49 protein-coding genes (2 of these 49 cut by a window edge) are annotated in these 57,671 nt (G+C 40.7%); 38 read left to right on the forward strand and 11 right to left on the reverse strand.

The genetic code is table 11. From position 1 onward, the window contains the following. Window positions 1-1,813: the 5' portion of a DUF5686 family protein gene (locus tag I5M19_RS18190; protein ID WP_200067803.1), read on the reverse strand. Its footprint begins 668 nt before the window's first position; only the first 1,813 of its 2,481 coding nucleotides appear in the window; its start codon is at window positions 1,811-1,813; the stop codon falls past the left edge of the window. A gap of 128 nt (window positions 1,814-1,941) precedes the next feature. On the opposite strand from I5M19_RS18190, the gene kbl reads away from it, so the two are divergent. The 8 genes from kbl to I5M19_RS18230 all read left to right on the forward strand — a co-directional run bounded on the left by kbl (window position 1,942) and on the right by I5M19_RS18230 (window position 10,564). Beyond that, window positions 1,942-3,132: a glycine C-acetyltransferase gene (gene kbl, locus I5M19_RS18195; RefSeq protein WP_200067804.1), complete on the forward strand. Its 1,191-nt coding sequence runs from the start codon at window positions 1,942-1,944 to the stop codon at window positions 3,130-3,132. 45 nt (window positions 3,133-3,177) lie between these two features. Continuing rightward, window positions 3,178-4,212 (forward strand): phenylalanine--tRNA ligase subunit alpha, encoded by a 1,035-nt coding sequence (gene pheS / locus I5M19_RS18200; protein WP_200067805.1) that lies wholly within the window; start codon window positions 3,178-3,180, stop codon window positions 4,210-4,212. Then, complete coding sequence (locus I5M19_RS18205) at window positions 4,209-4,622, forward strand: Rieske (2Fe-2S) protein (protein ID WP_200067806.1); 414 nt, start codon at window positions 4,209-4,211, stop codon at window positions 4,620-4,622. Before pheS ends, I5M19_RS18205 begins: the two co-directional genes overlap by 4 nt. Window positions 4,623-4,625: 3 nt before the next feature. Beyond that, window positions 4,626-5,207 carry a TetR/AcrR family transcriptional regulator gene (locus I5M19_RS18210; protein WP_200067807.1) on the forward strand — a complete coding sequence of 194 codons (582 nt, stop codon included), beginning with the start codon at window positions 4,626-4,628 and terminating at the stop codon, window positions 5,205-5,207. Window positions 5,208-5,338: 131 nt separating this feature from the next. After that, complete coding sequence (creD, locus tag I5M19_RS18215; RefSeq protein ID WP_200067808.1) at window positions 5,339-6,685, forward strand: cell envelope integrity protein CreD; 1,347 nt, start codon at window positions 5,339-5,341, stop codon at window positions 6,683-6,685. Window positions 6,686-6,775: 90 nt separating this feature from the next. Next, entirely contained in the window at window positions 6,776-7,183 is a 408-nt protein-coding gene (locus I5M19_RS18220; RefSeq protein WP_200067809.1) for a hypothetical protein, read from the forward strand. Between the two features lie 56 nt (window positions 7,184-7,239). Continuing rightward, window positions 7,240-8,661 carry a 23S rRNA (uracil(1939)-C(5))-methyltransferase RlmD gene (rlmD, locus tag I5M19_RS18225; RefSeq protein ID WP_200067810.1) on the forward strand — a complete coding sequence of 474 codons (1,422 nt, stop codon included), beginning with the start codon at window positions 7,240-7,242 and terminating at the stop codon, window positions 8,659-8,661. Between the two features lie 115 nt (window positions 8,662-8,776). Then, window positions 8,777-10,564, forward strand: a complete 1,788-nt coding sequence (locus tag I5M19_RS18230; RefSeq protein WP_200067811.1) for an ATP-binding protein — start codon at window positions 8,777-8,779, stop codon at window positions 10,562-10,564. A gap of 28 nt (window positions 10,565-10,592) precedes the next feature. Here the strand turns inward: I5M19_RS18230 and I5M19_RS18235 are convergent, their stop codons facing one another. Further along, a complete protein-coding gene (locus I5M19_RS18235; RefSeq protein ID WP_200067812.1) occupies window positions 10,593-11,555 on the reverse strand; it encodes an SDR family NAD(P)-dependent oxidoreductase in 963 nt (320 codons plus the stop codon). A gap of 180 nt (window positions 11,556-11,735) precedes the next feature. Between I5M19_RS18235 and I5M19_RS18240 the strand changes: the two genes are divergently transcribed. The 3 genes from I5M19_RS18240 (at window position 11,736) to I5M19_RS18250 (ending at window position 15,387) form a co-directional block, all read left to right on the forward strand. Continuing rightward, entirely contained in the window at window positions 11,736-12,917 is a 1,182-nt protein-coding gene (locus tag I5M19_RS18240; RefSeq protein WP_200067813.1) for a formimidoylglutamase, read from the forward strand. A gap of 53 nt (window positions 12,918-12,970) precedes the next feature. Next, window positions 12,971-14,143, forward strand: coding sequence for a TlpA disulfide reductase family protein (locus tag I5M19_RS18245; RefSeq protein WP_200067814.1), 1,173 nt, complete (start codon window positions 12,971-12,973; stop codon window positions 14,141-14,143). 113 nt (window positions 14,144-14,256) lie between these two features. Further along, on the forward strand, window positions 14,257-15,387 hold the full coding sequence (locus tag I5M19_RS18250; RefSeq protein ID WP_200067815.1) for a redoxin domain-containing protein: 1,131 nt from the start codon (window positions 14,257-14,259) through the stop codon (window positions 15,385-15,387). Between the two features lie 465 nt (window positions 15,388-15,852). Here I5M19_RS18250 and purD read toward each other — a convergent pair whose 3' ends face one another. Further along, a complete protein-coding gene (purD, locus tag I5M19_RS18255; RefSeq protein ID WP_200067816.1) occupies window positions 15,853-17,127 on the reverse strand; it encodes a phosphoribosylamine--glycine ligase in 1,275 nt (424 codons plus the stop codon). 317 nt (window positions 17,128-17,444) lie between these two features. On the opposite strand from purD, the gene secA reads away from it, so the two are divergent. The 4 genes from secA to I5M19_RS18275 are packed head-to-tail and all read left to right on the forward strand — an operon-like array spanning window position 17,445 to window position 23,401. Continuing rightward, window positions 17,445-20,753, forward strand: a complete 3,309-nt coding sequence (secA, locus tag I5M19_RS18260; RefSeq protein WP_200067817.1) for a preprotein translocase subunit SecA — start codon at window positions 17,445-17,447, stop codon at window positions 20,751-20,753. 46 nt (window positions 20,754-20,799) lie between these two features. Next, entirely contained in the window at window positions 20,800-21,261 is a 462-nt protein-coding gene (locus I5M19_RS18265; protein ID WP_200067818.1) for an SPOR domain-containing protein, read from the forward strand. Next, entirely contained in the window at window positions 21,254-22,438 is a 1,185-nt protein-coding gene (locus tag I5M19_RS18270; protein WP_200067819.1) for a M20 metallopeptidase family protein, read from the forward strand. Before I5M19_RS18265 ends, I5M19_RS18270 begins: the two co-directional genes overlap by 8 nt. Window positions 22,439-22,471: 33 nt before the next feature. Beyond that, window positions 22,472-23,401 (forward strand): hypothetical protein, encoded by a 930-nt coding sequence (locus I5M19_RS18275; RefSeq protein ID WP_200067820.1) that lies wholly within the window; start codon window positions 22,472-22,474, stop codon window positions 23,399-23,401. Window positions 23,402-23,429: 28 nt separating this feature from the next. On the opposite strand, the gene asnS is transcribed toward I5M19_RS18275, so the two are convergent. Beyond that, complete coding sequence (gene asnS, locus I5M19_RS18280) at window positions 23,430-24,878, reverse strand: asparagine--tRNA ligase (RefSeq protein WP_200067821.1); 1,449 nt, start codon at window positions 24,876-24,878, stop codon at window positions 23,430-23,432. 81 nt (window positions 24,879-24,959) lie between these two features. After that, window positions 24,960-25,445 (reverse strand): DUF6252 family protein, encoded by a 486-nt coding sequence (locus I5M19_RS18285; RefSeq protein WP_200067822.1) that lies wholly within the window; start codon window positions 25,443-25,445, stop codon window positions 24,960-24,962. A 142-nt stretch (window positions 25,446-25,587) separates the two neighbouring features. Here I5M19_RS18285 and I5M19_RS18290 point away from each other — a divergent pair, with 142 nt between their 5' ends. The 4 genes from I5M19_RS18290 (at window position 25,588) to I5M19_RS18305 (ending at window position 29,942) form a co-directional block, all read left to right on the forward strand. Next, complete coding sequence (locus I5M19_RS18290; RefSeq protein ID WP_200067823.1) at window positions 25,588-26,451, forward strand: DMT family transporter; 864 nt, start codon at window positions 25,588-25,590, stop codon at window positions 26,449-26,451. 128 nt (window positions 26,452-26,579) lie between these two features. After that, window positions 26,580-28,499, forward strand: coding sequence for a DNA primase (dnaG, locus tag I5M19_RS18295; protein ID WP_200067824.1), 1,920 nt, complete (start codon window positions 26,580-26,582; stop codon window positions 28,497-28,499). Continuing rightward, window positions 28,499-28,867, forward strand: a complete 369-nt coding sequence (locus I5M19_RS18300) for a YraN family protein (RefSeq protein ID WP_200067825.1) — start codon at window positions 28,499-28,501, stop codon at window positions 28,865-28,867. The genes dnaG and I5M19_RS18300 overlap by 1 nt, the downstream gene beginning before the upstream one ends. Window position 28,868: 1 nt before the next feature. Next, a complete protein-coding gene (locus I5M19_RS18305; RefSeq protein ID WP_200067826.1) occupies window positions 28,869-29,942 on the forward strand; it encodes a glutaminyl-peptide cyclotransferase in 1,074 nt (357 codons plus the stop codon). A gap of 2 nt (window positions 29,943-29,944) precedes the next feature. Here I5M19_RS18305 and I5M19_RS18310 read toward each other — a convergent pair whose 3' ends face one another. Then, window positions 29,945-30,916, reverse strand: a complete 972-nt coding sequence (locus I5M19_RS18310) for a GlxA family transcriptional regulator (RefSeq protein WP_200067827.1) — start codon at window positions 30,914-30,916, stop codon at window positions 29,945-29,947. A gap of 52 nt (window positions 30,917-30,968) precedes the next feature. Then, entirely contained in the window at window positions 30,969-32,615 is a 1,647-nt protein-coding gene (gene pgi, locus I5M19_RS18315; RefSeq protein WP_200067828.1) for a glucose-6-phosphate isomerase, read from the reverse strand. A gap of 251 nt (window positions 32,616-32,866) precedes the next feature. On the opposite strand from pgi, the gene I5M19_RS18320 reads away from it, so the two are divergent. From I5M19_RS18320 to I5M19_RS18330, 3 genes are all read left to right on the forward strand, one after another. Then, window positions 32,867-33,304, forward strand: a complete 438-nt coding sequence (locus I5M19_RS18320; RefSeq protein ID WP_200067829.1) for a hypothetical protein — start codon at window positions 32,867-32,869, stop codon at window positions 33,302-33,304. Between the two features lie 90 nt (window positions 33,305-33,394). Beyond that, a protein-coding gene (gene prfB, locus I5M19_RS18325) for a peptide chain release factor 2 (protein WP_200067830.1) occupies window positions 33,395-34,487 on the forward strand; the annotation gives its coding sequence in 2 pieces (ribosomal slippage) (window positions 33,395-33,454 and window positions 33,456-34,487; 1,092 coding nt in all). Between the two features lie 12 nt (window positions 34,488-34,499). Further along, complete coding sequence (locus I5M19_RS18330) at window positions 34,500-35,417, forward strand: alpha/beta hydrolase (RefSeq protein WP_200067831.1); 918 nt, start codon at window positions 34,500-34,502, stop codon at window positions 35,415-35,417. Window position 35,418: 1 nt separating this feature from the next. On the opposite strand, the gene I5M19_RS18335 is transcribed toward I5M19_RS18330, so the two are convergent. The 3 genes from I5M19_RS18335 to I5M19_RS18345 form a co-directional block, all read right to left on the reverse strand. Further along, window positions 35,419-36,099, reverse strand: a complete 681-nt coding sequence (locus tag I5M19_RS18335; RefSeq protein WP_214653090.1) for a LytR/AlgR family response regulator transcription factor — start codon at window positions 36,097-36,099, stop codon at window positions 35,419-35,421. Further along, the gene (locus tag I5M19_RS18340; protein ID WP_200067832.1) at window positions 36,100-37,632 is read right to left on the reverse strand and encodes a sensor histidine kinase; all 1,533 of its coding nucleotides are present in this window, start codon (window positions 37,630-37,632) and stop codon (window positions 36,100-36,102) included. 94 nt (window positions 37,633-37,726) lie between these two features. Continuing rightward, a complete protein-coding gene (locus tag I5M19_RS18345) occupies window positions 37,727-38,584 on the reverse strand; it encodes a transglutaminase-like domain-containing protein (protein ID WP_200067833.1) in 858 nt (285 codons plus the stop codon). A 45-nt stretch (window positions 38,585-38,629) separates the two neighbouring features. On the opposite strand from I5M19_RS18345, the gene I5M19_RS18350 reads away from it, so the two are divergent. Next, entirely contained in the window at window positions 38,630-39,415 is a 786-nt protein-coding gene (locus tag I5M19_RS18350) for an O-methyltransferase (protein WP_200067834.1), read from the forward strand. Window positions 39,416-39,468: 53 nt separating this feature from the next. Here the strand turns inward: I5M19_RS18350 and I5M19_RS18355 are convergent, their stop codons facing one another. Next, complete coding sequence (locus I5M19_RS18355; RefSeq protein ID WP_200067835.1) at window positions 39,469-40,602, reverse strand: BamA/TamA family outer membrane protein; 1,134 nt, start codon at window positions 40,600-40,602, stop codon at window positions 39,469-39,471. Window positions 40,603-40,715: 113 nt separating this feature from the next. Between I5M19_RS18355 and I5M19_RS18360 the strand changes: the two genes are divergently transcribed. From I5M19_RS18360 to I5M19_RS18430, 15 genes are all read left to right on the forward strand, one after another. Next, window positions 40,716-41,696, forward strand: coding sequence for a deoxyhypusine synthase family protein (locus I5M19_RS18360; RefSeq protein ID WP_200067836.1), 981 nt, complete (start codon window positions 40,716-40,718; stop codon window positions 41,694-41,696). A gap of 253 nt (window positions 41,697-41,949) precedes the next feature. Then, window positions 41,950-43,224: a cytochrome c3 family protein gene (locus I5M19_RS18365; RefSeq protein ID WP_200067837.1), complete on the forward strand. Its 1,275-nt coding sequence runs from the start codon at window positions 41,950-41,952 to the stop codon at window positions 43,222-43,224. Between the two features lie 41 nt (window positions 43,225-43,265). Further along, window positions 43,266-46,307: a TAT-variant-translocated molybdopterin oxidoreductase gene (locus I5M19_RS18370; protein WP_200067838.1), complete on the forward strand. Its 3,042-nt coding sequence runs from the start codon at window positions 43,266-43,268 to the stop codon at window positions 46,305-46,307. Between the two features lie 24 nt (window positions 46,308-46,331). Beyond that, window positions 46,332-47,804, forward strand: a complete 1,473-nt coding sequence (gene nrfD / locus I5M19_RS18375; RefSeq protein WP_200067839.1) for an NrfD/PsrC family molybdoenzyme membrane anchor subunit — start codon at window positions 46,332-46,334, stop codon at window positions 47,802-47,804. Window positions 47,805-47,808: 4 nt separating this feature from the next. Next, on the forward strand, window positions 47,809-48,345 hold the full coding sequence (locus I5M19_RS18380; RefSeq protein ID WP_200067840.1) for a DUF3341 domain-containing protein: 537 nt from the start codon (window positions 47,809-47,811) through the stop codon (window positions 48,343-48,345). Beyond that, window positions 48,329-48,913 carry a c-type cytochrome gene (locus I5M19_RS18385; protein ID WP_200067841.1) on the forward strand — a complete coding sequence of 195 codons (585 nt, stop codon included), beginning with the start codon at window positions 48,329-48,331 and terminating at the stop codon, window positions 48,911-48,913. The genes I5M19_RS18380 and I5M19_RS18385 overlap by 17 nt, the downstream gene beginning before the upstream one ends. Window positions 48,914-48,925: 12 nt before the next feature. Next, window positions 48,926-50,194: a quinol:cytochrome C oxidoreductase gene (locus I5M19_RS18390; protein WP_200067842.1), complete on the forward strand. Its 1,269-nt coding sequence runs from the start codon at window positions 48,926-48,928 to the stop codon at window positions 50,192-50,194. Window positions 50,195-50,242: 48 nt separating this feature from the next. Then, complete coding sequence (locus tag I5M19_RS18395; RefSeq protein ID WP_200067843.1) at window positions 50,243-51,439, forward strand: cytochrome c oxidase subunit II; 1,197 nt, start codon at window positions 50,243-50,245, stop codon at window positions 51,437-51,439. Window positions 51,440-51,458: 19 nt separating this feature from the next. After that, entirely contained in the window at window positions 51,459-53,348 is a 1,890-nt protein-coding gene (locus I5M19_RS18400; RefSeq protein ID WP_200067844.1) for a cytochrome c oxidase subunit I, read from the forward strand. An 83-nt stretch (window positions 53,349-53,431) separates the two neighbouring features. Next, window positions 53,432-54,493: a COX15/CtaA family protein gene (locus I5M19_RS18405; RefSeq protein ID WP_200067845.1), complete on the forward strand. Its 1,062-nt coding sequence runs from the start codon at window positions 53,432-53,434 to the stop codon at window positions 54,491-54,493. After that, window positions 54,490-55,365, forward strand: a complete 876-nt coding sequence (cyoE, locus tag I5M19_RS18410; protein ID WP_200067846.1) for a heme o synthase — start codon at window positions 54,490-54,492, stop codon at window positions 55,363-55,365. The genes I5M19_RS18405 and cyoE overlap by 4 nt, the downstream gene beginning before the upstream one ends. Beyond that, window positions 55,362-55,946 carry a cytochrome c oxidase subunit 3 gene (locus I5M19_RS18415; RefSeq protein WP_317193250.1) on the forward strand — a complete coding sequence of 195 codons (585 nt, stop codon included), beginning with the start codon at window positions 55,362-55,364 and terminating at the stop codon, window positions 55,944-55,946. The genes cyoE and I5M19_RS18415 overlap by 4 nt, the downstream gene beginning before the upstream one ends. 7 nt (window positions 55,947-55,953) lie before the next feature. Beyond that, window positions 55,954-56,664, forward strand: a complete 711-nt coding sequence (locus I5M19_RS18420; protein ID WP_200067847.1) for a cytochrome c oxidase subunit 3 — start codon at window positions 55,954-55,956, stop codon at window positions 56,662-56,664. Window positions 56,665-56,686: 22 nt separating this feature from the next. Beyond that, the gene (locus tag I5M19_RS18425) at window positions 56,687-57,031 is read left to right on the forward strand and encodes a cytochrome C oxidase subunit IV family protein (RefSeq protein WP_200067848.1); all 345 of its coding nucleotides are present in this window, start codon (window positions 56,687-56,689) and stop codon (window positions 57,029-57,031) included. Between the two features lie 29 nt (window positions 57,032-57,060). Continuing rightward, a protein-coding gene (locus I5M19_RS18430) for an SCO family protein (protein ID WP_235985890.1) crosses the window boundary here: on the forward strand, window positions 57,061-57,671 show its 5' portion. 58 nt of this gene lie beyond the right edge of the window; the window shows 611 of its 669 coding nt (coding positions 1-611); its start codon is at window positions 57,061-57,063; the stop codon falls past the right edge of the window.

Here is a 57,671-nt window from a genome sequence, read left to right on the forward strand (position 1 = left end):
GCGGATTGTTGGGTGTAAACTCTTTATCTTTTACATCGCGAAATAACCTGAAGGATGTATTATATAATTGTGTACGCGTTGCATATGATAGCTCCGCAGACCATAAAATACCATTTTTAATTTCGCGCTGATACCCAATATCCCCATATTGTGAGCGGTAATATTTAACATAATTGTTATTATAAAATAAGGTACTTAGCGTATTAAAGTATAATGACCGGGTGCCTACATTATTAAGATCAAGAATATCGCTTCCAAAATCCGTGTAAAACTTAACATGGTGAAAAGGATCGTTTTTGTATTCGGAATGAACGTTAGCGCTGAATAATTTATTGGAGAACCCATACCGTAAGGCCGGCGTTACGCTAAATGTTCTAAAGTCGTCAAGTACTTTAGTGTAGCGTACTTTTGCGTTAATACCAAAGCCTTCTACGGTATTATAATAAAAGGTTTGCAAAAATGGGTAAACATATAACGAATCCTTTTCGTTGCGGCTGCTTGCATTATACCCCCAAATCAGATAAGTAAAATAATTAATGTTGTTTTTGGTGTGCTGTAAGGCTTCAATATACTCAGGACTTTTTTTAACCGCGGCTATGCTGTCTTTCTTTTCGTAATACCGGGCCTCGAGTGGTGTTAATGGCACCGGCCTTGTATTTGCCCAATAGGCCGCCGATTTTAGTTTGGCTGCGGTATCAATTCTTAATACCTCTCCATCAAAATAGTCATCCGGGAAGGTTTGGTTGATGCGGTAGTTGTTATAAATGCCCAGGTAATAGCCTTCAAATTTGAAACCAAGTACATCTCCCTTAAAATCAAACTGTACGGAAGTAGGCAGCCATACACTATCCAGTATCGGTACATATTGCTGGCTTATCCTGAGGGTATCTATCAGGTTAATGTTATTGTCTTTACTGTTTAATAAAAGATCGGCACTGTAAATTCGCCATTCTTTATCCACTATGTACAAATACCCTTTAAAAGCCTGCTCATATTTATGACGTGGAATAACTTCAATTTTAAAAATCGTGCGTCCGTTTGAAACCGTGGTGCCCTCCAGGCGGTATCTGTAAAATGCAAACGCGTTTGACGCCACGGGCGAAATAAAGCCGCGACTGCTTAATCCGTTAATGTAAAAAATGTTGTCATATAAATTAACTTGCAGATCCGATGCTTTATTATAGCTGAATGCCGTGTTTTCACCAGCCATTTTTGAGGCTATAAATATCTCTTTAAATTTATTAGGCCGTTGTAAATTAAATTGTGATAACGATTCTGATTGGTAAAGAATGCCGCGTCCGTTAGAATCAAGATCGAGCTGTTTCATTACAGCCCCCCCTAATAATGATTTGGGGGCACTTACCAATTTTTGCACCCCTTTAATATACACTGCACATTTGTAAGTTTTAAACTCATCCATGTGCATTTCCCGGTAGGCTAATACCTTGTGCATGATGTCCATTCCCCTGTCGGTCTTCCGGTTATATTCGGATGTGGTATTAGCAGGCTCAAATATTTCCGCTTCTAAATTTACATCAAGTTGTACATCGTGATCTGTAATAGTAACAACCTGTACCTGTTCGCGATAGCCAACAAAGCGGTAAACTATATGATAGGTACCCGCGGTTAACTTAAATTGATAAAGCCCGTCTTCGTTAGCAGTTGTGCTGTAAGTAGAGTTGCGTATATAAACAGATGTAAACCCTACAGGCTCATTTTGCTGACCTCTGATACGTCCGGATAAAACGTATTGCTGCGCTGAAGCGGCAGCGGTTGTAATTAACAAAATAAGCAGCGGTAGAATTTTTTTCATGGGGTCTTTACATGTAATACTTTTTCGTGCAGAATGTTTTTATGTTGGTGTAATATATTAAAATGTAACGGATAAACCGCCTAAGTGCGTGTTAATGCTTAATTTTACATTTTTAAAGCTATAATATTATGTATAACACATTACAACCTGTTTTAAAACAGGAACTTGCAGATATTGAAAACGCCGGATTATATAAAAAGGAACGTATTATTACTTCGCCGCAAGGAGCTGACATTACCGTACAGGGCGGGAAAGAGGTAATAAATTTTTGCGCGAATAACTATTTAGGGCTTTCGGCCCATCCAAAAGTAATTGAGGCTGCTAAGGCTACCATGGATACTCATGGGTACGGTTTATCATCCGTGAGGTTTATTTGCGGAACGCAGGACATACATAAGCAGTTAGAACAAAAGATAGCTGAATTCTTAGGTACCGAAGACACCATTTTGTACGCTGCCGCATTTGATGCGAACGGCGGTGTATTTGAGCCATTGTTTAACGATCAGGATGCTATTATATCAGATGAGCTTAACCACGCTTCTATTATTGACGGCGTGCGCCTTTGTAAAGCGCAACGCCAGCGTTATAAGCATGATGATATGGCTGATCTGGAAGAGAAACTTAAACTAACACAAGATTGCCGTCATCGTATAGTGGTTACTGACGGTGCTTTTTCCATGGATGGTACCATTGCGCAGCTGGATAAGATTTGTGCTTTGGCCGAAAAGTATAATGCCCTTGTAATGATAGACGAAAGCCATTGCAGCGGTTTTATGGGTAAAACCGGAAGAGGTACCCACGAATACCATAATGTAATGGGTAAAATTGATATTATTACAGGTACCCTGGGTAAGGCATTAGGCGGTGCATCAGGTGGTTTTACTTCGGGCCGTAAAGAAATAATTGATATGCTTCGTCAGCGGTCAAGGCCATACCTGTTCAGTAATACATTGGCTCCGGCAATTACGGGCGCATCAATAGCCGTATTAGACATGCTGAGTGAAACCACCGATCTTCGTGATAAACTGGAAAATAATACGCAGTATTTCCGAAAAAAAATGACAGAGGCCGGGTTCGATATTAAACCCGGTGTACACCCTATTGTGCCCGTAATGCTTTATGATGCTAAACTGGCGCAGGAATTTGCGGCTAAAATGCTGGATGAGGGTATCTATGTGATCGGCTTTTACTATCCGGTAGTGCCGCAGGGTAAGGCACGTATACGAGTGCAAATTTCTGCTGCGCATGATACCGAACATTTGGATAAGGCCATCAGTGCCTTTACCAAAGTGGGTAAGGAATTAGGGGTGATTAAATAATTACCCGTTATATTTGTAAATAATTTTTTTTGAACAGCGAAGCAGATGCAATCAAAGATAGATCAATATACAAGCGAAATACAGGCATTCACGGCTGCAAAAGCTGAGGAACTGGAAGCATTCCGAATTAAGTTTTTAGGTACAAAAGGTATTATAAAGGATCTTTTTGAACAGTTTAAAACGGTAAGTACTGAAGAGAAACGCTCTTTTGGTAAAGTACTTAATCAATTTAAACAACTTGCGGAAACCCGGTATAACGAGCTGAAAGAAAATTTTGACGCTAAACCCGCCGCGCAACAAGCCGGGCAGGATCTTACCTTACCGGGTGATGGTTTTGAAGTAGGTTCCCGCCATCCGTTGTCTTTGGTGCGTAACGAGATCATTGACATTTTTAAACGTTTAGGCTTTGTTGTAGCCGAAGGACCGGAGATTGAGGACGACTGGCATAATTTCTCTGCGCTGAATTTTCCGGAAGAGCACCCCGCGCGTGATATGCAGGACACCTTCTTTATCCGTAAAGGCGAAGGTGGGGATGATATAGCCCTTCGTACGCATACCTCGTCAGTACAGGTGCGTATGATGGAAAATGGTAAACCACCGTTCCGGGCTATTATGCCCGGTCGTGTTTATCGGAATGAAGCCATCTCTGCACGTGCGCATTGCTTTTTTCACCAGATAGAAGGGCTGTATGTAGACGAAAATGTTTCTTTCTCCGATCTTAAACAAACCTTATATCATTTTGTACAGGAACTTTACGGCGAAGGTACTCAGGTACGTTTCCGTCCGTCATATTTTCCGTTTACCGAGCCATCCGCTGAAATGGATATCTCCTGCACCATTTGCAAAGGTGCGGGCTGCAATATGTGCAAATATAGTGGCTGGGTAGAGATATTGGGCTGCGGTATGGTAGACCCTAACGTATTGGAGAATTGCGGTATCGATAGTAAAAAATATACGGGCTTTGCATTTGGTATGGGTATGGAACGTATTGCCAACCTGAAATATGTGATTCGCGATCTGCGTCTGTTCTCCGAGAACGATGTTCGCTTTTTAAAGCAATTTCAATCAGAAATTATATGAGGAAGGTACTTACACTGGTTATTATCAGCATAATTTTTTTTTCGTGCGGTAAAACAGAAGGTGTAGTGCCCAGTGTGCCGGTAAATTTCAGGGCTTCAAAAACCGACCCGAGGTTAGCTGCGCTTAACAGCGCAGGAGGAGCCGTTACCATATCGGGCTATGGAGTAGCCGGGTTAATTATTTACAGACAAGCAGATGGGTCTTATTCCGCTTACGATCGTTGCAGTAGTTATCAGCCCGAAAAACTTTGTGCGGTTACCATTGATGATACAGGTTTTACGGTAACCGATCCGTGTAGCGGTTCCAAATTTTCCCTTGCTGATGGTAGCCCGGTTAAAGCTCCTGCCACCCGTTCATTACGGCCATATACCGTAAATGTGAGTAATTTTGAGATATTTGTATCAAACTGATCAATGGAAGCCGATAAAATTAAAGATAGTATAAAGCGTGCAGCGAGGGATTTATTCCGAAAATTCGGATATCACAAAACCAGCGTTAACGAGATTGCGAAAAAGGCTAAAATTGCAAAGGCAACCATTTACAAATATTTCGACAGCAAGGAGTCGGTATTGCATGTGCTGCTTATGGATTATATCAAAACCAGTGTTGATGATCTGATCCATACCAATACAGCGGAAGTAGATGAAGAAGAACATCTCAGTAATTTGATCATGAAAACCTGCCGCCTTTCCTACACGGTTTGCAATGAATTTATAGGTTGGGATTTTATTCGTGAAAGCACTAACTCACAGGATTTTTTAAAAAATCTTTCTAACGAACTGGAAGAACTCTTAGTTCATTCCTTTACCCAATTAGAGGGCATACACCGGCACGAAACCTATCAGCAACGTATACGTTTCCTCATTAAATGCAGTAAAAGCATTGTATTTAGTTTTGCCTTTACATCCGTAAGCGATGCCGATGTGCGCAAAAACTTTGTTTCTTTTCAAAAGGAGATTCTTCCTTACCTGGTGAAAGCCGCAATCTTGGTTTAAATTTTCACAATCACTTGGAATATCAAATTAAATTTATCTACTTTGTATTTCAAAGCGAATAGTAAATAGCCATAGAGGCTAAATTTTTTATTTTATCACTTTGTATAGCAAAGTACTTTTAGTAAATTAAAATGATACAGCCGGAAAACAAACAAACAGTAATGGGATGGCTCAAGGAGTCTGTCACCGTTAAACTGATTTTTATAGGGATGTTAACCATTGTGTTACTTATCCCTTCGGTAATGATAGGCGATCTGATAAAGGAGCGGGCGGGACGACAGGCTGAAATGATAGCAAAAGTAACTGACCAATGGTCGGGCAGTCAAATGATAAAAGGCCCGGTATTGGTAATTCCCTACAAAAGGATGCAGAACTTTTCTGCCGATTCAAAAGAAACCCCGAAAGAAATAATTGAAAATTTATACGTATTGCCGGATAACCTGAAAATCAGTGCATCCGTTAATTCTGATGTGTTACACCGGGGCATATTTGATGCCGTGGTGTACAATACAATCATTAAAGTATCCGGGAATTTTTCAAAGGCCAACCTGGCTGCGCTTGCTTTAAGCCCTGAGCAGTTGATGCCAGGTAAGGCAAAGCTGATTTTTGGCATATCCGATTTAAAAGGGTTGAAAAACAATCCGGTGATAAATGCAGGCGGACAATTATTATCAGTTGAACCCGCGTACGATGGTCATGCATTGTTCGATAATGGTTTGCAAACGGCTATTAACCTTACACCATTTAAGGATGGTGCTTTTAAATTTAAGTACACATTAGATCTGAAGGGCAGCCAGGAGTTGCATTTTTTACACTTGGGTAAAACCACGGATGTACAGGTAAGCGGAAACTGGCCCGGCCCAAGTTTCGACGGTCGATATTTACCGGATACCCGTAAGGTAGACAAGAACGGATTTTCGGCCAGATGGCATATGCTATATTATAATCGTCCGTATCCGCAGCAATGGGTTGCAGATGATACCCTTTTAAATAATAATAAAAAGGCGGAAGATGCATCTTTTGGTGTAAAACTGCTGCTCCCGGTAGATCAGTATCAAAAAATCACACGTACAAGTAAGTATGCTATCCTGATCATTCTGTTAACCTTTGTGTCACTTTTTCTTACGGAGGTAATACAAAAGAAAAGGATACACGTTTTTAACTATATATTGATAGGAGCAGCTATGATTATATATTATACGCTGTTGTTATCTTTTTCGGAGCAGGTTGGTTATAACTGGGCCTATGTTATTGCATCAGTAGCAACAATTGGCCTGATAACTACATTCATTGCTTCATTATTAAAAAACACCAAAGCAGCTATGTTATTCGCCTTTATTTTATCGGTGTTTTACACCTTCATTTTTGTTATTATACAATTAGAGGATATGGCTTTACTCATAGGAAGCGTAGCATTATTTATTATCACAGGGGTATTAATGTACTTTTCACGTAAAATAAACTGGGATAATCATTAGAAGTATAGGGGGCAGTAATGTCATTTTGCCCCCTTACTTCTAAATTATTTTTCACTAACAATTTAAAGTCGACTTTTTCCAAAATGACAGATGAAACCATATTTTCGGCAAATATTTTTACTTGTTTTAGTAGTGTTCGTTTACCATTATTTTAGTCCAAAAAATAAAGCACGTTACAAAATTACTGCTGTGGTGAATAAGTATAATAATGATAAGGCTTGTCCGATACGCCTTTACAGAGAATATTTTCTTGTTTATAGCAGCTATATGGCTACTGATGTAAATTCAGTTTACTTAACAGACTCTTTAAGTTTCAGGTTATACCTGGGTATTTATGATGTGGATGGCGAGCATATTGATACTAAATGTGAAGGAGATACACTGGTTGTTACAAAAAAGGAGCGCACTAGCGATAGATCGGAATGGAATTTTGAAAGAATTACAGAGCGTAAAACTTATAGCTTAAAGCAGTTAAGATGCAACGGATTGTTCGAATAATCAATAAAGGTTTTAAAGATTTTACTTTTAATAAATACATTTAACTTTGCAGCCTCATGAGCAGATCTCCAAAAAAGAGCAGGTTTTTTGAAAACGTTGCCGTAATTGATATAGCCGAAGAAGGTAAAGGTGTTGGCAAAGCCGATGATTTTGTATTGTTTATTGAAAAAGCCGTACCGGGCGACGTGGCAGATGTTGAAGTTTACCGTAGCAAGAAAAATTTTGGCGAGGGTAAAATAAGCCGCCTTATACAACCCTCTGAACATCGTACTGAACCTTTTTGCGAACATTTTGGTGTTTGTGGTGGCTGTAAATGGCAACACATGACCTATGCTGCTCAGTTACGGTTTAAGCAAAAGGCGGTAGCTGATGCACTTAGCCGCATCGCGAAAATACATGTTGATCACATGGATGCGATCATTCCATCGCCAGCTGATCGTTACTACCGCAATAAACTGGAATACACCTTTTCCAACAAACGCTGGTTATATGATGGCGAAAATCGCTCAGACGAGGCCTTAGATATGGATGCCTTGGGATTTCACATCCCCGGCAGATTTGATAAAATTTTAGATATTAACCACTGTTATTTACAGGCCGACCCGTCAAATGACCTGCGTAACAGTATTAATGCCTATGCTAAGCAGCAGGGAATTAGTTATTACGACGTAAGGCAGCATACCGGAGCGCTGCGTAACCTGATCATCCGTACTTCATCAACGGGTGAGGTTATGGTTATAGTGGTATTTGCCCATGCGGACGATGAGCAGGTGAATACGTTAATGAGCTATATTGAAGCGGGCTTTCCGCAAATCACCTCTCTGCTATATATCATTAATCAAAAAAAGAACGATACTATTTTTGATCAGGATGTGATGGCTTGGAAAGGCCCGGAATACATTCATGAAGAAATGCCGGATGTTAGCGGTAAAACCATCCGTTTCAGGGTAGGGCCAAAGTCTTTCTATCAAACCAACTCCATTCAGGCACTGCGTTTATACGAAATAACCCGCGATTTTGCAGAATTTACTGGTGACGAGCTGGTTTATGACCTGTATACAGGTGCCGGAACAATTGCTAATTTCATAGCAGGGCAGGTAAAGCAGGTGGTGGGGGTAGAGTATGTGCCTTCAGCTATTGAAGATGCGAAGGTAAATTCAGCTATCAATAATATTACTAACACTAAATTTTACGCCGGTGACATGAAGGATGTGCTGGTTGCAGATTTTGTAGCCGGGCATGGCAAGCCCGATGTAATTATAACCGACCCGCCACGCGCCGGTATGCACCCCGATGTAGTGGCCTGTTTGATGGAAATTGAGGCCGGGAAAATTGTATATGTAAGCTGTAATGCGGCAACCCAGGCCCGCGATCTTTTAGTTTTGAAGGAGAAGTACGACGTTGTGAAAATCCAGCCGGTTGATATGTTTCCGCATACACAGCATGTAGAAAACGTTGTTCTGCTGGCGCTGAGATAGACATTCAGTTCAATATCAGTACTTAAACCGTTTAATTAATAGCTTATTTTGCAAAATCTTTTTAATAAATTAGCACTGTATACTGCCTGCTAAATAACTATTGATTTAATAAGCTATGACTTCAGCCGCTTTTTTTAATTTTTCCTTAAAAAAGGTACTGGTTCAGGAGCCCGATTCTCTTAAACGGGCACGGTTAAAAATAGTATTTGTTACCCTGGTACTTTCAATTTTAAAGGTTGTTATACTGCTTCCTATAGTTTTTGGGAATATCCCCGATAATCAGCTATATCGGCTGTATTTTGTATTTGCTCTTTACTTATTACTCACCAAGTATCTGTTGTCCCGCCCGGATAATATCAACGTGGTTTCGCACATCATTATTTCCACAGGTGTTTTAGCGGTATGGTCAAACTTGTTTTTTTTTGGCCAGCAGTTAAATCTTATTACCATTCAGTTCATGTTTATGGTATCGTTTGTTGGCTACTACCTCATCAATAGCCGCTTCGCGGTTATCTATAGTTTGGTAGCAATTTTTCCTGTAATGGTATATTTATTAACAAACAAAGCCTGGCATTTAGGTAAAACAACACAGGAACTGCCCTCACCTGCATTTGAGATTACCGTTTTAATGAATTTTTCTACAATGGTGATCATTCATTATATGTTTTACAAGGCATTTAGGGATAATGTAAACGAAAAGGAGAAATTAAATAAACAGTTACACCAAAATATAGCCGAAACTAAGGCCCTGGCCGACTCCCGTTCGGTGTTTTTATCAACCATGTCGCATGAACTGCGCACCCCTTTGAATGCCGTTATCGGCATGACCAGTTTGATAAGAGATACCGCCACAAAGGAGCAGGGTGAGAATTTGGATATACTGGAGTTTTCTGCCACCAGCCTGCTTACCTTGGTAAACGATATTTTAGATTATAATAAAAGCGAAAACGATAAAATTGCCTTAGAACCCATCCCGGTGCACCTGCCTGTTTTGTTACATAAAGTATGTACCGGTTTACAGCAAAAGGCAAATGAAAAAGGAATAAAATTACTATTGGAAGTTGATGACCATCTTAATGATAAATGGGTAATTACTGACCCTACCCGGCTTACGCAGATCATCTACAATTTAGTGGGCAATGCCATTAAGTTTACGGAATATGGACACGTCAGCATAAAGGCAACGGCCGTATCATTAGATGAGGAACAAATAATAATCGATTTTTCTGTTTCGGATACAGGTATAGGTATTCCCGACGATAGGCAGCAACTGATATTTGAGCCTTTTGTACAGGCTTCTGCAGATACCACACGCAGGTATGGAGGCACCGGGCTCGGGCTGGCTATTGTAAAACGGTTGCTCGGTCTTTTCAACAGCGAAATTAAATTGGAAAGTAAACAAAACGAAGGTTCTGTGTTTTCGTTTGATGTTAAATTTGAATTATATACAGGTAGTATAGCAGCTATACCGCTTAGTAGTGGCATACATAATAGTCTGGCGGGGCTCAACGTACTAATTGCTGAGGATAACCCTATAAATGCACTGTTATTGGTAAAACTATTATCAAAATGGAATATTAATACTATAGTTACTAAAAACGGGCAGGAAGCTATTGATGCGCATTTGGCCGGAAGTTTTGATGTAGTATTAATGGATTTACATATGCCGGTAAAAGATGGTTACCAGGCAGCAATATATATAAGGGCATTAAATGACGGCTGCAAAGCAACTATACCTTTAATTGCTTTAACAGCTTCGGTTTCACATAATATATACGATAAGATAAAGCAGGCCGGTATGGATGATTATCTGTCAAAACCATTTCAATCCGTTGCTTTATATCAAAAACTGGAAAGAGTATACGCAGGTAAAAAAAGTCAGCCGCTCCAAAACGCCACATAACTGTATTACCGCTTCTCTGCCGGACGGTTTATTTAGAAAAACAAATTTCCCGGATGGTTTCGCTTACAGGCTTAAATTGAAAATTGATCGCCTTTTTTATTTTGCTGTTATCAAAATTACGTGTTACTGATGCCGCCTTTGCACTTGTTTTATCTAATACAGGGGCTTTACCTGTTATAACAGCGGCTAATGCAGCTCCGCGCCATGCCAGCTCCATCATCCAGGGTTTAGCCAGTTTTGCCGGAGCCGGAATATTAAAATAACCGGCTATCTCAGTAAAAAGTTGATGATAGGTTCTGTTTTCTGCATTGATAATATACCTTTCACCGCTTATACCACTTTCCATTAATGCTTTCATACATTTGGCCACATCCACCACATCAACAAAGCCTATACTGCCCCGGGTATAAAATTTCAACCCTTTTCTTACGGTCTCAAAAATTTGTCCGCTGCCATCAGTCCCGGCGCTTCTGCCAATTATTATGGTCGGGTTTACAATAACGGCATCCAGGCCTTCAGCCATGCCACGCCAAACTTCCATTTCGCTTTCCAGTTTGGATATCGCATACCCATCATTTTCGGTAGTTGGATCAAGGTGATGGCTCTCGGTGATCAACTCCCCGGGTTTGGCCTCACCAACTGCAGCTACAGAGCTTACATGCACCATTCTGATATGATTTTTTACACACAGGTCAACTAAATTTGCTGTTCCCGTAACATTGGTGCGTATCATAGGTTCCTTTTCGGCAGTCTTAAGTGATACCCATGCTGCACAATTATAAACCTGGTCAACCCCCTGTAAAGCGTCCTCCAATGCAAATGCATCGGTGATATCTGCATCAACCCAGTCAATTTGTGAAGCATAATTATTAAGCAAAGCAGGAAAGTTTGAGGTAGAACGCTTGGTGCAACGTATATTCAGCCCTGTCTCAACTAATAGCTTTGCCACCTCCGCGCCTAAAAAACCTGTAGCTCCGGTAACCAAAATCATAGGTGCAAATGTGCAAATTTATAGGTGCAAATAATCGGAATGGGCTAAAAGTTATTTTTATTCGGATATGATCCATGCTTAATGTTATATATAATAGTATAATTTGCATATTTGGATTTCGGCACATCAACAAAAAATCTGCACATTTGCACGTCACATATTAGCACATTATTACAAAATATGTCCTTAACCGATTTCTTTACCAATATTGATCTTAAGAAGATAACCCCTAAAAACGGGTATTTTACCAGCCAACTCGGCAATAAGATAGATCATCATTCAGTTGATTTTCCGGGCTTGGAGCAGGAAACGGATATCGCTATAATTGGTATACAGGAAGACAGGAATGCCGTTAATAACCAGGGCTGCTCATTAGGGCCTGATTACGTTCGCGAAAAGTTATATCAGTTAAATGAGGGCGCATACAAAACCAAGATCGCTGATCTGGGTAACATTGCCCGCGGAGAAACCGTTACTGACACTTACATAGCACTTAAAACAGTAGTTAGTGAGCTGGTGAAAAAAGATATTGTACCTGTAATTATAGGCGGCGGTCAGGATTTGACCTACGCCCAATATATGGGTTATGAGAATCTTGAGCAAAAGGTTGACCTGTTGGTGGTTGACTCACATTTCGACCTGGAAGGTGACGGCAGCATGGATAGCATTGAAACTTCTTCAGATGCCTATCTGAATAAAATATTTTTGCATGAACCTAATTACCTTTTTAATTTCAGCAATTTAGGATATCAAACCTATTTCACAAGTCAGGACAGCCTTAGGGTGATGGACAAGTTGTATTTCGATGCGCACCGCCTCGGTGAATTAGCGGGTAATATAGCAATTACCGAACCTGTTATCCGTAACGCCAATATGCTTAGTTTTGATATGGGGGCTATCAGATCGTCAGATGCATGCGGCAACGCAAATGCAAAACCCAATGGTTTTTATGGAGAGGAAGCCTGCCAGATATGCCGTTACGCCGGTTTTAATGATAAATTAAGCTCAATAGGATTTTATGAGTTTAACCCTGCATATGATAATAACGGGCAAACTGCTATGCTGCTTGCGCAGATGATATGGTATTTTATTGACGGGTTTTATAACCGTAAAAAAGATTTCCCGCTTAACCCTAAATCACAATACCTGGTATATAAAACCAGTTTGAAGCACGATGACCATGAATTGGTATTTGTAAAAAGTAAAAAATCCGACCGTTGGTGGATGCAGGTACCCTATCCTTCAGGCGGGTCTAAAAACGAAAGATTTCACTTAGTGCCGTGCAGTTATGCGGAGTATAAAATGGCACGCTCCGGCGAAATGCCCGACCTGTGGTGGCGTACTTACCAAAAATTAAACTAATAGTTTATAATTCATTGGCGGTTTCCACGTTATCTACACTTTAATATAAATAAATGAAAAGATTTTTTTTTAGTCTGGCAGCGTTATTGCCGGCAATTGCCTTTGCACAAAATGCACAGCCGTTTACTGTAAATAGTAAGGTAGGTAAACTGAATGCACCTGCCAAGGCGTATCTGGTATACCGGTTAGGTGCAAATAACGTAACCGATTCAGCTTCAGTAATTAATGGGGTATTTACTTTTACAGGAGTAGTAAGTAGTCCGGTAAATGCATCTTTGTTTTTAGATACAAAAGGCATAGGTTTCACAAAATATATCGCTCAGAATTTTCCTGATGGTAGTACGTCTGCTACAGCCGATATGTTGAATTTTTTTATTGAAAAAGGCACCACTAATATTGTAGCTACCGATTCCATATCAAAGGCGGAGATAACAGGTTCTAAGCTTAATGATGATAATAAACTTTTAAAAACACAACTTATACCGGTTGTTGATAAAGCTAAAGCACTAACTGCCGAAGCGCAATCCGCTACTGCTGAACAGCAGCAATCTGCCGCATTTCAAAATTCATTACAAGCTAAATTCAAAGCGCTGCAGGATCAGCAAAAAACAATACTTAAAACATTTATAACTCAAAATCCGGATAGTTATCTGAGCTTACTTGCACTTACCAGCGTAAGCGGCCCCTCGCCGGATATTGCCGAAGTAGAACCACTTTATAATTCACTGTCAGATGAGTTAAGAAATTCAGACCAGGGAAGGGAACTGAAACGATCTATTGAGGCATTAAAAGTTACCGCCATAGGTGCTATGGCGCCGGATTTTACACAAAACGACGCAAATGGAGTTCCGGTAAGGTTATCATCCTTTAGGGGTAAATATGTACTGATCGATTTTTGGGCATCATGGTGCGGTCCGTGTCGTCAAGAAAACCCTAATGTGGTTAGAACTTATAACAAATACAAAAGCAAAAACTTTACGGTTTTGGGGGTTTCGTTAGATAAGGCTGATGGTAAAAATGCCTGGCTGGCAGCTATAAAAAATGACGGACTTACCTGGACACAGGTATCCGATCTGAATTACTGGAACAACATGGTAGCCAAACTTTACGGTGTGCAATCAATTCCGCAGAATTTTTTGATTGATCCGCAAGGCAAAATTGTTGCTAAAGGATTGCGTGGGGATGATCTGGATAATAAGCTGGAAGAATTGCTTGGGAAAATTTAAGAATTTGTAATATAATGGTAACAATTATATGATTACACATAAATAAAGCTCTAAATCTTGGTTATTTTAATTAATAAACAGATATTAGGTTTTTAATCCATCTTAAAAAATTCATGAAGAAATTAATTTTAACAGCAGTAGCCTCATTACCGGCGTTGCTTTTTGCCCAAACCGGAAAATTTACGGTTGAGGGGAATATCGGTACTTATAATGCACCTGCTAAGGTTTACCTGCAATACCGGGAAAGCGGTAAAACTATAATTGATTCGGCTGTGTTAACCAACGGGCAATTTAAATTTACCGGTGACGCGGGTAGCGCCCCATCAATGGGATATTTGCTTTTTAATGAAAAAGGCAACGGCATGAATGTGGTGCGCGATTATAAAGGTATTTATATTGAACCCGGCGATATTAAGGTTACTACTACTGACTTGTTAGCTAACGCTACCGTTGATGGCCCAAAAACCAATCAGGAAAATGCAATTTATCAGGCTGCATTAAAACCTGTAATGGATGGTTACAAAGCACTTGAAGCAAAGCAAAAAGCTGCAAGCGAGGAAGAACAAAAATCAGAAGCATTTATTAAACAGGCTAAGCTTGACGAAAAAGCTATTGAAGATAAGGAGACTGCGGTGAACAAACAGTTTATTATAGATCACCCGAATTCATATATTAGTTTGAATGCTTTGCAATCTTTCGCATATGGCGCTGATTACACCGAAATACAGCCATTATTTGATGCGCTTTCGCCTGAACTAAAAGCATCAACCGGCGGCAAGGCATTTGCAGCTATATTACCAAAATTAAAAGCAGTGGCTTTAGGTGCAACCGCACCTGAATTTGCCGAAGCTGATACCAGCGGTAAAATGGTAAGTTTGTCATCATTCCGGGGTAAATATTTACTGGTTGATTTTTGGGCGTCATGGTGCGGACCTTGCCGTGCAGAAAACCCTAACGTGGTAAAAGCTTACAATAAATATAAAGATAAGAACTTCACTATTTTAGGCGTATCATTAGACAGGCCTAACGCTAAGGAAGCGTGGCTGAAAGCTATTCATAAAGATGGTTTAGCCTGGACACAGGTATCCGATCTTCAGTTCTGGAACAGTAAGGTTGCCGGAATGTATGGTGTACGTGCAATACCGCAGAATTTCCTGATCGATCCTAACGGTAAAATTATCGGTAAAAATCTTAGAGGCGATGATCTGGAAGCTAAACTTGCAGAGTTGTTCGGGAAAATCTAATTTTATTTGAAAAGCAGATATAATAAAAGTCCGGAAAAAGAATTAACAATTTTTCCGGACTTTTCATTTAGTAGAATCGGTTTTAGGTGATTTCACATAACTGAGGCCTGCACGCGCCCCGTGGGCTGTCACATTCCCACCCGGTTGATTGTTCTCCATGGTTCTCTTCTGGTGGAGGGCATGGTGGACCACAAACGAAACCATCGTCTATTCCACATTGACGAAAACCGCCTGCGACAGTCTTCATTTCAGCTCTGGTAAGAGCTCTTCCTAAGTTTTTTAGTTTTTCCATTTAACTTGGTTTTAATGTAAATACAATTTAACCAATTTAATAGTAACTGACAATTAATTTTTGTTTTTATTTTTCATAAAGAGAAATGTATATAAATTTTGAGAAACAATTAAAGAAAATTTAATTGTAAAAATAGTTTTGGTTATTATTCCGGACTAAATATTTAATAGAGGTTACAACAGATCGAAGCCTATATCCTTGCGGAAATAAACCCCGTCATAATAAATGCGGGCGGCATCGGCAGTTGCCTGTTGCAGGGCTGTGAACATGTTGTCCTGTAAAGTGGTAACAGCGAGCACCCGTCCACCGGTAGCTTTCACCGTTTCACCGTTTAAGGTTGTGCCGGCATGAAAAACGATCGAGTCACGCACATTTTCAATGCCGCTTATAGCTTTGTCTTTCAGGTATTCACCGGGGTAACCACCCGCAACACAAACTACGGTAGCTGCCGTTTTATCGCTTATAACTAACTCTTTCTCGTTAAGATTCCCATCCGCCACACCAATAAGCAGTTCAACAAAGTCTGATTGTATGCGAGGCATCACGCTTTCCGTTTCAGGGTCGCCCATGCGACAATTATATTCAATAACATAAGGGTCGCCATAGCAATTCATCAAACCAATAAAAATAAAACCCTTGTAAGGCAGCCTCTCTTTTTTTAATCCTTCTACGGTTGGTATGATCACTCTTTGTTCAACTTTCGCCATAAACTCCGCATCCGCGAAAGGCACTGGCGAAACGGAACCCATACCACCTGTATTCAGGCCGGTATCACCTTCTCCAATACGTTTATAATCTTTAGCCTCAGGCAAAATTTTGTAATGCTCGCCATCGGTCATTACAAACACCGATAATTCTATACCCTGTAAAAACTGTTCAATTACTACTTTTGCACTGGCATCGCCAAATTTGGCTTCGGTAAGCATTTCGGTAAGTTCAATTTCAGCCTCCTCTAAGGTTAAGCAAATCAGTACACCCTTACCTGCTGCAAGTCCGTCAGCTTTTAACACTACAGGCAATCCGGCTGTAGCAAGGTAATCAAACCCCTCTTGCAAAGTGTCGCGGGTAAAGGTTTTTGAGCTGGCAGTAGGGATATTATTCCGTTGCATAAACAGCTTGGAGAAATCCTTACTGCCTTCTAACTGTGCCGCCTCTTGCTGCGGCCCTATAACAGGAATGTTTTTTAATTGCTCATCAGCCAGAAAAAAATCATGTATGCCTCTAACCAATGGCTCTTCGGGGCCAACTAGTACCATATCAATGGCATTATCAATAGTAAAGTCTTTGATACCTTCAAAATTTGTAACCTTCAGGTTAATATTAGTGCCATACCGGCCGGTGCCGGCATTACCCGGTGCAATAAAAAGTTTATCGCATTTGGCGCTTTGTGATATTTTCCAGGCGAAGGCGCTTTCCCTTCCGCCCGAACCAAGGAGCAGGATGTTCATGCCGTCAAATATATAAAGTATTTGTTTTAACCCGGCTACACAAACCTGAGGCTTTTTTTTAAATTTGATAGAAAGAAATTACACACTTCTGCGTTATTAATTAGGTTGAACAGCCACGGCGCTTAACAGCTATGTTACAATGAAAGAGGCAGGTAAAAAATGCTTGTTATTATCTGATATACTGATAAAATATCATTTAAACCTTTCGCCTTTTACCTTTCAGCTTTAAGCCCAAATCAGTACCTTTGCCTGTCAAAATGACTTTAAAATTGCAGTGGCGCAATTGTTGAGTTTATTTGCATTCATATTGAAACAACATGTTAGATTTTATAAGTAAGCTTTTTGGAAGCAAATCAGAACGGGATGTAAAAAGCATGCAGCCTATAGTTGAAAATATTAAGGCTGAATATGCCAAACTGGATGGCATAAGTAATGATGAGCTGAGAGCAAAAACCATAAATTTCAAAGAAATAATAAGCACCGGTCTTTCAGGTATCGATAGCGAGATAAAGGCTATTAAGGATCGTACCGAAACGGAGCTTGATATGCCTGTTAACGAAAAGGTGGATTTGTACACCCAACTGGATAAACTGGAAAAGGACCGTAACAGTGAATTGGAAGATATTTTAAAAAATATTTTACCCGAAGCTTTTGCGGTGGTTAAGGAAACCGCACGCCGTTTTAAGGAAAATAAAACTATCGAGGTTACAGCGACTGATTTTGACCGTGACCTCGCAGCCCGTAAGAGTAATGTGGTTATAAAAGGCGATAAAGCCGTACACCATAACACATGGCTTGCTGCCGGCACTGAGGTTACCTGGGATATGGTACATTACGACGTGCAGTTAATAGGTGGTATTGTTTTGCACCAGGGTAAAATTGCTGAGATGGCTACAGGTGAAGGTAAAACTCTTGTGGCTACTTTGCCTGCTTATTTAAATGCTTTGGCAGGGCAGGGGGTACACATAGTAACCGTGAATGATTATCTGGCCCGTCGTGACTCGGAATGGATGGGCCCGCTTTATGAATTCCACGGCTTATCTGTAGATTGTATTGATAAGCACGAACCGAATTCTGAAGAACGCCGCGCGGCTTACATGGCTGATATTACTTTCGGTACAAATAATGAATTCGGTTTTGACTACCTGCGTGACAATATGACACGTAGCCCTGAAGAATTGGTACAACGGAAATTACATTACACCATGGTGGATGAGGTTGACTCGGTGTTAATTGATGACGCCCGTACACCACTTATCATATCTGGCCCTATACCACGCGGAGATGAACATGAATTTTATGAATTGAAGCCACGTATAGAACGCCTGGTTAATGCTCAAAAAAGCTATGTTAATACCGTTCTTAACGAAGCTAAAAAGGCCATCAGCGAAGGTCATACAGGAGTTGAGGATGGCGGACTCGCTTTGCTGCGTGCACACCGTGCATTGCCTAAAAACAAAGCGTTAATTAAGTTTCTGAGCGAGGGTGCTAATAAACAGGTATTACTTAAAACAGAAAACCATTACATGCAGGACCAGGGCAAAGCAATGCCCAAGGTTGATGAAGAGTTGTTTTTTATCATCGATGAAAAAAACAACCAGGTGGAGTTATCCGAGAAGGGGATTGAACTGATCACTTCTGCAGGTGAAGATCCTCACTTCTTTGTGATGCCGGATGTGGGTACTGAAATTGCCGATATTGAAAAATCAGATCTCCCTGCAGATGAAAAAGTAAGCCGCAAGGATGAACTGATGCGTGATTTCTCTGTAAAATCTGAACGTATCCACTCTGTTAATCAGTTGTTAAAGGCTTACACCTTATTTGAAAAAGATACCGAATACATTCTGGACGACGGAAAGGTAAAAATAGTTGATGAGCAAACTGGCCGCGTATTAGATGGCCGCCGGTACTCCGATGGCTTACACCAGGCCATAGAGGCGAAAGAAAATGTAAAGGTAGAGGATGCTACCCAAACTTTTGCTACCATCACTTTGCAAAATTATTTCAGAATGTACCACAAGCTTTGCGGTATGACCGGTACAGCCGTTACCGAGGCGGGTGAGTTTTGGGAAATATATAAACTGGATGTGGTAGAAATACCAACAAATACGCCAATTACACGTGATGACAGACAGGATCTGGTTTATCGCACCGTGCGCGAAAAGTATAATGCAGTTGCCGACGAGATAGTTAAATTAACTCAGGCGGGCCGTCCGGTGCTGGTGGGTACCACATCGGTTGATATCTCGGAACTATTGAGCCGTATGCTTAAGCTACGCGGTATAAAACATAACGTGCTGAATGCCAAACTGCACCAGAAGGAGGCCGATATTGTTGCCGAAGCCGGTAAGGCAGGTACGGTTACCATAGCAACCAACATGGCTGGTCGTGGTACGGATATCAAGCTGGGAGCGGGTGTTAAAGATGCCGGCGGTTTAGCTATTGTAGGTACCGAAAGGCACGAGTCGCGCCGGGTCGACAGGCAGTTACGTGGTCGTGCAGGCCGTCAGGGAGATCCGGGTTCAACCCAGTTCTTCGTGTCGCTCGAAGATAACCTGATGCGCTTATTTGGCTCTGAACGTATATCAAACCTGATGGTACGTATGGGTATTGAGGAGGGTGAGGTTATACAGCACTCCATGATATCCAAATCAATTGAGCGCGCTCAAAAGAAGGTGGAAGAAAATAACTTTGGTATACGTAAACGTTTGCTGGAGTATGATGATGTAATGAACTCACAGCGTAGCGTAATTTATGCTAAGCGTAAAAATGCGCTGTTCGGCGAACGTTTAGATGTTGACCTGAGTAATACCACTTTTGATGTTGTTGAGGACGTTGTAACTGAATATAAGGAAACAAACAACTACGAAGGTTTTCAGTTAGAGATTATCCGTTTGTTTTCGGTAGATACGCAAATTACCCATGATGAATTTACCGGTACTTCAATAAATCAGTTAGTTGACAAGGTTTTTGCCGAGGTGAGTGGATTCTATAAACGCAAGGCTGAGGCAGTAGCCAATCAGGCATATCCTGTTTTAAAAGATGTTTATGATACCCGCGGACAATATGTTGAAAATATTGTAGTGCCTTTCTCTGATGGCGTACACGGCATACAGGTTGCCGTTCCTTTAAAAAAGGCTATCGAAAATAAAGGTCTGGAGGTGTTTAAATCGTTTGAGAAAAATGTAACCCTGTCGCTTATTGATGATGCCTGGAAAGAGCACCTGCGCGAGATGGATGAATTAAAACAATCTGTGCAGAACGCGGTTTACGAACAAAAGGATCCGTTGTTGGTTTATAAATTCGAAGCATTTGAACTGTTCCGCCAAATGCTTACTAACGTAAGTAAAGAATTGGTGAGTTTCCTTTACAGAGGTGGTATACCCGTGCAGCAGGAACCGGAGCAGATACGTGAAGCAAGGCCTCAACCAAAAATGGATCTCAGGAATATGCGAACCTCTAAACCGGAACTTGTAGGTGAAACCAATGGCATCCCAGTAGAAGATATGCGTGAAATGCAAAAACCAAGTCCGGTTAGGGTAGAACAAAAAATAGGAAGAAATGACCCCTGCCCATGTGGTAGCGGTAAAAAATATAAAAATTGCCACGGTGCAGGCCAGGCGTAATTAGCGGGAGGTTCCCGTTATAACGGGAAATTAAACTGATAATAATATGAATGATACAGTACTTGATTATAAAGCTATAAATAGCAAAGTAAGTAAGTACTGTATTTTTTTTCTGCTGATTTTTTTATCTGTAAAAGTTTCAGCCCAGGAACGCGGAAAGGTAACCGTGATACGCGACCCGCTTTTTGATACTTTATTGGTAAACAGGGCAGATCTGAATACTGATATAGGCACCCGGTCATATTCGTCCTACGGCTACAGGATCCAGATATACAACGGATCTAACCGCAGTGCCGCTTACAGCGCACAGGCAAAGTTTAATGAATTATACCCCGAAATGCGCACCTATATCAGCTACCGGGAACCCAATTTTAAAGTGCGCGCGGGAGATTTCAGAACACGGCTGGAAGCGGAGAAAACGGTGCAGGAATTAAAGCCGCTTTTCTCACCCATGTTTATCATATCCGACAAAATAAATCCACCAAAAACGGTTGTTAATAATGATTAAAGAAAAGATACAGCAATTATCGGCTAATATTTTTAATGAGGTAGTTGCCAACAGACGACATATACATGCTCATCCGGAATTATCTTTTCACGAATTAGAGACGTCGGTTTTTGTGGCCAATAAGCTGGAAGAACTGGGCCTGGAATATCACAAAATGGCCGATACCGGCTTGGTTGCACTAATAAAAGGGGATAAACCGTCTGACAGGGTGGTGGCGTTACGTGCCGATATGGATGCATTGCCCATAACCGAAGCTAATGACGTGCCTTATAAATCTCAGAACAACGGGGTAATGCACGCCTGCGGGCATGATGCGCACACCTCATCATTACTGGGTACAGCTAAAATATTAACCGAGCTTAAAAGCGAATTTGCCGGTACTGTAAAATTGATATTTCAACCGGCCGAGGAGAAATTACCGGGTGGTGCCAGCCTCATGATAAAGCAAGGCGTACTGGAAAATCCGAAGCCACAGGCTGTTTTAGGTCAGCATGTAATGCCTTTTATTGATGCGGGTAAGGTTGGCTTCAGGGCGGGCAAGTATATGGCTTCTACCGACGAAATATACGTTACCGTAAAAGGCAAGGGCGGTCATGGTGCTCAGCCACAGCAGAATGTTGATCCCGTTATTATTACCGCGCATATATTAACGGCTTTGCAACAGGTGGTAAGCCGCTTTGCTGATCCTAAAAGCCCTTCAGTACTGTCTTTTGGTAAGGTAATTGCCAACGGTGCTACCAATGTTATACCCAATGAGGTTTATCTGGAAGGCACTTTTCGCACCATGGATGAAAAATGGCGCACCGATGCCCACATCCGTATGAAAAAAATGGCGGAAGGAATTGCCGAGAGCATGGGCGGCAGTTGCGAATTCAACATCATGAAAGGTTATCCGTTCCTGATAAACGAAGAGAAACTTACTGAAGCAACCCGTAGCCACGCCGAGGATTATTTAGGAAAAGAAAATGTACTTGACCTGGATATATGGATGGCAGCGGAAGATTTTGCCTATTACTCGCAGGTAGCCAACTCCTGTTTTTACCGTTTGGGCACCCGTAACGAAAGCCGGGGGATAACCTCTTCTGTACATACGCCAACATTTGATATTGAGGAAGACGCCTTTAAAATAAGTACAGGATTAATGGCTTATCTGGCTGTTAAACAACTGGGTAATTAACCATTCAGGTTTCTACGAACTATTCCGCTCGGTATGAATAAAAAAATATTCTTTTTGCTGCTATGTTTAATTGGCGGCTATCATTCCTTTGCCCAGCAAATTCAGCGTTATAATCCTGATACTATTCGCACAATCGTTATTGATTCGGCGGTAAACATCCGCTCGCATCGTTTAAATGTACAGGATTTTATTGATGCTGTGCTGGCAGATACCAGTTTTTATAAAGCCTTTCAGGATATGAAAAGGTATTCTTTTACAGCAGAAAACCGGATTTATACTTATGACAAAAAGAACCGTGTGAATGGCAAGATATATCGTAAGTTAAGGCATATTGATAACAACGGCACACACCGGTTGGAATATCTGGCTAAAAGCGATAGCGGGAATGTCTTTAAAAGAAACGGCAAATATCAGTTGTACACCGTTGAAATGTTCGACTATATTTTCACGAATGCCTATAATGCTGATTTTGTAAAAGGCGAAGGGTTGCCGGGCGACGGCAGTAAGAACGGAAGCTATAAGGCAAAGTTGAAAATGCTGATATTTTCGCCGGGTAGAAAGATCAGCGGGCTGCCGTTTATAAGTAATAAGACAGCCATATTTTCGCGGGATATGCACCAGTTTTATAATTATGAATTCGCTTTAGGTAAATACCTGGATACTATACCCGTTTACCGGTTTAAAGTGATCAGAAAGCCAAGTACAGCCGATGGGGATGTGGTGATAAGGGAACTGACCACTATTTTTGATGCGCGTACATTCCAAATATTAGGGCGCTATGTTGATATGAAGTACAGCAACCTGCTGTTTGATTTTGATGTACAGATGAATATTGAAATGAATAATTTTAATGGAGTGTTATTACCCACTAAAATAAGTTATCAGGGCAACTGGGATATCCCGTTTCATAAAGAAGAACGTGCCAGCTTTTTAATTGTACAAAAAGATTATAAGAAAGAGTGACTCACTCTTTCTTATAAAATATAACAGCTTAAAATTCCGCGTTTTTAGGGAACCTTGGGAAAGGAATAACATCGCGGATATTGCCCATACCGGTAACAAACAATACTAAACGCTCAAATCCTAAACCAAAGCCGGCATGTTGGCAGGCGCCAAATCGGCGCGTATCCAGATACCACCAAAGTTCTTCTTTAGGGATGCCCATTTCATCCATACGTTGTTCCAGTTTTTCCAGCCTTTCTTCACGCTGCGACCCGCCAACAATTTCACCAATACCCGGGAACAATATGTCCATAGCACGCACGGTTTCACGGCCGTTTGCATCAGGCTCATTCTGGCGCATGTAAAATGCTTTAATGTCTTTGGGGTAGTCGGTAAGTATAACAGGCTTTTTAAAGTGTTTTTCAACCAGGTAGCGTTCATGCTCCGACTGAAGATCAGTTCCCCATCCCTCAACAGGGTATTGGAATTTTTTCTTCTTGTTAGGAGTTGATTCTTTTAGTATATCAATAGCCTCGGTGTAAGTCAGGCGTTCAAACTCATTATCCAAACAAAATTGCAGTTTATCCAGCAAACTCAGTTCCGACCGTTCATTCTGTGGTTTTTGTTTTTCTTCGTCCAGTAAACGCTGGGTTAAAAATTCAATGTCTTCTTTATTCTTATCTAAGGCGTATCTTATAACATATTTTAATAAAGCCTCGGCAAGGTCCATGTTATCGTTCAGATCATAAAACGCCATTTCCGGCTCTATCATCCAAAACTCAGCCAGGTGCCGTGTGGTATTAGAGTTCTCCGCCCGGAAAGTAGGACCGAAAGTATAAATGTCACTCAGAGCCATCGCACCTAATTCCCCCTCTAACTGGCCGGATACCGTAAGGTTGGTTGCCTTTCCGAAAAAATCTTGTTTAAAATCAATTTCTCCGGTCGGTGTTTTTGGCGGATTAGCCAGATCAAAGTTGGTTACGTGGAAAGTCTCGCCCGCGCCTTCCGCATCCGATGCGGTAATAACCGGCGTATGCAGATATACAAAGCCACGTTCCTGAAAAAACTGGTGAATAGCGAATGATAAACTGTTACGCACCCGGAATATTGCCCCGAATGTATTGGTACGGAAACGCAGGTGAGCTATCTCCCTCAAAAATTCCAAACTATGCTTTTTAGGCTGCAACGGATATTTTTCAGGATCGCTGTCACCTAATATTTCAATATTTTTTGCTTTTACCTCAACTGTTTGGCCCTTGCCTAATGATGCCACCAGTAAACCGCTGGCGCTTATAGCTGCCCCGGTTGTAATGCGCTTTAATAAGACAGGATCCGTATTTTCAAAATCAACAACTATTTGCAGGTTGCTGTTTGTTGAGCCATCATTTAAAGCAATGAATTGATTGTTACGAAAGGTACGCACCCATCCTTTTATGGTTACATCAATGTCGGTTTTACCGCTCTCCAATAACGCTTTAATTTTAATCCGCTGACTCATATCAATAAATATTTTGAGCGGCAAAAATACAATTATTTGCTAAACCTGTCAGCAGATTACTGATACTTTACTTTAGCAAAATTACTTTGGCAGTTTAACGCTAAATTTACCATTAACAAATTTCATACTTACCGGATAGGCTTCATTTGGATAGTGGGAGTCTTTTTTGAGTGATAAGTTATAGGTGCCAACAATAATATTATCTGCGGCATTGTACTCAGTAATATCTAAAGAATTAACAGCGGTAGCATCGGTTCCATATTCGCTTGTTACCACATCCTGGCCAACAGTGGTAAAAAATGTGGCTTTATTTTGCAGATCGTAATGACCTGTGCCATTAAATTTTATTCTCATTATCAACTGTTCTTCAGTTTGTGCACCTCTTATTGCCAGCGAATCATTACTAATGCTTAGTCCGGCTGCTACTGCGTGCCAGTTATCGCCATTTTTATCAGCACTAATGTAAGGGGAATAAGGCAGTGCACAGCAAACGGGTGATTCCTTTGTGCAGCTTGTTATTATCAAGATGGAAAAGGCAAGTAATGCGGTCATTTTTAAGTTTTTCATGTGATGATAGTTTGTTTTATGATGATTACGACGGGGTATGGTTGTGCGCTACATTCATCAAAAAATTAAGTTTTTCACTAATGTTAATAATCATTCGGCTTTGGTTGGGGTATTATTTAAGTTTGCCCCCACAAACCATTATATGAATCCAAAACTGAGCCTTATAATAGGTATCATTTGTATCTCCTTCTCGCCCATATTTGTTAAGCTGGCCGATGCAAGCCCGGTGATGTCTGCGTTCTACCGAATTTTAATAGGCTGGCTGGCACTGGTACCATATTGTGTGTTCAGCAGAAAATTGGCAATTAACAGAAAAGACCTGCTGCTTACCATATTGGGTGGAATAATATTTGCTGCCGATATAGCCGTATGGAACATGTCGTTAGTAATAACCAGCGCCACTATATCCACCCTAATCGCTAATCTGGCACCGGTATGGGTCGGCTTGTTAAGTTTTTTAATATTCCGTAAACGTTCCGGCTGGATGTTTTGGACAGGAACCATTATAGCTATCGGGGGGATGATAATATTGGTTGGATTTCAACATATTATCCATCTCCAATTCAATATTGGTTTAATATATGCTTTAGCAGCAAGCTTTTTATATTCAATATATCTGCTCATAACCAGCGAGGTAATGAAACGCGTGCACACCCTTACTTTTATGTTTTACAATATGCTGGCAGCAGCTGTGGTATTGTTTGTGGTTTGTGTGATACAGGGTCATAACTTTATTAATTTTTCTGTACCCACGTGGCTGAACTTTGCAGGCATGGGTCTTATTTGCCAGCTTACAGGTTGGATCACCATCAATTTTGCATTAAAACATATCGAATCTACCAAAGTAGCCGTTTCTTTATTAAGCCAAACTGTAGTTGCAGGCGTGTTGGCGGCTTTTTTACTGAACGAGCATTTATCATTGCAGGAGGGTATAGGAAGTTTAGTGGTGTTGGCAGGTATAGCTTTCACCTTTATTAAGCGGCGAAGGGGTGCCGTAAGTTTATAAGTTAAACCGTCAGTCAGCCTATTTGTGCTTTGTTGATAGAATTGGCTACAATAAAATTTTAATTTTATCCCTTTCAACAGGTTGTTAAGCAGCTTAAAAACTTACTTTTGTACTGAACGCTTTAATTGATGATCACCAAACCCACTATCGACCGCATTATGGAATCCACAGATATTGTGGAGGTTATAGGGGAGTTTGTGCAATTGAAAAAGCGGGGTGCCAATTATGTAGGGCTTTCTCCGTTCTCTAACGAGCGTACGCCATCTTTTACCGTATCGCCGGCTAAAGGTATTTTCAAAGATTTCTCATCCGGAAAAGGGGGCAGCGCCATTACATTTTTAATGGAGCTTGAAAAGTTCACTTACCCCGAAGCGCTTAAATGGCTGGCAAAAAAATACGGCATCGAGGTAGAAGAAACCGTAGATACGAGCGAAAACCTGGAGGAGCAAAACCATCGCGAGAGTCTGATGATCGTTACGGGATTTGCCGCTAAATTTTTCCATGAAAGTTTGCTGGAAACTGATGAAGGGCAAAGTATTGGCCTTAGTTATTTTAAAGAACGCGGTTTCACTAATGCTACCATCAGCAAGTTTGAACTGGGTTACTCGCCCGACCAATGGGAAGCATTTACAGGGGATGCCTTAAAAAATGGGTATCAGGAGGAGTTTTTAGTAGAAAGCGGCCTGTCAGTAAAACGGGATAACGGTTCACTGTACGATAGATATCGGGGGCGGGTGATGTTTCCGATACATAGTTTTACAGGCAGGGTGATAGCCTTTGGCGGCCGTACGCTGAAAAAGGACAAGAACGTTCCTAAGTATGTTAACTCCCCCGAGTCAGAGATCTACCATAAATCGAGCATCCTTTACGGACTTTATTTTGCCAAAAAGGCTATTCGCGAAGAGGATAACTGTTACCTGGTAGAGGGGTATGCCGATGTGCTGTCAGTACATCAGGCCGGGATCGAAAATGTAGTGGCATCATCCGGTACTTCACTTACCGTTGAGCAGATAAAACTTATAGGAAGGTTTACTAAAAACATCACCATACTTTATGATGGCGACGCGGCCGGAATAAAAGCATCCCTGCGTGGGCTGGATATGATACTGGAGGAGGGTTTGAACGTTAAAGTAGTATCCTTCCCGGAAGGGGATGACCCCGATTCCTATGTGCGCAAAGTAGGGACAAATGCCTTTAAAAAGCATATTGAGGAAACCAGAAAAGACTTTATTTTATATAAAACAGATCTGCTGCTAAAAGAAGCGGGGAACGATCCCATAAAAAAGGCGGAAATAATAAGGGAAATAGTAGAAAGCATCGCTAAAATCCCGGACTCTATTAAAGCGTCAGTTTTTATAAAAGAATGCAGCCATCTGTTGCAGATAGATGAGCGTGCGCTGCTGTCTGAACTTAATAAAATGAGGCTGGGCAAAGCCCGGAAAGATCAGCAGCAAAACATTGGCCGACAAAATACTGAACAAACAGCACCTTTAGACGAACCTCAGGAACCAACGGTAAAAGAGTCTGATACGCAGGAAAAGGAAATTGTACGCCTGCTTTTGCTGTATGGCAACAAAATGATAGATTGGGATGGTATTGCCAATACCTATATCGGTCCGTTTATGATAGCGGAATTGGGCGATGTAGAGTTTGAGCAACAGGCTTGCAAAAGATTTGTGGAGATCTATCGTCAGGAGGTAGAAAATGGTTCATTACCCGAAGAACAGCATTTCATTCATCATCAGGATAAAGAAATAGTTGATCTGGTAGTTACGCTGCTGGCCACAAAATATACCTTGAGCGAGAACTGGTACGAGATGCACAAGATATTGGTGCCCGATGAGCAGGTGAACATGAAGGCTACTATTTTAGGCGCTATATTTCACCTGAAAAAACAAAAAGTAGGAAAGATACTGGAAAAGCTGCGCTCTGAATTGCAGGAAACGAAAAGCGAGACCGATCAGGATATTTTATTAAACCAGTATGTTCATATGAAAAAGGTGGAAAAAACCATATCAGATTACCTTGGATCGGTAATATTAAAGTAATGGCTATCCACAACGACCTGGGACACAAAGGTGAGGCTTTAGCTAAAGCACATTTGGAGGCCGGGGGTTATGAGGTGATAGATGAAAACTGGGTATTTGGTAAAGCGGAGATAGACCTGATTGCCTATAAGGATGGAGTGATTATATTTACCGAAGTTAAAACCCGTACAGGCAATGGCTTTGGCGAACCCGAAGATTTTGTAGACGAACGTAAGCAGCGGTTGTTGGTGCAGGCCGCCGACGAATATATTTATTTAATGAATCATCAGGGAGATGTTCGTTTTGATATCATATCTGTACTGTTTGACCGTTATAACAACTTTAAACTGAAACACATTGAAGATGCATTTTGGCCGTCGGCCACTTAACATGAAAAGAAGAATCCTGTTTTTTGCAGTAATTACCTTATTGGCCTATGGCTGCGGTAATAATAAAGAAGAAATTAACATTACCCTTTTGCCCGATGCCGGCACCACTTACAAAGCCGGCGATGATATTGGTTTACAAATAAACTATCCCGCGGGTATTAAAATAGATTCGGTGGTTTATCTGATGGATTCTGCGAGGGTAGGCACAGTGCATGATTCTTCCGTTGTGCATATTAAAACCGACAGCATGAGCCTGGGCGCACGAGTAATAACCGCTAAGGTTTACCAGCCCGGTAAAAGCGACGAGCTAACCACCAATATAGTTTTACTGGCAGCAAAGGCACCTGAGCAATTAACATTTAAAGTAGAGAAAATTTATCCGCACGATACCAGTTTATATACCGAGGGGTTGGTATATGACAACAACTCGTTCTACGAAAGTGGCGGCGGTTATTTGCAGCCACCTGCGGGTGAACCCGTAGACGGACCTTCGTTACTGGCAAAAACCGATTTGGCCACAGGGCGCATACTTAAAAAAGCTACGGTTGATCCTAAGGTTTTTGCTGAAGGGATAGTAGTTGTTGGTAACAAAATTACACAGCTTACCTGGAAAGAGAAAATTGGATATGTGTATGATAAAGACACCTTTAAATTGTTAAACACCTTTAATAATAATGTAGGGGTAGAAGGTTGGGGCATGTGCTTTGACGGTACTAAAATATACATGGACGATAGCACCAACCGTATATGGTTTTTAGATAAGGATAACTACCGTGCCATCGGCTTTATTGATGTATTTGACGATAAAGGTCCAGTAAATCAAATAAACGAGTTAGAAATGATCAACGGTAAGCTGTACGCCAATGTTTATCAAACGGATGATATTATAGTTATTGACCCTAAAACCGGTGCAGTTCTCCAAAGGATAGATATGAGTAACTTATATCCAAAAGCTGAAAGAAATAAGAATGCTGATGTTTTAAACGGCATTGCTTATGATAAGGCAGGTAACCGCATTTTTGTTACCGGCAAAAAGTGGGATAAACTATTCCAGGTGAGGTTTGTAAAGCCTTAATACTATGCTACATTATTGTATTTGTTCCTGTATTCTGCCGGGGATAATCCGGTTATTTTTTTAAATACCGTACGAAAGGCTTTTGTATCGGAATAGCCCACATCATACATCACTTCGTTGATGTTTTTATAACCGCTTTCCAGTTGTTTTTTAGCAGCTTCAATTTTTACCCGCTGTATATATTCGACAGGGGTATTGTTGGTGGCTTTTTTAAATCTGCGTTCAAAATGCCGTTTACCAATAGCATACTTACCTGCCAGTTCCTCAACAGATATACGCTCGTTTATATTTTTCTCTATAAACTCCTGCGCTTTTTTGATGGGTTCGTCCTCATGCGTTTTTTGGCCATTAAACATAATAAACGGCGACTGACTTTTGCGGTCTATTTCCAGCGCGAATACCTTTGATGCAATTATGGCCATTTCCCGCCCGGCATATTTTTCTGTAAGGTACAAAAGTAAATTCCAGTAGGAGGTGGCTCCGCCGCTGCTGTACAATCCCTGCTGTTCGGTAACTATGCGGTCATCCACTAAAGTAACCTGCGGGAACATTTCTCTGAACTGATCGGCAAACCGCCAGTGTGTACTGCACTCTTTGCCATTTAATAATCCTGTAGAGGCCAATATAAATGCGCCTATACAAAGGCTGGCTACCTCAGCGCCTTTGCTATATTGCTTTTCTATCCAGGGCAAAAATTCTTCATTTCTTTTTAGTGCCGTATTAATATCTCCTGTAAAAGCCGGGATGATCACCAGATCGGTTTTTTGCACATCTTTCAGCAAAGCATCAGTATGTACCGAAAATAAACCGCCGTGTAGTTTTACTTCAGGAGTAAGGCCGATCAATTGCACTTTAAATAAAGGCGGCTTTCCTACCCCCTCTAAAAAGTCGTTAACCCCTGTAAACATAATACGCGGATCCGCTATACTGGCAAGTACCGCATCGTTCAGTATAAGTATGGATACATGTTTCATTATAATGGCTATAACTGGTATCAAATATCCATTAAAAGTAATAAATAATTTACTACCTCCAGGCTTTATATTGATTGATCAATCCGTTGGTTGATGAATCATGAGAAGTTACTTCTTCCTCATTTTTCAACTCCGGTAATATTTTGCCGGCCAGTTGTTTGCCCAGTTCAACTCCCCATTGGTCAAAGCTGTAAATATTCCAGATAATACCCTGTACAAATATTTTGTGCTCATACATGGCTATCATGGAACCCAGTGTGTAAGGGGTTATCTTTTTAACTAATATGGAATTTGTAGGCCTGTTACCTTCAAATACTTTGAATGGGGCTATCTTTTTGATCTCTTCGTCAGTTTTCCCCGCTTTTTTTAGCTCCTCAATAACCACCTCTTCTGTTTTGCCATTCATCAAAGCCTCCGTTTGGGCAAAAAAGTTAGACAGTAGCATTTTATGATGATCACCCAGCGGATTATGCGATTGTGCAGGAGCTATAAAATCGCACGGTATTAGTTTGGTGCCCTGGTGTATTAACTGGTAAAAAGCATGCTGGCCATTAGTGCCGGGTTCTCCCCAAATTATAGGGCCGGTTTGGTAGTCTACATGCTTGCCATTACGGTCTACATGTTTGCCGTTACTTTCCATATCGCCCTGCTGAAAATAAGCGGCAAAACGATGCATATATTGGTCGTATGGTAAAATGGCTTCTGTTTCCGCTTCAAAAAAGTTATTATACCAAATGCCCATAAGCGCCATAATAACCGGGATGTTTTGTTCAAATTCGGCAGTTTTAAAGTGCTCGTCCATGGCATGCGCGCCGCTTAATAAACGGGTGAAATTATCAAAACCGACACTTAAGGATATAGACAAGCCTATGGCGCTCCATAAAGAGTAGCGGCCGCCAACCCAATCCCAAAACTCGAACATATTATTGGTATCTATCCCGAATTTCTCCACACCTTCGGTATTGGTAGACAGGGCCACAAAATGTTTTGCCACATCTTCATCAGCGCCTCCGTTGGCAATGAACCAATCGCGGGCACTGTGGGCATTACCCATGGTTTCCTGTGTGGTAAATGTTTTAGATGCTATCAGGAACAGGGTGGTTTCCGGGTCAACTTTCTTAAGCGTTTCTGTAATGTGCGTGCCGTCAACATTGGAAACAAAATGCATGTTAAGGTGATTTTTGTAAGCCTTTAACGCTTCAGTAACCATCACAGGGCCCAGGTCTGAGCCGCCGATGCCTATATTTACCACATCTGTTATAGCTTTACCCGTAAAGCCTTTCCACTCACCTGATATTATCTTGTTGCTAAATGTTTCCATCTGCGCAAGTACACGATTTACCTCCGGCATTACATCCTCCCCCTCGGCGTATATAGGTGTATTGCTTCGGTTACGTAAAGCAATATGCAGAACCGGTCTACCCTCTGTGACATTGATCTTTTCTCCGGAAAACATAGCATCAATTGCCTGCTTTAAACTACACTCTTTTGCTAATTGTATTAATAAAGCAAGTGTTTCCTCATCTATCCGGTTTTTGGAATAGTCCAGTAAGATATCTTCAAATTGAAGAGAGAATTTTTCAAAACGCTGATCATCAGCATCAAATAATTCTTTCAGACTTTTAGCAACAATATCAATGTAATGATCGGCTAAATATTTATAGGATTGTGTGGATGTGAAATCAATATCTGGCAGCATAATTGAGAATTTTTTGTTAAAAATAACAAGTTAATAAAGAGGATTAAATTTTAATTAAAATTATGGCTTAGTAGTGTCATTTTAACACACTTTCATAGTGTTTGTTTTACACTAATAAAATTGTCATTTTTTTAAAATATTTTAATATTACTTTGGAGATTTGAAACAGTTATTTAATATATTTGTAGTGTTGTTAAATAAAATGCGTTTTTTTAATCAATGTCTTAATCTACTTTTAAAACATTAAAGTTATGTTCGAAAAACTTTTTTTGCTTGTAAAAAATAACGCCGGGAAGGCTGTTATTGGCAACCCGCTAATTGCGGAGAAATATCATGAGGCGGTGATCAACGATGCATCAAGCTCCATAATTGAGGTTTTAAAGGGTCAAATGGAAAGTGGCAAGCTGAAAGACCTGGTTAAGTATTTCCAATTTACGGGAATATATAACAATCCCCTTATTGCAAGTGCGGTAACCAAGTTTGCCAACAAGCTAGATAAGTTTTATAATATTGAGCCTGCAACTGCAATGGTTATAGCTAATGATCTTATCCCACCGGTAATGCAGGAACTTATTAAACAATCGAAAAGCGAACAAAATAAGGAGTTTGCATTATCCACTATGCTATCAAAATTAAGCGGCAACGGTACTGATATGGGTTTACTGCTAAATCAGCTGCGTATAGCATAACATTAAATATTAATTATAAAAGGGCTTATGGTTGTAAATCAATTGTAAGCCTTTTTTATTTGCCTGTTTTCTATTTTATATATTTGCTGCATGACTAAAGAAAATATTCAGGATTTGAGGGATAGAACAACTTCCCTGAGGAGGCATCTTTGACATCGATACCAAACTCGATGCCATGCAAAAAGAACAGGAAATAACCGTTGGTCCTGACTTTTGGAACAATCCTAAAGAGGCGGAAAAAGTTTTAGCTTCTATTAAAACAAAAAAAATATGGACGGATGCTTTCCAAAAGGTGGCGTCTATAATTGAAGATACCAACGTATTATTTGAATTTTACCAAAGCGGTGACGCTTCGGAAGCCGAAATGCAGGAGCAGTTTGATATAGCTACAGTTGCTGTTGAGGAACTGGAATTTAAAAATATGCTCTCTGCCGAGGAAGATCAGTTTAATGCTGTTTTACAAATTACAGCCGGTGCCGGCGGTACCGAAAGCTGCGACTGGGCGGGCATGCTAATGCGCATGTATATTATGTGGGGCGAAAAAAACGGCTATAAGGTAACCGAGCAGGATTTTCAGGCTGGTGATGTTGCGGGTGTAAAAACTGTTACACTGCAGTTAGAAGGTGACTTTGCCTATGGTTATTTAAAGGGGGAAAACGGTGTGCACCGCCTGGTAAGGATCTCGCCTTTTGATGCCAACGCCAAGCGCCATACTTCTTTTGCATCGGTATATGTATATCCATTGGTTGATGATACTATTGAGATTGATGTGAAAGATGCCGATATCGAATTTGAAACCTTCCGTTCGGGAGGGGCCGGCGGCCAAAATGTAAATAAGGTAGAAACCGCTGTACGATTATATCATAAACCATCAGGTATCATTATAAAAAATCAGGAATCGCGTTCGCAATTACAAAACAAGGAGAATGCCATAAGGCTGCTAAAATCGCAATTATATGAAATTGAGATGCGTAAAAGAATGGAAACCAGCAACGCTATTGAAGGAAATAAAAAGAAGATAGAATGGGGTTCTCAGATACGTAATTATGTATTACACCCTTACAAGCTTGTTAAGGATTTACGTACTGATCACGAAACAAGTAACGCCGCAGCGGTGCTTGATGGCGACCTAAATGATTTTCTGAAAGCCTATTTAATGGAATTTGGCGGACCAAAGAATTAATACTCAACTACTATGTTACTGCGTAAGATTGTTTTTTTAATGCTTGTTATTTCTTCTGCAACAGCTTTTGCACAAAAACAAAACCCTATACCGTTGTATTCCGGTGAAATACCTAATTCAAAAAAGACACCTGCAACATATGTAGAGAGAATAAATTCGACAGATTGGATAACTGATGTAAGCATACCGGTGCTAACGCCATATTTACCCGACAAGGGAACCGCTAACGGCGCCGCTGTAATTGTATTCCCGGGAGGCGGATATGCGGGCCTGGCAAGCGGGTATGAGGGCAGGGACATTGCATTGGCATTTAACAAAATTGGTGTTACGGCTTTTGTAGTGAAATATCGTTTGCCGAGTGATAGTATCATGGTTGATAAAACCATCGGCCCCTTGCAGGATGCGCAACGCGCCATACAACTGGTAAGGGAAGGAGCGGATAAATGGGGGATAGATGCTCACCGAATAGGAATTATAGGGTTTTCGGCCGGCGGGCATTTGGCCTCTACGCTGGAAACGCACTATGGCAAGGTTCTAATACCAAATAAATTAAACACCAGCTTACGGCCGGATTTTGCACTCTTATTATATCCTGTTATTACATTCGGGCCCCTGGCGCATGTGGGTTCAAGGGAAAACCTTATCGGGAAAAACGCATCTCAGGAACTGATAGATCTTTACTCCAATGAGAAGCAGGTTACCGGGGATACGCCTCCTACCTTTATTGTGCATGCAGGTGATGATGATGTAGTACCTGTACAAAACAGTTTAATGATGTACGAGGCGTTACTAAATGCAAAAGTTAAAAGTGAATTGCACATTTTTCAGGCCGGCGGGCACGGGTTCGGACTTAACAATCCTAAAAGTAAAGATCATTGGTTTGATTGGGCCAGGGCCTGGATGGATGAAAATGGCTGGTTAAATAAATAGGCTATTTAACCTGTGCTATGTTTTGATAGTAAGAGCTGCCGACAGGCAATACCGCGCCGTTCACTATCAACTGATGCCTTTCTATTTTTTCTACCTTATTTACCGCAGCAATAAATGAGCGGTGTATACGTATGAACTGATCTGCGGGCAGTATGCTCTCCACTTCAGATATAGTCATACGGGATAATAGCTGCTTATCCTTTAGCTCAAAATTCACATAGTTTCCGGTGGCTTCTAAATAGCATATATCGTCATACAAAACCTTTACCTGCTCGTAGCCTGTCTTTAAAAAAAGGTAATCCTTTTTATCTGCATTACCGTTTCTGAAGTTGTATAATTCAAACGCCTTATTACAGGCTTTAGTGAAGCGTGCTAACGAAAAAGGTTTAAGCAGATAATCTACAGCATCAAGCTCAAAGCTGGTTACCGCGTGCTCGGTATAGGCGGTAGTAAATATAACCAAAGGCTTTTTATTGAGGCAGCCCAGCAGGTCTATTCCCGAAATATCCGGCATTTTTATATCCAGAAAAAGCATATCCACAGGCTGGTGCTGCAGGTATTCCATTGCCTTAAAGGCATCTGTAAATTCAGCCCTTAGATCAACAAACGGCACTTTAGCAGCATGCGCCCGCACTACGCCAAGCGCTAAAGGTTCATCATCAATGGCAACTGCTGTTATCAATTAATTACTTAATTTAATGGTTAAATGTATAAAAAATTCACTGGCATTTTCACGGGTAATTAACTCATGTCGTTTGGGGTATAAGAGTTGCAGGCGCTGCCTTACATTTATAAGTCCTATGCCGCTTTTATCGCGTTCCGGGTCGTTTTCTAATTTTTTATGGATGCTGTTGTGTACATCAAAATATAGGGTATCCTCTTTTGTTTGCAATGTTATTTTAATATGCGAAGGCTCACGCAGGCTAATGCCGTGTTTAAAGGCATTTTCAATAAAAGGTATCAATAGCATCGGGGCTATCTGCAATCCCAGTATATGATCCTCAATTTGTGTATCAATAATAATATCGTTAGATGCTTGGGTGCGTAACTTTTGTAAACTGATGTAATTATCAAGGTAATCTATTTCGCGTGTAAGCGATATTTTGTCTTGCATGTTTTCCTGTAGCATAAAACGCATCATATCTCCCAAACGTTGGATGCCTTCGCCAGTACGTTCGGCATTTTCCTGGAGCGCTGTACCATATAATGTGTTTAGCGCATTAAATAAGAAATGCGGATTGATCTGCGAGCGTAAAAAATCCAGGTTGGCGGTAGAGTGGCCTAATGCGGTTTTAAGGGTATTTATTTCCGCGTTATTAGCAAGCCTGCGCTTATAAACAATCCATGAGAATGTGGAAGTCACGATCAACTGAAATCCGGCATTAAAAGCCATGGTTATAATAAGGGAATCCTTAGGGCCGAACATGAACGATGCTAAAAACCCTACCGGAATAGTAATGATAACTACAGATAACAGCACTTTAAACCAATAATTAAAAAATCCCTTACCCTTATTTAAAGTAGCGGGAATAAATGTATATGCCGATAAACCGTACAAGCCTATGGCTATGGGTACTACTACAAGGATGAGAACAATAAGCTCAATATGAACGTCTAACAATAATAAACCATAAATAAAAACCATCCATATAATTACGGCTATTATCCCCTCCCGGGTAATGATCTTGTAGTTGGATTGTATTTTTTCAGAATTAGTAAGCAGGAAATTCGCGGCATATTTTATCATGCTGTATAGCGTAAGCATCATTACCACCCACAGCGCATAAATTATATTGGTTTTAAAAACCAGGTTATAAACATATCCTGCCGATTTATGGTAAAACAGATATCCTTTTAACCAGGTATCCGTAATTCCGCAAAACAACCAGATGCTGCAAAACAGCATGCAGGCTAATATAATGTTTAGGGCAGTATTTCGTTTTTCATATAAACCTGGTACTATAACAAAATTCCACAGTAAAAAACTTCCGTAATAAAGCAGGTAACGGGCAACCTGAGGGAAAAAGTAATATTTGGAATAAGAGTAATGCAGGCCATATTCATTAAACATATAACGGTATGGTGTCCATACTTCGTAAATATTGCTATTGGCAACTTTGGTTAATAACATAACCAGTGCCAGGCCAAAAAATGCGCTTGCCGTCCAAAACTCTATTTTATTAAAATTTGCGGGTTTTTGTATTAGTTTTTCCATCGCTTTTGTTATTTATAGCGCAAAGTAAATTGCTTGCAGCTGATAAGTAAGCAAATGTGACGAAACCCTGTTCTGGTGTGACGGATACCGGAAATTATAGTAATATGGCAAGCAATTTATTCAGTTCATCAACTTTTTCGGATGCCCCGGCGTGTTCATAAGCGCTTATAAGGTTACGCAACACCCGTTTTATAATATCGGCATTGGAGCAAGGTTCATAAAACTGTTTATCAAACTTAAGGTTAAGTTGTTTCAGAAACATATCCACATCCCTACGGCCGAATATAAAACCCTTGTTAAATGCATTGATATAGAATAAAACCCCGCCCTCGAATTCACTTTCCATGCTCTCATCAAGATAAGCTAAAATAAAGTGTTGCGGAAGATTTACGCCATAAACCGGGATATCGAGCTTTTGTGCTATGATGGAATATATTATTGCCAGTGATATCTGATTACCTTTTTTTGTCTCCAACACCTGGCTGATGTAACTGTTTTGCGGATCGCGGTGATTGGTGGTATTGCCGGTAAAACCATGCAGACTGTAAAATACATGATTAATGAGCTTTACTTGTTCAACGGGACTTGCCTCATTCATCATTTGCAGCCAGATGTCACGTTTTATCGCTTCTATCTGGTTGATCACTTTTTGTTCATCCAGGTCGGGATATTGGTACCTGTTAATAATGAGTATGCCCTGCAACAAGTCAAAAGCTCCTCCTTGATACCACAATTGCAGATCTCTTTTTATTGTTCCGAACTGTATCTCGTGTACCAGGTTGGCTATACGGTCCTGCTGTATACTGTCGAAAGCCTGTTCCCAGGCAGATTCCAGATACTCGATGGCCTCCGTGCCGTACGATAATAATTTTTGATGAACATGATCATATATTTCATCATCCGGATCATCCAGCAGGCGTATCAATGAATTTACTTCTGTAGTATTTATCATATATCTATCCGCTAAAATACTAAACGTTTATATATTTTTACGGCTATGTTTAATATAACGTTTGCTAAAGATTTTCTGTTGCATAAGCTTAAGTCAAAAAACCGTCATGGTTTACATTCCCCTTTTGTGTACCAACTGGTTGACGAAGTGATATACGATCTTAAACCTAAAGCGGCCTATCATAAAATTGAACAGATGCGTGATAAATTGCTGGTTGACGACCGTATGATCACCATCACCGATATGGGAGCCGGCTCTCGGGTAAATAATAACCGTCAGAAAAAAATAAGCGATATTACTATTAACGCGTTAAAACCACCAAAGCTGGCGCAGTTATTATACCGGCTGGCTGCATTTAGTAAACCAAATACAATTGTGGAACTGGGTACCTGCCTGGGTATAACAACACTGTATTTGCAGGAGGCGGCACCCGCTGCCAAAGTTTATACATTAGAGGGCTGCCCGCAAACCGCAGATGTTGCAAAAGAAGTATTTGATATTGCAGGATTAAACGATGTTAAGCTGATAACCGGAAATTTTGATGATACCTTGCAGGATGTGATCAATGAGCATCAGCAGCTTGATTTTGTTTATGTTGATGGCAATCACCAAAAAACGGCCACACTGAATTATTTTAACTGGTGCCTGCCTAAAGTGCACAAAGGTACCATGCTCATTTTCGACGATATTTACTGGAGTGAAGGCATGAAGCAGGCCTGGAAAGAAATAAAGGCACATCCGCAGGTAACGGTTACGGTTGATCTGTTTTGGATAGGTCTTGTTTTTTTTAAACCCAGCCAGGCTAAAGAAGATTTTTTAATAAGGTTTTGAGAGAATATTAGGCTGAATGAATATACAACGATTAGTATCGTTGTATAGGATATTTAAAACGATTCCCCCAAACCAATATAAAAGCCGCTTTGGCGGCTCTCCCCGGGGCGTTTTTCTCCCACTCCGTAGTCAGCACGTATACTCAAACCCTTTTCTACGTCGAAAAAGTACCGTAAACCGCCACCATAATTTGGTTTAAGCTGGTTAATATTGAACGAACTATTAAATACTTCCCCGGTTCCAATAAAACCAACAACGCCAAAGCGATCGCTCAAACGGTAACGCAGTTCAGTTTGTGCAGCTACCAGGTTCCTGTCGCGGTAACGCCCGTTATAATAGCCACGCATAATTTCGTCATTTCCTAAAGCGGGTAATAAATAAAACGGCGAGCTGCTGCCCGTCAGGCTTTGTTCTTGTATATCTAATCCTAACACTAAGCGTTTATTTAAAGCAAAAAATTGGGAATATTCTATATTAAACAAACCGCCTGTATAATCGTTATTGCCGAACAAGCCATGCATTAATTCATAGTAACTGGTAATTACCATGCCTTTGGTGGTATAGGTATTGTTGTTGCGATTATCAAAAATAAAACTCGGCCCTATATATACGGTGGAACCGCCATCGCGGCCATCTATGGCTGTGTTCGCAAAAATCCCGTCCGGCTTTTTATCATTAAAGCGGTAATCAAAACCGCCCGCAACTAAGCCTATATATAAGTTATTACTTATTTTCTTTTCCCCGCTCAATGTAATTTTAAAACGTTTTTGGCCTAAGCGGTCGGTGTTACTTTTCAGGGTATTATTACCAATGCCGTAATAATCAAAAGGAAAATTGATGTATGCTATTTCGCCCTTGTAATGATATTTGTTTTGGGGCATCCAGTAACTGGAACTCAGACTTAAGCGGCTTTGTCCTTTTGTTGTTAAGGTAGCATAACCGAATATATTGGAGATACGGGTGTTTTGAGCTAAAGTATCTGTGTAAAAGGAGTACAAAGCAGAACCACCCAGCTCCAACCCGGTTTCAGGGGCAGAACTCAAAACAGGTATGATGGCAAAACTGCCTTTTTTAGTGGTGTCTTTTTCAAAAAGCATTTTGCGCACAAATTTTGGCAGCAGATGTTTTTGTGCAAAAACAGGATTAAAAGCGATAAGCAATAATATGATGGTGAAAATTTTCTTCATAGATTATTAGTGATGCTAAGGTATATTTTAGCTAATTGTTTTACAGAATTTACAAATTAAAATTCTGTTGTGCTCAAAATCCCTACTTTTGCAAAATAATTATTTAACATAACATGAGTACAGCAAGAGGTCCGATATCACAATTTATTGAGAAAAATTATCTGCATTTTAATGCAGCTGCTTTAATGGATGCCGCAAAGGGTTACGAAACCCATTTAACCGAAGGCGGTAAAATGATGGTAACACTGGCTGGTGCAATGAGTACAGCGGAGTTAGGAATTTCGCTTGCCGAAATGATACGCCAGGACAAAATTGATATTATATCGTGCACAGGCGCCAATCTGGAAGAGGATATCATGAACCTGGTGGCGCACTCGCATTATAAACGTGTACCCAACTACCGTGACCTGAGCCCGCAGGACGAGTGGGACTTGCTGGAAAATCATTATAATCGTGTTACCGATACCTGCATTCCCGAAGAGGAGGCATTCCGCAGGCTACAAAAGCACATTCATAAAATATGGAAAGATGCGGATGATAAAGGCGAGCGCTATTTTCCGCATGAATTTATGTACAAAATTTTATTAAGCGGCGAATTGGAGCAGTATTACGAGATCGATCCTAAAAACTCATGGATGCTTGCTGCCGCCGAGAAGAATTTGCCGATAGTGGTACCGGGTTGGGAAGATTCAACTATGGGGAATATTTTTGCGTCGTATGTGATAAAAGGTGAATTAAAACCTACTACCATGAAGAGCGGTATAGAATATATGGCATGGTTGGCCGACTGGTATGTTAAAAATTCGGAAGGCAAGGGTATCGGGTTCTTCCAGATAGGCGGTGGTATAGCCGGGGATTTCCCTATATGTGTTGTTCCTATGCTGTATCAGGATATGGAAATGGAAAATATACCTTTCTGGAGCTACTTCTGCCAGATCTCCGACTCAACAACCTCATATGGTTCTTATTCAGGGGCTGTGCCTAATGAAAAAATTACCTGGGGTAAGCTTGATGTGAACACACCAAAGTTTATTGTGGAGTCGGATGCTACAATTGTAGCACCTTTAATTTTTGCATGGATATTAAAACAATAGGTAATTTACAAATACATACATAAGTGAAAACTTAAGGTTTTGTATCTTTAAATGTCAAAAAATGCCTTTATAGTAGTTATAAGGGCATTTTTAATGTTGTTTAGAACGATTATAAATTAGATATTACTGTCACTAATTTGTCAGCTATACTGTAATAAATCATACTTTTGTGGCTGAAAAAATGGCTAATACGTACATCTTTACGTCGGTTCAACTCATTAATAATAATAACTATTTAGCATAAATACACTTTATGAGAAATATCTCATTGATTTTTAAACAGTTCTCGAGGTCGGTTTTGCTGGTAGCCGGTTTGGGTTTGTATACCCTTAACGCTAATGCGCAAACCGATGCAGCTAAAGGCGAAGCGATATTTAAAGCAAAATGTACCGCTTGTCACAAAATTGATCAACGCGTTATCGGGCCGGCTTTAGGTCCGCAGCTTACATCAGAAACTGATGACGCCTATTTAACCAAGTGGATACAAAACAATCAGGCTTTAATTGCTGCAAAAAACCCAAAAGCGCTCAAAATTTATAACGAGTATAACCAGGCAGGAATGACTGTGTTTGCTGAGTTGAGCGACGCCGATGTGGGTAATATATTAACTTACATACGCGGCGAATGGAAAACCATGCAGGAAGCGCCTAAGGGCGGAGGCGGCACATCAACTGCGGCACCACAGGAAACCGGACCAAGTAATTTGGTAATATGGGGCCTTATAGGTGTTATTGTTATTGCCTTTATTGTTATACTGGTATTAAACAAAGTAATTGCAACGCTTGAACGCTTGTTGCTGCGTAACAAAGGCCTTTTGGTTGAAGAGGAAGAAACCGAAGCCACTAAAGAACCTGTTGACAAATTTGCTACTGTAAAAAGACTTGCCAAAAATAAGAAACTGGTATTTTTTATAGTGCTTTGCGGTACCATAGCAATGGGTAGCTGGAGCTGGACCACCATCTGGAATACCAACGTACACTCAGGCTATCAGCCGGTACAACCTATTAAATATTCACACGAGCTGCACGCGGGCGCTATGAAAATAGATTGCCAGTATTGCCACTCCGGTGCTTATAAATCAAAGAATGCATCAATACCATCATTAAACGTATGTATGAATTGCCACAAGGTTGTTAAGACCGAGTCGCCTGAGATACATAAGATATACGATGCGTTGGGTTATGATCCTAAAACCGCTAAATACGACAGCACTAAGGCTCATCCTATACAGTGGGTGCGTATACATAACCTTCCGGATTTTGCCTACTTTAACCACTCACAGCACGTAAAAGTTGCGGGTTTAAAATGCCAGCAATGCCATGGTCCGGTACAAACCATGAAAGAGGTTTACCAATATTCACCGCTCACCATGAAATGGTGTATACAATGCCACAAACGTACCGAGGTTAATTACAAAGGCAGTGGTTATTATGACAACATGATAGAAGTGCACGACCGAATTAAACGCGGAGAAAAAGTTACTGAAGCTGCACTGGGTGGTATAGAGTGCGGTAAGTGCCATTATTAATAAACGATTTAGAACTTAGCATTACAGTTTATATAACTTAAATGGATAGCAATAAAAAATACTGGAAGGGTTTAGAAGAGCTGAACAAAACACCAGAATTTGTTGAGAAAAATAAACACGAATTTGCGGAGCCGATCCCTATTGAAGAGGTATTAAGCGGCGCTGGATTATCGTCAAAAACACCACGACGCGACTTTTTAAAGGCGCTTGGTTTTGGTGTTGGCGCGGTTACTTTAGCAGCTTGCCAAAAAGTGCCTGTTCACAAATCAATCCCATACCTAATAAAACCCGAAGAAGTTACACCCGGTGTAGCTAATTATTATTCTTCAACGTTTGAAGGCAGCGCCATATTGGTTAAAACCCGCGAGGGAAGGCCAATTAAAGTAGAGGGTAATCCTAATGATCTGTTATCAAAAGGCGGATTAAGTGCCCATGCACAGGCATCGGTTCTTGACCTTTATGATGGCGGCCGTGTTAAGGATCCGATGCTTAACGGTTCTGATGCAGGATGGGCACAGGTAGATACTTTTGTAAAAAATGAACTCGCCGCAATTAAAGGCGCAGGAAAAGGCATACGCTTAATATCATCTACCGTACACAGCCCTTCAACTTTGGCGGTTATTGCTGATTTTGTTGCCGCTTATCCTACCGCAAAGCATATTAACTATGATGCGGTTTCTTACACAGGTATAATACAGGCTAACCAAAACAGTTTTGGAAAAGCAGTACTGCCACATTATAATTTTGATAAGGCTGATGTTATTGTAAGCTTCGGCGCTGATTTTCTGGGAACCTGGATATCAGGCGAGGAGTTTACCCGTCAGTATGTACAAAACAGGAATAATAAGTCCCTGGAAAGCAAAAAAATGTCTCGTCATATTCAATTCGAGACAGGCATGAGCCTTACAGGTACCAATGCTGACGTACGCATCCCTGTTAAGCCATCAGAAGAAGGCCTGGCGCTGATCAACTTATATAATGCCATATCAGGCACATCATTACCGGGTTCAAAACCGTTAGCGAATGCTACTGTTGATAAAGCGATAATGATAGCCGCTAAAGAATTGCAGGCTGCTAAGGGTAAAGCCCTTGTTGTAGCCGGATCTAACGATGTGGCTACCCAAATATTAGTAAATGCCATTAACTCAATGTTGGGCAGTTACGGTACTACTATTGATTTGGACAATCCATCTCACCAGTATGCCGGTAACGATGCTGAACTTGTTGAGTTTATAAATGAGGCAAAACGTGGCGAAGTTGGTGCCGTGTTCTTTATGGATGCTAACCCGGCTTATAATTTTTACGCTAACGCCGATCTTAAAGAGGCCCTGAAAAAAGTGCGCCTGAAAGTGACTTTTGCTGATCACGCTGATGAAACATCAGAGCTATGTAACGTATTAGCGCCAAACCATCACTACCTGGAATCATGGGGAGATGATAACGCTGTTGAAGGTTACTATACCATTATGCAGCCAACCATTAATCCGGTTTATAATACACGCCAGGCAGAACAAAGCCTGCTGTTATGGTCGGATAGCCCTGTGAAAGATTATTACACCTATGTTAGAAATAACTGGGATAAAAACCTTTTGGCTAAAGGCGGTTTAGCTGGCCAAAGCGGATGGGAAACCCTTTTACAAAATGGCTTTATTAAGGTTGCTGATGCCGCTGCAGGTACTTACACCTTTAATCAGGATCTAAACGCCGTAGCGCAAACTATATTAAATCAAAGCAGTAAGCTTGCCGAAGGCAATAAAATGGAACTGCAGATATATCAAACTGTGGCAATGCGCGATGGTAAACGCGCAAACAATCCATGGTTACAGGAACTTCCTGATCCGGTATCAAAAGTAACTTGGGATAACTTTGCAGCTATGGCGCCGGCCGATATTAAAAAATTGGGTTACAATCAGGGCGATCTGGTTAAGGTAGAAGCAAACGGATATTCAATTAATCTGCCTGTATTATTACAGCCGGGCCAGGCTCAGGGTACCGTATCGGTAGCTGTTGGTTATGGTCGTTCTAAGGGTGGTGCAGTTGTTGAAGGCGGAATTGGACAAAATGCCTTTCCTTTCCATAGTTTCCGTAACGGAACGTTCCAAACTAGTTCACCTGCAACTATTACTGCATTAGGAGATACCTATTTGCTGGCTCAAACTCAAACTCACCACTCTTACGAAGGGCGTAACGTAATACGCGAGGCTTCATTTAAAGAGTATGTTAAAAATCCGTCAGTAAACAGCGGTAACGAAGGCGAGCACAAAAAATACAGCCTTTGGGACGAATATGAACGCCCTGCCTATAACTGGGTAATGGCGATCGACCTTAACGCCTGTACAGGTTGCGGGGCTTGTGTAGTTGCATGTAACGCTGAAAATAATATACCTGTAGTAGGTAAATTAGAGGTGAGCCGTCGTCGTGAAATGCACTGGATACGTATTGACCGTTATTACAGCTTTAACGAAGAAGGTAAAGAAATAACCGAAGAGCGCGAAATAGATAAGTTAGAGAATTTTGATAACGTATCGGTTGTTCACCAGCCTATGCTTTGTCAGCATTGCGATCACGCTCCTTGCGAAACGGTATGCCCTGTACTGGCAACAGTACACTCTGCCGAAGGTTTGAACCACATGGCTTACAACCGTTGTATTGGTACACGTTATTGTGCAAATAACTGTCCGTTCAAGGTACGCCGCTTTAACTGGTTCAACTACTGGAACGATTCACGTTTCGATAATTATCTGAATAACGAGCATACACAATTAGTACTTAATCCGGATGTTACCACACGTTTCCGTGGGGTTATGGAAAAATGCTCTATGTGTATACAGCGTATACAAGCAGGTAAGCTGCATGCTAAAATGGAAAAACGTCCGCTTAAGGATGGTGAGGTAAAAGTAGCCTGCCAGCAAACATGTTCAGCAAACGCTATCATATTCGGTAACGTTAACGATCCGGAGTCGGAAGTTGCAAAAGCTTTAAAGAGCGAAAGAACTTATTACGTACTGGAAGAATTGAACGTACAGCCGGGAATTGGTTACCAGGTAAAAGTTAGAAACACATCATCTGAATTACAGGCTTAATTAATACAAGAGATATATAAAAATATGGCATCTCATAATGAATCGATAATCAGGGAACCGTTAATCACAGGCAAGGATATTACCTATGCTAAAATTACTGAGGATATACTGTCGCCTGTTGAAAATAAACCCAATAAAGCCTGGTGGATAGGTTTTACCGTTGCATCATTAGGCGCCTTACTGTGGGTATTTGCAGTTAGTTACACCTTTTGGTACGGAATTGGAGCATGGGGATTGAACAAAACAGTTGGCTGGGCCTGGGATATCACCGGTTTCGTGTGGTGGGTAGGTATTGGTCACGCGGGTACGCTTATTTCCGCGGTGTTATTACTGTTCCGTCAAAACTGGCGTAACTCCATTAACCGCTCTGCAGAGGCGATGACCATCTTCGCAGTTATTTGTGCCGCTACGTACATTGTGGCACACATGGGCCGCCCATGGCTTGCATATTTTTCGTTACCATTACCCAACCAATACGGATCATTATGGGTAAACTTTAACTCACCGCTGGTATGGGACGTTTTCGCTATCTCCACTTACTTCTCGGTATCGTTAGTGTTCTGGTACACAGGTTTATTGCCTGATATCGCTACCATACGTGACCGTGCTAAAGGCTTACGCCGCCGTATTTACTCTATCATGTCATTCGGTTGGAGTGGTTCTGTAAAAACCTGGCAGCGATTTGAAACCGTATCACTAATACTTGCGGGTATATCTACACCACTGGTACTTTCGGTACACACCATCGTATCAATGGACTTTGCAACATCATTGGAACCGGGCTGGCACACCACCATTTTCCCTCCGTATTTCGTTGCAGGGGCTATATTTTCCGGTTTTGCCATGGTACAAACATTATTGCTGGTAACCCGTAAGGTTTTAGGTTTGGAGAATTACATTACCATGTTCCACATCGAATCAATGAACAAAATTATTTTGTTAACAGGTTCAATAGTTGGTGTGGCTTATCTTACTGAGTTCTTTATTGCTTACTACTCAGGTAGTGAGTATGAGCAATACACTTTCCTTAACAGGTTTATCGGGCCTTACTGGTGGGCAGGTTGTATGATGTACGGCTGTAACGTATTAATGACCCAGTTAATGTGGTTTAAAAAGGTACGTACCAATATACCTATCGCATGGGCGCTTTCCATCATTGTAAACATAGGTATGTGGTTTGAGCGTTTTGTGATCATCGTGGTATCGCTTCACCGTGATTATATCCCTTCGAGCTGGGCTATGTTTTATCCAAGCTGGATTGATGTAAGCGTATTTATAGGTTCCATCGGTGTATTCTTTACTTTATTCCTGCTGTTTATCCGTGTGCTGCCATCAATAGCTATGGCCGAGGTTAAATTGCTGCTGAAGAGCGCGAGTGAGCAAGCCAAGAAAAAATTGATCGATGAAGGCCATGTAGAAGAATCACAAGCTGAATTCTACAAAGAATCATTAACAAAATTTGACAGTGTTGAAATAGCCGATTACGAAAAAGTTTAAAACCATGAGCAGCACAAAATATATTTTAGGCCTTTTTGACGATCCGGATGAAATGATGAACGGAATCGACAATCTACAGAGAAATAGTGTACCTATTTATGATGTATATACACCAATGCCCATACACGGCATTGAGGCAAAACTTGGAATTAAAGAATCAAGATTAGGTTATGCGGCATTTATGTTTGGCTGTTTAGGCGGAACAATAGTTTTCAGCATGATATGTTATATGCTGGTTTTAGACTGGCCTATGAACATTGGCGGTAAAATGCACTTCGCAGTGCCTGATTTTATTCCGATCACATTTGAGTGGACCGTGTTATTCACGGCATTTGGTATGACAGGTACCTTCTTTTTCGCTACTCACCTTTTTCCGGGACGTGCGCCAAGAGTAATGGATCTGAGAGCTACTAACGACAGGTTTGTAATTGCCATTGATGCAAAAGGCAACATACCACATGACGACATCACCAATTTATTAAAACAATCAGGAGCAGTAGAAGTAAAGCATAACGACAGAAAATATGTTAGCTATGAATAAATTTAGAATATTGGGCACAACGGCTATCGCGATTGCTGCATCGGTTGTAATAACCTCATGCAAAGATAAGCGTAGTACCGGCTGGGAATATGCTCCCAATATGTATAAACATATCGCGTACGATCCGGATCAGAGCAATCCGAATTTTAAGGACGGTAAAACGGCACAACAACCACCGGCAGGAACCATACCTATCGGCTTTAAAACCTTTGATTATCCAAACACACGTGAAGGATATGAGCAGGCAGGTGTAGAGGTTAAAAGTCCTTTGGCTCAAACGGAACAGAATCTGGCTGATGGCAAGGTGTTGTTTGAACACTTTTGCTCGCCATGCCATGGTCAAACCGGCCAGGGCGACGGATTAGTGGTACAGCACGGTTATCCGCCACCACCGTCATATTCAAAAGGACAATCATCACGCGGCGGCGCCATGAAAGACCTTACCGACGGTAAAATTTACCATACCATCACTTATGGTGTAAATGCCATGGGTTCATACGCCTCGCAGCTTGAGCCTGATGAGCGGTGGAAAGTAATTATGTATGTACACCATTTACAAAATTTATAAGAATTATTTTTAATGAAGACTCATAATAATTTTGACGAACCATTTGAATTTGCGGGCAAGGTTAAAACCTGGAGCCTTGTAATGATAGCAGTTGGTGTAATTGGAGTATTGCTTGGCTTTTTAACAAACGATGGCGAACGCACATTTGCAAACTTATTGCTAATGGGTTATTACTTTACCTGTGTTTGTTTAGCCGGCGTGTTTTTTTGTGCCATACAATATGCCGCACAGGCCGGATGGTCTGCATCACTGTTAAGAATACCGCAGGCATTTATCAAAGTACTGCCTTATGCTATAGTTTTATTACTGGTAATAGTAGCATCAGGCATGTTTATTACCCATACCGGAACTGACGAGGAAGGCCACAAGGCCGTAGTACCATACTTATATAAGTTATGGGCTGCAAAAGGTTTAACTACACCCGGCAGCGAAAACTATGATGCTATAATTGCCGGTAAGTCCGGATTTTTGAACAAACCTTTTTTCTTTATCCGATTAATCGGCTTCCTGGTAGCTTATGCTATATGCGGCAGGTTACTGGTTAAATACTCTACAGAAGAGGATGATATGGGTGGTATGTTCAACTATAAAAAAAGCTTTAAAATATCTTGTGTGTTTTTAGCGATATTCGGTTTTACCGTACCTCTTTTCTCATACGATACTATAATGACCTTAGATGCCCACTGGTTTTCAACCATGTTTGGCTGGTATAACTTAGCAGCACTTTGGGTAAGCGGACTTGCAGTAATTACCTTCTTTATTATAATGCTGAAAAAGCAAGGCTATTTTTCATGGATCACAGAGAATCACTTACATAATATGGGTATATTAATGTTTGCTTTCTCTATATTCTGGACTTACCTATGGTTTGCACAGTTCTTATTGATCTATTATGCCAACATCCCTGAAGAATCAGTTTATTTTTATAAAAGGTGGGAACCTGAATTTAAACCATGGTTTTGGTTGAACATCGTAATTAATTTTGCTGCTCCGTTTTTCCTTTTAATGTCACGCGATGCAAAAAGGTTGCTTAGCAGAATTAAAATGGTAGCTATCATATTGATCATCGGTCACTGGCTGGATTATTTTATGATGATAATGCCGGGCACCGTAGGTCCGCAATCTCACTGGTATACAGAGATCGGTTGGATTGAGCCATGTGTGTTTATTGGTTTCGCGGGCTTATTTACCTTCCTGGTACTTACAGCATTAAGCAAATTCAAATCGCTTGCGCCAAAAAATCACCCATTACTGCAGGAAAGTCTGCATCATCACATATAATAATTGTTAAATTTGCAAAAGGAATACAGCATTCAAATAACCAATAAAATGGGATTAAAAAATTTAATAAGTTCTAAAAAAATGCTTTCGCTTTTAGCGGTGTTTATGCTGTTGAGCACTAACCTGCTTTTTGCTCAGGATGCAGCAAGTTCAGCAACAACCGGTGCAGGCGATGCCGGTACCGCTACCGGGAATGTATGGATTGGGCCGGTGTACTACATATTATTATTTATAATAGTGTGTTTTGTAGTAGCCATAGTAGGTAAAATACTACGTGTTTTTGATCTTACTCAGCAAATTCAGGGCAAAAAGCCTATGAACTGGCATAATATAATGGGTGTTTTCTGCCTGATATTCCTGGTTGCAGGTTTATACGGTGCCTATTGGGAATTCACGGTACAGGGAAGCATGATATTACCTGAGTCCGCTTCAGCACATGGCGTTAAGATCGACGAAATGTTCTGGACAACTACAGTGCTTACCATGATTGTTTTCTTTGTAACACAAATATTGCTGTTTACATTCTTATTCAGATACCGTTATTCAGAGAAACGCAGAGGACATTTCTTACCTCATAACAATACCATCGAAAAAGTTTGGACTATTGCTCCGGCTATTGTATTAACTATTCTTGTAATATTCGGATTTTTCACCTGGCAGGAGATCACCAACAGTGTTGATGCTAAAGGCGAGCCCGCTTCTATCAACGTAGATGTAACCGGCCACCAATTTGCGTGGGAGCTACGTTACCCGGGAGCGGACGGTAAATTGGGTAAAACCGATTATAAACTGGTAACAGGCTTAAATAAACTGGGTATCAATTTCAAGGATAAAAATAGCTTTGATGATTTGCAGGCAGATACCATGGTATTACCTGTGCGTAAATCTATCAGATTAAATATTCACGCTCAGGATGTTATCCATAGCGTTTACATGCCTCACTTCCGTGTGCAGCTTAACGCAGTACCCGGATTGCCAACCTACTTTAAATTTACACCAACTATTACCACAGCAGAGATGCAACGTAAGTTAGGAGATCCTGATTTTCAATACCTGCTTTATTGCAATAAGATATGTGGTGGTAGCCATTATAACATGAAAAAGGTGGTGAAAGTGGTATCGGAAGCTGAATATCAGGCATGGATAGCACAGCAAAAACCATATTTATCGGGTGCATTGAAAAAAGAGCTGCAATTTGCCGCTACTAAGGATGCTCAACAAAAAAGATTAGCGTTAAACAATTAATTCAAAAAGATTAGCGAGTATGTCAACATTATCAGTTCAAGATCACGGAGTAGCTCATCACGAAGAAGATCACGGACATCACCATAAGCAAAGTTTTCTTACTAAGTATATATTTAGTCAGGATCATAAGATGATTGCTAAGCAATTCCTTATTACAGGGATTACCATGGCTGTTATCGCTATGCTGTTATCTATATTATTCAGGATACAATTAGCCTATCCTGAAAAATCATTCCCGTTATTAGAAACGCTATTGGGCAGGTTTGCTCCTAACGGTCGTTTAGATTCCAATTTCTACCTGGCCTTAGTTACCATACACGGTACCATAATGGTGTTCTTTGTGTTAACTGCAGGCTTGAGCGGTACCTTTGCCAATCTTTTAATTCCATTGCAGTTAGGTGCACGTGATATGGCTTCGCCATTCCTTAACATGCTTTCGTACTGGTTCTTTTTTACTGCCAGTGTTATCATGTTATCATCATTCTTTATACAAAAAGGCCCCGCAAGTGGTGGTTGGACTATTTACCCGCCGCTATCCGCATTGCCAAAGGCAATGCCCGGTTCCGGCATGGGAATGACCTTATGGTTAATAAGCATGGTGCTGTTTATTGCATCGCAATTAATGGCGGGTATAAATTATGTTAGTACTATTTTAAACATGCGTACCAAAGGTATGGACCTTTGGAAAATGCCGCTTACTGTATGGGCGTTATTCTTAACCGCAGTATTGGGTGTTTTAGCTTTCCCTGTATTAGTAGCGGGTGTAGTATTATTAGTGTTCGACCGTAGTTTTGGTACAAGCTTTTATCTTTCAGAAATTGTATTGAATGGTACCCAGGTGCAACCTTATGAAGGTGGTAGCCCTATATTGTTCCAGCATTTATTCTGGTTCCTGGGTCACCCAGAGGTATATATCGTTATTATGCCTGCAATGGGCATCTCATCAGAGGTAATGTCAGTAAACTCACGTAAGCCAATATTTGGTTATCACGCCATGGTTTACTCGTTAATTGGTATTACGGTATTATCATTTATAGTTTGGGGTCACCACATGTTTGTAACCGGGATGAATCCTTTCCTTGGGGGCGTGTTCATGATCACCACTTTGATTATCGCGGTACCATCAGCTGTAAAAACATTTAACTGGCTGGCTACGCTGTGGCGTGGTAATATCCGCTTTACCGCGGCAATGCTGTTTGCCATTGGTATGGTTTCCTTCTTTATCTCAGGTGGTTTAACCGGTATATTTTTAGGAAACGCTGCATTAGATATTAATTTACATGATACCTACTTTGTAGTAGCTCACTTTCACCTGGTAATGGGTTCGGCGGCTATATTTGGTATGCTTGCCGGTGTATATCACTGGTTCCCTAAAATGTTTGGCCGTTTAATGAACGAAAAATTAGGCTATCTGCATTTTTGGATAACATTTATAGGTGCTTACCTGGTGTTCTTCCCTATGCACTTTATGGGCCTTGATGGTGTACCACGTCGTTATTACGCCTTTACAGAATTCGAATCAATGAAGAGATGGCTTTCTGTAAATACATTTATAACATGGGCAGCTATAATGGCAGCGGTTGCACAATTTGCATTCCTGTTCAACTTTATTTATTCCATATTCTTCGGTAAAAAAGCAACGCAGAATCCGTGGCAGGCAAACACCCTGGAATGGACTACTCCGGTAGAACATCTGCATGGTAACTGGCCGGGAGAGATCCCTACTGTTTACCGTTGGCCATATGATTATAGTAAACCGGGTGCCGAGGAAGACTTTATACCTCAAACAGTTCCTTTATCACAAACCATGAGTTCAAATCTTCCGCATGATTTTGAAGATAACCCTACCGGTTTGCAGGAACATGCTAAATGGATAAATACTCAGAACAAAAACGAAGAAGTAAAATAAATTTTATATCTATCTGATTTTTTAGGGTATCTGTGCCGGAATTTACCTCCACAACAGATACCCTAATTTTTTAGAATATTTAAATGAGCAAAAACGTATCCGGGAGCAGATTTTTAAAAACGAACCTTATTACTATTATCCTGCTTTTTATTTTAATACTGGCAGGAGGGGTAGTTCGCAGTACAGGGTCGGGTATGGGTTGTCCGGATTGGCCAAAGTGTTTTGGCCAGTATGTGCCGCCATCAAACGTTAACGATTTGCCTGCTGATTATAAACAGGTTTATGCGGAAAAGAGGCTTGCTAAAAATGATAAGTTCGCTCACATGCTGGATGTATTCGGTTACGGTCAGTTAGCCAACCGCATAAGAAATGACCGGTCTATATTGGTGCCCGAAGAATTTAACAGCGCTAAAACCTGGACTGAATATATTAACAGACTAATCGGAGCAGTATCAGGTATCTTTCTGTTATTGCTGGCTATATTTTCTTTTACTTACTGGAAAAACGATAAGCGAATTGTGCTGCTTAGTATTTTTAATCTTATACTGGTAGGTTTTCAGGGTTGGCTGGGTTCTATAGTGGTATCTACTAACTTAGTGGCATGGATAGTTACCGTACATATGTTGCTGGCATTGGCTATATTAGCAATTTGCATAGCTACGTATCATTTGGCTAAAGTGCACGGCAGGTATAAGCTTAAAATTAAACCGCTGATTGCTTTAATTGCAATATTGGCTTTAGGTTTAAGTATTTTACAAATTGCCTTTGGTACCGAGGTGCGCGAAAAGATAGATATGATAGCAGGCCATTTGGAAAGCAGTTATCGTGATAGCTGGGTAAGGCGTGCCGGCGATATATTTACGCAACACCGGGATATGGCTGTAATAGTGCTATTGGTTAATGTGATATTATATGCTTTGATCCGGCGGGCTTTTAACCGTCATTCGGTACAGCAGCAGATAATGAGTTTTGCGTTTTTAATGATAATGCTGCAGATAGTAACGGGCATTATTTTATCATATTGGGCGTTACCTCCGTTTGCGCAGGCTTCGCATATTGTTTTGGCAAGCCTTGTTTTTGGCGCACAGTTTTATTTACTGTTGAATTTATTTAGTTCGGTTAATTTGCGGGAGGGGAGTAAATGAGTGATTTTGCGAAGCTAATAAAGTTAAGACTAACCTTTTTAGTGGTTTTTTCGGCTTCAATATCGTATTTGATAGGAAGCAAGGTAACCGGAGCGATCGACTGGAGCAGTTGGGCATTCTGGAGTAAATGGCTGATGCTCATAGCCGGAGGATTCTTAGTTACATCGGCTGCTAACGGTTTTAATGAGATAATTGAAAAGGACCTGGATAAACTGATGAAACGCACGGTTGACAGGCCCATACCATCAGGCAGAATGACCACCGGGCAAGCTTTGGTGCTGAGTTTGTTTATGGCCATATTTGGTACCTATTTACTCGGAAAGTTAAACCTTACTACCGGTTATCTTTCCGTATTTTCCATTATATTATATGCTTTTGCCTACACACCTTTAAAGCGTAAATCGCCAATTGCTGTTTTTGTAGGCGCTATACCCGGTGCGTTGCCCCCATTAATTGGCTATGTTGCCGCTCACGAAAAAATAGATGGCATTGCCCTTTTATTATTTGGCATACAGTTTATTTGGCAGTTCCCGCATTTTTGGGCTATTGCCTGGGTTTTGGATGATGATTATAAACTGGCAGGTTTCAGGCTGCTGCCATCAGGTAAAAGAAATTTAACCAGTGCTGTAGTAACCTTTATATTAACTTTAATATTGTTACCCGTAAGCCTGCTTCCAACATTTTACGGTTATGGTGGTTACTATTTAGGTGCTGTGTCGTTAATAATGGGACTGATATTTTTATACCAGGCATATAAGCTTTTAACCACTCTTGAAATTAAATCGGCACAAAAGTTAATGTTTGGCTCTTTTTATTACCTGCCTGTGGTGCAATTAATGTTTTTATTTGATTTTATAGGAAAGGCGCAATGATGACCCGGATACAACAACAAGAAGATAAACTTAACCTTGCCCCCAAAAAATTCAATATGTGGATATTCATATTCACATCATTCATGTTTTTTGCGGCATTAACCAGCGGCTTTATTGTTTACAGTGGCGGTACAGGCCACGGTATTCATATTATTTTGCCGCAGGCTTTTATGTACAGCACGGCTGTTATAGTTTTAAGCAGTGTAACTATGTTTATGGCTTCAAGGGCTGCAAAGGGCTTGCAGTTTGCAAAGCAAAGGCTTTATTTATGGCTCACTATAATACTGGGCATATTGTTCTTTATTATTCAAATATATGCGTGGTATGTACTTGTGTACAAAATGGGCATATATTTTACCAATCCAAATGCATCCCAGTCATTTATTTACGTGTTTACGGGGATGCACTTATTACACATTTTAGCAGGTATTTTATTGCTTGGATACACTTTGTGGGGTAGCTACCGAAATATCCCACAGGTTAAAAATTTATTCGGAATGCAGATGTCCTCTATTTTTTGGCATTTTGTCGATATTATATGGATTTATCTGTATGTTTTTTTACTTTTGAACCAATATTAACAAACACATGAGTGCACAAGTATCACCTATTGATGAAGTAAAATCAACCCCTTGGTCTGGAGGCAGATCGCCGTTCAATGTTGAGTATGGTAAAATGATGATGTGGTTCTTCCTCCTTTCGGATGCGTTCACCTTTTCATCCTTATTAATTGCATACGGCGCTTTACGTTTCAGCTCTAACAGCTGGCCCGCTCCCGACCTGGTATTTCAATCTGTTCCCGGCCTTATAGAGCATGGCGCTCCGTTAGTGTTTGTGGGTTTAATGACCTTTATTCTTATCCTGAGTTCTGTTACTATGGTATTAGCTGTAGAAGCAGGGCACCGCATGGCAAAAAAAGAAGTGGTAAAATGGATGATATTTACCATAATTGGCGGTTTTACCTTTTTAGGCTGCCAGGCTTTGGAATGGACACACCTGCATAGCGAAGGTTTTTGGTGGAGCAGCATCCCTACCGATCTGACGGAGTATTTTCATAAAGGGGCTCCTTTATCTACTACCTATACGCATCAATTTGCCAACTTATTTTTTACCATAACCGGTTTTCATGGTTTCCACGTATTTAGTGGTGTAATTATCAATATCATTATTACTATTAATGTATTGTTAGGTACCTATCAAAAGCGCGGCAGCTACTTAATGATAGAAAAGGTGGGCCTTTACTGGCACTTTGTAGACCTGGTATGGGTATTTGTATTTACCTTCTTTTATTTAGTGTAAAAATTTAACTGATCAAGATATTATGTCATCAGAACCAACAGATGCTCATGCAGAGCACGGAGAACACGAAGGAATGACTAAAAAGCGAATTGTCGCTATCTTCCTTTACTTATTAGGTATAACCGTTGTAGAATTTATAATTGCACTTTGGTTAGTACCGACCGGGTATATTCCAATTCAATATGCCAACCCTATTTATATTGTTCTTACTTTATTTAAGGCCTTTTTGATAGTTGCATACTTTATGCACTTAAAATTTGAAAAGATCGGGCTTGCTTTAGCTATAATAGTTCCTATTTTATTCATCATCGGACTTATACTTGTTTTAACAAACGAAAGCCACTATTGGGTAGATCTTAGGGTGTAATGCGGAAAGCAGGCATTGTTAAAAAAATTATGATCCTGGTAATGATATTGGCATTACCGGGATTTTTATATTATTTACTAACCGTAAAAGGTAAGAACCGCTACAAACCCCTGCCCTTTTTCGGGCCTAAAGAGATAGCTAACACATCACATAAGATCCGTGGCAAGGATGTCCCGGATACCATATACCATAAACTGAACAACTTTGCTTTAACAGATCAGAATGGTAATAAGGTATCATTTAAAAATTTTGATAAAAAAATATTTGTTGCCAGCTTTTTTTTTACAAGATGCCCCAATGTTTGCAGCACGGTAAACAGTAATTTAAGTAACCTTGAAAAAGTTTATGCCAAAAATAAAATGGTGTACTTTGTATCAATAACGGTTGATCCGGAGCATGATACACCGGCGGTATTAAAAAAATATGCTGATAAGTATGATGCCGGCAACAACTGGCTTTTTCTATCAGGCGATACTACCACCATTTATAATTTAGCCCGCAAAGGCTTTTTGGTGAATGCGCTGAAAGCAGGTGAGGATGATTTTGTTTACAGCGATAAACTGATACTGATTGATGCGGAAAAACGCATACGCGGATATTACTCAGGCACATCAATTACCGATATGACAAAACTGAACGA

The organism is Mucilaginibacter segetis, assembly GCF_016522075.1.
Lineage (GTDB): Bacteria > Bacteroidota > Bacteroidia > Sphingobacteriales > Sphingobacteriaceae > Mucilaginibacter > Mucilaginibacter segetis.

Excerpts from the sequence above, each read along its gene's own strand:
- kbl (WP_200067804.1), top strand. The coding sequence starts at position 1,942 with ATGTATAACACATTACAACCTGTTTTAAAACAGGAACTTGCAGATATT.
- I5M19_RS18220 (WP_200067809.1), top strand. The coding sequence starts at position 6,776 with ATGAAACCATATTTTCGGCAAATATTTTTACTTGTTTTAGTAGTGTTC.
- I5M19_RS18205 (WP_200067806.1), top strand. The coding sequence starts at position 4,209 with ATGAGGAAGGTACTTACACTGGTTATTATCAGCATAATTTTTTTTTCG.
- asnS (WP_200067821.1), bottom strand. The coding sequence starts at position 24,878 with ATGAGTCAGCGGATTAAAATTAAAGCGTTATTGGAGAGCGGTAAAACC.
- I5M19_RS18240 (WP_200067813.1), top strand. The coding sequence starts at position 11,736 with ATGTCCTTAACCGATTTCTTTACCAATATTGATCTTAAGAAGATAACC.
- dnaG (WP_200067824.1), top strand. The coding sequence starts at position 26,580 with ATGATCACCAAACCCACTATCGACCGCATTATGGAATCCACAGATATT.
- I5M19_RS18395 (WP_200067843.1), top strand. The coding sequence starts at position 50,243 with ATGGGATTAAAAAATTTAATAAGTTCTAAAAAAATGCTTTCGCTTTTA.
- secA (WP_200067817.1), top strand. The coding sequence starts at position 17,445 with ATGTTAGATTTTATAAGTAAGCTTTTTGGAAGCAAATCAGAACGGGAT.
- I5M19_RS18365 (WP_200067837.1), top strand. The coding sequence starts at position 41,950 with ATGAGAAATATCTCATTGATTTTTAAACAGTTCTCGAGGTCGGTTTTG.
- I5M19_RS18330 (WP_200067831.1), top strand. The coding sequence starts at position 34,500 with ATGTTACTGCGTAAGATTGTTTTTTTAATGCTTGTTATTTCTTCTGCA.
- I5M19_RS18310 (WP_200067827.1), bottom strand. The coding sequence starts at position 30,916 with ATGAAACATGTATCCATACTTATACTGAACGATGCGGTACTTGCCAGT.
- pheS (WP_200067805.1), top strand. The coding sequence starts at position 3,178 with ATGCAATCAAAGATAGATCAATATACAAGCGAAATACAGGCATTCACG.
- pgi (WP_200067828.1), bottom strand. The coding sequence starts at position 32,615 with ATGCTGCCAGATATTGATTTCACATCCACACAATCCTATAAATATTTA.
- I5M19_RS18425 (WP_200067848.1), top strand. The coding sequence starts at position 56,687 with ATGTCATCAGAACCAACAGATGCTCATGCAGAGCACGGAGAACACGAA.
- rlmD (WP_200067810.1), top strand. The coding sequence starts at position 7,240 with ATGAGCAGATCTCCAAAAAAGAGCAGGTTTTTTGAAAACGTTGCCGTA.
- I5M19_RS18385 (WP_200067841.1), top strand. The coding sequence starts at position 48,329 with ATGTTAGCTATGAATAAATTTAGAATATTGGGCACAACGGCTATCGCG.
- I5M19_RS18210 (WP_200067807.1), top strand. The coding sequence starts at position 4,626 with ATGGAAGCCGATAAAATTAAAGATAGTATAAAGCGTGCAGCGAGGGAT.
- I5M19_RS18230 (WP_200067811.1), top strand. The coding sequence starts at position 8,777 with ATGACTTCAGCCGCTTTTTTTAATTTTTCCTTAAAAAAGGTACTGGTT.
- nrfD (WP_200067839.1), top strand. The coding sequence starts at position 46,332 with ATGGCATCTCATAATGAATCGATAATCAGGGAACCGTTAATCACAGGC.
- I5M19_RS18345 (WP_200067833.1), bottom strand. The coding sequence starts at position 38,584 with ATGATAAATACTACAGAAGTAAATTCATTGATACGCCTGCTGGATGAT.
- I5M19_RS18370 (WP_200067838.1), top strand. The coding sequence starts at position 43,266 with ATGGATAGCAATAAAAAATACTGGAAGGGTTTAGAAGAGCTGAACAAA.
- creD (WP_200067808.1), top strand. The coding sequence starts at position 5,339 with ATGATACAGCCGGAAAACAAACAAACAGTAATGGGATGGCTCAAGGAG.
- I5M19_RS18350 (WP_200067834.1), top strand. The coding sequence starts at position 38,630 with ATGTTTAATATAACGTTTGCTAAAGATTTTCTGTTGCATAAGCTTAAG.
- I5M19_RS18265 (WP_200067818.1), top strand. The coding sequence starts at position 20,800 with ATGAATGATACAGTACTTGATTATAAAGCTATAAATAGCAAAGTAAGT.
- I5M19_RS18360 (WP_200067836.1), top strand. The coding sequence starts at position 40,716 with ATGAGTACAGCAAGAGGTCCGATATCACAATTTATTGAGAAAAATTAT.
- I5M19_RS18250 (WP_200067815.1), top strand. The coding sequence starts at position 14,257 with ATGAAGAAATTAATTTTAACAGCAGTAGCCTCATTACCGGCGTTGCTT.
- I5M19_RS18355 (WP_200067835.1), bottom strand. The coding sequence starts at position 40,602 with ATGAAGAAAATTTTCACCATCATATTATTGCTTATCGCTTTTAATCCT.
- I5M19_RS18275 (WP_200067820.1), top strand. The coding sequence starts at position 22,472 with ATGAATAAAAAAATATTCTTTTTGCTGCTATGTTTAATTGGCGGCTAT.
- I5M19_RS18400 (WP_200067844.1), top strand. The coding sequence starts at position 51,459 with ATGTCAACATTATCAGTTCAAGATCACGGAGTAGCTCATCACGAAGAA.
- I5M19_RS18270 (WP_200067819.1), top strand. The coding sequence starts at position 21,254 with ATGATTAAAGAAAAGATACAGCAATTATCGGCTAATATTTTTAATGAG.
- cyoE (WP_200067846.1), top strand. The coding sequence starts at position 54,490 with ATGAGTGATTTTGCGAAGCTAATAAAGTTAAGACTAACCTTTTTAGTG.
- I5M19_RS18405 (WP_200067845.1), top strand. The coding sequence starts at position 53,432 with ATGAGCAAAAACGTATCCGGGAGCAGATTTTTAAAAACGAACCTTATT.
- I5M19_RS18290 (WP_200067823.1), top strand. The coding sequence starts at position 25,588 with ATGAATCCAAAACTGAGCCTTATAATAGGTATCATTTGTATCTCCTTC.
- I5M19_RS18340 (WP_200067832.1), bottom strand. The coding sequence starts at position 37,632 with ATGGAAAAACTAATACAAAAACCCGCAAATTTTAATAAAATAGAGTTT.
- I5M19_RS18235 (WP_200067812.1), bottom strand. The coding sequence starts at position 11,555 with ATGATTTTGGTTACCGGAGCTACAGGTTTTTTAGGCGCGGAGGTGGCA.
- I5M19_RS18305 (WP_200067826.1), top strand. The coding sequence starts at position 28,869 with ATGAAAAGAAGAATCCTGTTTTTTGCAGTAATTACCTTATTGGCCTAT.
- I5M19_RS18415 (WP_317193250.1), top strand. The coding sequence starts at position 55,362 with ATGATGACCCGGATACAACAACAAGAAGATAAACTTAACCTTGCCCCC.
- I5M19_RS18245 (WP_200067814.1), top strand. The coding sequence starts at position 12,971 with ATGAAAAGATTTTTTTTTAGTCTGGCAGCGTTATTGCCGGCAATTGCC.
- I5M19_RS18285 (WP_200067822.1), bottom strand. The coding sequence starts at position 25,445 with ATGAAAAACTTAAAAATGACCGCATTACTTGCCTTTTCCATCTTGATA.
- purD (WP_200067816.1), bottom strand. The coding sequence starts at position 17,127 with ATGAACATCCTGCTCCTTGGTTCGGGCGGAAGGGAAAGCGCCTTCGCC.
- I5M19_RS18380 (WP_200067840.1), top strand. The coding sequence starts at position 47,809 with ATGAGCAGCACAAAATATATTTTAGGCCTTTTTGACGATCCGGATGAA.
- I5M19_RS18320 (WP_200067829.1), top strand. The coding sequence starts at position 32,867 with ATGTTCGAAAAACTTTTTTTGCTTGTAAAAAATAACGCCGGGAAGGCT.
- I5M19_RS18390 (WP_200067842.1), top strand. The coding sequence starts at position 48,926 with ATGAAGACTCATAATAATTTTGACGAACCATTTGAATTTGCGGGCAAG.
- I5M19_RS18420 (WP_200067847.1), top strand. The coding sequence starts at position 55,954 with ATGAGTGCACAAGTATCACCTATTGATGAAGTAAAATCAACCCCTTGG.
- I5M19_RS18300 (WP_200067825.1), top strand. The coding sequence starts at position 28,499 with ATGGCTATCCACAACGACCTGGGACACAAAGGTGAGGCTTTAGCTAAA.